Origin of the sequence: Ureibacillus aquaedulcis (assembly GCF_030418165.1) — a bacterium.
GTDB lineage: Bacteria > Bacillota > Bacilli > Bacillales_A > Planococcaceae > Ureibacillus > Ureibacillus aquaedulcis.
The window spans coordinates 1-57671 of sequence record NZ_JAUHTQ010000005.1 but is presented as its reverse complement, the minus strand read 5'-3'; the positions used below and the strand labels follow the sequence as shown (position 1 = coordinate 57671).

General features: G+C 36.1%; 56 protein-coding genes, 2 tRNA genes and 1 pseudogene (1 of these 59 running past the window's edge). 51 read left to right on the top strand and 8 right to left on the bottom strand.

From position 1 onward, the window contains the following. On the bottom strand, positions 1-39 hold the 5' portion of the coding sequence (locus QYB95_RS08685) for a YslB family protein (RefSeq protein ID WP_301137951.1). 378 nt of this gene lie to the left of the window's left edge; only the first 39 of its 417 coding nucleotides appear in the window; it begins with the start codon at positions 37-39; its stop codon lies beyond the left edge, outside the window. 269 nt (positions 40-308) lie between these two features. On the opposite strand from QYB95_RS08685, the gene QYB95_RS08680 reads away from it, so the two are divergent. The 26 genes and pseudogenes from QYB95_RS08680 (at position 309) to QYB95_RS08555 (ending at position 27602) form a co-directional block, all read left to right on the top strand. Then, on the top strand, positions 309-923 hold the full coding sequence (locus QYB95_RS08680) for a succinate dehydrogenase cytochrome b558 subunit (RefSeq protein ID WP_301137950.1): 615 nt from the start codon (positions 309-311) through the stop codon (positions 921-923). Between the two features lie 59 nt (positions 924-982). Next, entirely contained in the window at positions 983-2728 is a 1746-nt protein-coding gene (sdhA, locus tag QYB95_RS08675) for a succinate dehydrogenase flavoprotein subunit (RefSeq protein WP_301137949.1), read from the top strand. A 21-nt stretch (positions 2729-2749) separates the two neighbouring features. After that, on the top strand, positions 2750-3529 hold the full coding sequence (gene sdhB, locus QYB95_RS08670) for a succinate dehydrogenase iron-sulfur subunit (RefSeq protein WP_301137948.1): 780 nt from the start codon (positions 2750-2752) through the stop codon (positions 3527-3529). A 479-nt stretch (positions 3530-4008) separates the two neighbouring features. After that, positions 4009-4452: an acyl-CoA thioesterase gene (locus tag QYB95_RS08665; RefSeq protein ID WP_301137947.1), complete on the top strand. Its 444-nt coding sequence runs from the start codon at positions 4009-4011 to the stop codon at positions 4450-4452. Between the two features lie 72 nt (positions 4453-4524). After that, positions 4525-4746, top strand: coding sequence for a helix-turn-helix domain-containing protein (locus QYB95_RS08660; RefSeq protein WP_301137946.1), 222 nt, complete (start codon positions 4525-4527; stop codon positions 4744-4746). Between the two features lie 142 nt (positions 4747-4888). Further along, positions 4889-5329 carry a MarR family winged helix-turn-helix transcriptional regulator gene (locus QYB95_RS08655; RefSeq protein ID WP_301137945.1) on the top strand — a complete coding sequence of 147 codons (441 nt, stop codon included), beginning with the start codon at positions 4889-4891 and terminating at the stop codon, positions 5327-5329. A 19-nt stretch (positions 5330-5348) separates the two neighbouring features. Then, a complete protein-coding gene (racE, locus tag QYB95_RS08650; protein ID WP_301137944.1) occupies positions 5349-6143 on the top strand; it encodes a glutamate racemase in 795 nt (264 codons plus the stop codon). A gap of 229 nt (positions 6144-6372) precedes the next feature. Then, positions 6373-7131 carry a ribonuclease PH gene (rph, locus tag QYB95_RS08645; RefSeq protein WP_301137943.1) on the top strand — a complete coding sequence of 253 codons (759 nt, stop codon included), beginning with the start codon at positions 6373-6375 and terminating at the stop codon, positions 7129-7131. Continuing rightward, positions 7131-7724 (top strand): XTP/dITP diphosphatase, encoded by a 594-nt coding sequence (locus tag QYB95_RS08640; RefSeq protein ID WP_301137942.1) that lies wholly within the window; start codon positions 7131-7133, stop codon positions 7722-7724. The genes rph and QYB95_RS08640 overlap by 1 nt, the downstream gene beginning before the upstream one ends. A gap of 272 nt (positions 7725-7996) precedes the next feature. Next, entirely contained in the window at positions 7997-8503 is a 507-nt protein-coding gene (locus QYB95_RS08635; protein ID WP_301137941.1) for a metallophosphoesterase, read from the top strand. A 120-nt stretch (positions 8504-8623) separates the two neighbouring features. Next, positions 8624-8697 (top strand) — tRNA-Arg (locus QYB95_RS08630). Between the two features lie 170 nt (positions 8698-8867). After that, positions 8868-9842 (top strand): tyrosine-type recombinase/integrase, encoded by a 975-nt coding sequence (locus QYB95_RS08625; protein ID WP_301137940.1) that lies wholly within the window; start codon positions 8868-8870, stop codon positions 9840-9842. 211 nt (positions 9843-10053) lie between these two features. Next, on the top strand, positions 10054-10647 hold the full coding sequence (locus QYB95_RS08620) for a ribbon-helix-helix domain-containing protein (protein ID WP_301137939.1): 594 nt from the start codon (positions 10054-10056) through the stop codon (positions 10645-10647). Between the two features lie 144 nt (positions 10648-10791). Then, positions 10792-11247 carry an HNH endonuclease gene (locus tag QYB95_RS08615; RefSeq protein WP_301137938.1) on the top strand — a complete coding sequence of 152 codons (456 nt, stop codon included), beginning with the start codon at positions 10792-10794 and terminating at the stop codon, positions 11245-11247. A gap of 203 nt (positions 11248-11450) precedes the next feature. Further along, the gene (locus QYB95_RS08610) at positions 11451-12755 is read left to right on the top strand and encodes a DEAD/DEAH box helicase family protein (RefSeq protein WP_301137937.1); all 1305 of its coding nucleotides are present in this window, start codon (positions 11451-11453) and stop codon (positions 12753-12755) included. 514 nt (positions 12756-13269) lie between these two features. Then, on the top strand, positions 13270-15009 hold the full coding sequence (locus QYB95_RS08605; protein WP_301137936.1) for a hypothetical protein: 1740 nt from the start codon (positions 13270-13272) through the stop codon (positions 15007-15009). Between the two features lie 107 nt (positions 15010-15116). Continuing rightward, positions 15117-15281, top strand: coding sequence for a hypothetical protein (locus QYB95_RS08600; protein ID WP_301137935.1), 165 nt, complete (start codon positions 15117-15119; stop codon positions 15279-15281). A gap of 434 nt (positions 15282-15715) precedes the next feature. Next, positions 15716-16654: an HNH endonuclease gene (locus QYB95_RS08595; RefSeq protein WP_301137934.1), complete on the top strand. Its 939-nt coding sequence runs from the start codon at positions 15716-15718 to the stop codon at positions 16652-16654. 86 nt (positions 16655-16740) lie between these two features. Continuing rightward, positions 16741-17805, top strand: coding sequence for a hypothetical protein (locus tag QYB95_RS08590; protein WP_301137933.1), 1065 nt, complete (start codon positions 16741-16743; stop codon positions 17803-17805). A 521-nt stretch (positions 17806-18326) separates the two neighbouring features. After that, a complete protein-coding gene (locus QYB95_RS08585) occupies positions 18327-18710 on the top strand; it encodes a hypothetical protein (RefSeq protein ID WP_301137932.1) in 384 nt (127 codons plus the stop codon). Positions 18711-18890: 180 nt separating this feature from the next. Then, positions 18891-19442: pseudogene (locus tag QYB95_RS08580) on the top strand (recombinase family protein); the annotation flags it as partial. Positions 19443-19913: 471 nt separating this feature from the next. Beyond that, positions 19914-22517 (top strand): zinc-ribbon domain-containing protein, encoded by a 2604-nt coding sequence (locus tag QYB95_RS08575; protein WP_301137931.1) that lies wholly within the window; start codon positions 19914-19916, stop codon positions 22515-22517. A gap of 535 nt (positions 22518-23052) precedes the next feature. Then, positions 23053-24423, top strand: a complete 1371-nt coding sequence (locus tag QYB95_RS08570; protein WP_301137930.1) for a DUF4062 domain-containing protein — start codon at positions 23053-23055, stop codon at positions 24421-24423. A 463-nt stretch (positions 24424-24886) separates the two neighbouring features. Then, a complete protein-coding gene (locus QYB95_RS08565; RefSeq protein WP_301137929.1) occupies positions 24887-26317 on the top strand; it encodes an RNA-dependent RNA polymerase family protein in 1431 nt (476 codons plus the stop codon). Positions 26318-26473: 156 nt separating this feature from the next. Then, a tRNA-Arg gene (locus tag QYB95_RS08560) sits at positions 26474-26547 on the top strand. Between the two features lie 500 nt (positions 26548-27047). After that, on the top strand, positions 27048-27602 hold the full coding sequence (locus QYB95_RS08555; protein ID WP_301137928.1) for an Ltp family lipoprotein: 555 nt from the start codon (positions 27048-27050) through the stop codon (positions 27600-27602). Between the two features lie 183 nt (positions 27603-27785). Here QYB95_RS08555 and QYB95_RS08550 read toward each other — a convergent pair whose 3' ends face one another. Then, on the bottom strand, positions 27786-28295 hold the full coding sequence (locus QYB95_RS08550) for a DUF2179 domain-containing protein (RefSeq protein ID WP_301137927.1): 510 nt from the start codon (positions 28293-28295) through the stop codon (positions 27786-27788). Positions 28296-28599: 304 nt separating this feature from the next. On the opposite strand from QYB95_RS08550, the gene QYB95_RS08545 reads away from it, so the two are divergent. The 5 genes from QYB95_RS08545 to QYB95_RS08525 all read left to right on the top strand — a co-directional run bounded on the left by QYB95_RS08545 (position 28600) and on the right by QYB95_RS08525 (position 32002). Continuing rightward, entirely contained in the window at positions 28600-29226 is a 627-nt protein-coding gene (locus tag QYB95_RS08545) for a TetR/AcrR family transcriptional regulator (protein ID WP_301137926.1), read from the top strand. A 19-nt stretch (positions 29227-29245) separates the two neighbouring features. Beyond that, on the top strand, positions 29246-30073 hold the full coding sequence (locus QYB95_RS08540; protein WP_301137925.1) for a transporter substrate-binding domain-containing protein: 828 nt from the start codon (positions 29246-29248) through the stop codon (positions 30071-30073). A gap of 17 nt (positions 30074-30090) precedes the next feature. After that, entirely contained in the window at positions 30091-30732 is a 642-nt protein-coding gene (locus QYB95_RS08535) for an amino acid ABC transporter permease (protein WP_301137924.1), read from the top strand. 15 nt (positions 30733-30747) lie between these two features. After that, positions 30748-31494, top strand: a complete 747-nt coding sequence (locus QYB95_RS08530; protein WP_301137923.1) for an amino acid ABC transporter ATP-binding protein — start codon at positions 30748-30750, stop codon at positions 31492-31494. An 85-nt stretch (positions 31495-31579) separates the two neighbouring features. Beyond that, positions 31580-32002, top strand: coding sequence for an OsmC family protein (locus tag QYB95_RS08525; protein WP_301137922.1), 423 nt, complete (start codon positions 31580-31582; stop codon positions 32000-32002). 225 nt (positions 32003-32227) lie between these two features. Here QYB95_RS08525 and QYB95_RS08520 read toward each other — a convergent pair whose 3' ends face one another. Both QYB95_RS08520 and QYB95_RS08515 read right to left on the bottom strand, forming a co-directional pair. Continuing rightward, positions 32228-32548: a nuclear transport factor 2 family protein gene (locus tag QYB95_RS08520; RefSeq protein WP_301137921.1), complete on the bottom strand. Its 321-nt coding sequence runs from the start codon at positions 32546-32548 to the stop codon at positions 32228-32230. A 219-nt stretch (positions 32549-32767) separates the two neighbouring features. Next, on the bottom strand, positions 32768-33313 hold the full coding sequence (locus tag QYB95_RS08515) for a pyridoxamine 5'-phosphate oxidase family protein (protein ID WP_301137920.1): 546 nt from the start codon (positions 33311-33313) through the stop codon (positions 32768-32770). Between the two features lie 53 nt (positions 33314-33366). On the opposite strand from QYB95_RS08515, the gene pdxR reads away from it, so the two are divergent. Next, on the top strand, positions 33367-34815 hold the full coding sequence (pdxR, locus tag QYB95_RS08510) for a MocR-like pyridoxine biosynthesis transcription factor PdxR (RefSeq protein WP_301137919.1): 1449 nt from the start codon (positions 33367-33369) through the stop codon (positions 34813-34815). A gap of 198 nt (positions 34816-35013) precedes the next feature. Here the strand turns inward: pdxR and dhaK are convergent, their stop codons facing one another. After that, positions 35014-36753, bottom strand: a complete 1740-nt coding sequence (gene dhaK / locus QYB95_RS08505) for a dihydroxyacetone kinase subunit DhaK (protein ID WP_301137918.1) — start codon at positions 36751-36753, stop codon at positions 35014-35016. A gap of 368 nt (positions 36754-37121) precedes the next feature. Between dhaK and QYB95_RS08500 the strand changes: the two genes are divergently transcribed. The 17 genes from QYB95_RS08500 to QYB95_RS08420 all read left to right on the top strand — a co-directional run bounded on the left by QYB95_RS08500 (position 37122) and on the right by QYB95_RS08420 (position 50266). Next, complete coding sequence (locus QYB95_RS08500; RefSeq protein ID WP_301137917.1) at positions 37122-37574, top strand: DinB family protein; 453 nt, start codon at positions 37122-37124, stop codon at positions 37572-37574. A 388-nt stretch (positions 37575-37962) separates the two neighbouring features. Then, entirely contained in the window at positions 37963-38565 is a 603-nt protein-coding gene (locus tag QYB95_RS08495) for a methyltransferase domain-containing protein (protein WP_301137916.1), read from the top strand. Positions 38566-38615: 50 nt separating this feature from the next. Next, on the top strand, positions 38616-39251 hold the full coding sequence (locus QYB95_RS08490) for a hypothetical protein (protein WP_301137915.1): 636 nt from the start codon (positions 38616-38618) through the stop codon (positions 39249-39251). Positions 39252-39255: 4 nt separating this feature from the next. Then, a complete protein-coding gene (locus tag QYB95_RS08485; protein WP_301137914.1) occupies positions 39256-40011 on the top strand; it encodes a cytochrome c biogenesis CcdA family protein in 756 nt (251 codons plus the stop codon). A 17-nt stretch (positions 40012-40028) separates the two neighbouring features. Next, complete coding sequence (locus QYB95_RS08480; RefSeq protein ID WP_301137913.1) at positions 40029-40604, top strand: TlpA family protein disulfide reductase; 576 nt, start codon at positions 40029-40031, stop codon at positions 40602-40604. A gap of 212 nt (positions 40605-40816) precedes the next feature. Next, entirely contained in the window at positions 40817-41092 is a 276-nt protein-coding gene (locus QYB95_RS08475; RefSeq protein ID WP_301137912.1) for a hypothetical protein, read from the top strand. A 164-nt stretch (positions 41093-41256) separates the two neighbouring features. Beyond that, positions 41257-41718 carry an NUDIX domain-containing protein gene (locus QYB95_RS08470; protein ID WP_301137911.1) on the top strand — a complete coding sequence of 154 codons (462 nt, stop codon included), beginning with the start codon at positions 41257-41259 and terminating at the stop codon, positions 41716-41718. Positions 41719-41938: 220 nt separating this feature from the next. Next, a complete protein-coding gene (locus QYB95_RS08465; RefSeq protein WP_301137909.1) occupies positions 41939-42907 on the top strand; it encodes a quinone oxidoreductase family protein in 969 nt (322 codons plus the stop codon). A gap of 94 nt (positions 42908-43001) precedes the next feature. Next, complete coding sequence (locus tag QYB95_RS08460; protein WP_425609191.1) at positions 43002-43511, top strand: GNAT family N-acetyltransferase; 510 nt, start codon at positions 43002-43004, stop codon at positions 43509-43511. Positions 43512-43692: 181 nt separating this feature from the next. After that, positions 43693-45096 (top strand): M48 family metallopeptidase, encoded by a 1404-nt coding sequence (locus tag QYB95_RS08455; RefSeq protein ID WP_301137907.1) that lies wholly within the window; start codon positions 43693-43695, stop codon positions 45094-45096. Positions 45097-45263: 167 nt separating this feature from the next. After that, positions 45264-46049 (top strand): class I SAM-dependent methyltransferase, encoded by a 786-nt coding sequence (locus QYB95_RS08450; RefSeq protein ID WP_301137906.1) that lies wholly within the window; start codon positions 45264-45266, stop codon positions 46047-46049. Between the two features lie 231 nt (positions 46050-46280). Then, positions 46281-47315: a serine hydrolase domain-containing protein gene (locus QYB95_RS08445; RefSeq protein WP_301137905.1), complete on the top strand. Its 1035-nt coding sequence runs from the start codon at positions 46281-46283 to the stop codon at positions 47313-47315. A gap of 41 nt (positions 47316-47356) precedes the next feature. Beyond that, complete coding sequence (locus QYB95_RS08440) at positions 47357-47734, top strand: VOC family protein (protein ID WP_301137903.1); 378 nt, start codon at positions 47357-47359, stop codon at positions 47732-47734. Between the two features lie 152 nt (positions 47735-47886). Beyond that, a complete protein-coding gene (locus QYB95_RS08435; protein ID WP_301137902.1) occupies positions 47887-48369 on the top strand; it encodes a DUF2975 domain-containing protein in 483 nt (160 codons plus the stop codon). Positions 48370-48379: 10 nt separating this feature from the next. After that, positions 48380-48601, top strand: a complete 222-nt coding sequence (locus tag QYB95_RS08430; RefSeq protein WP_301137901.1) for a helix-turn-helix domain-containing protein — start codon at positions 48380-48382, stop codon at positions 48599-48601. Then, entirely contained in the window at positions 48579-49238 is a 660-nt protein-coding gene (locus tag QYB95_RS08425; protein ID WP_345783711.1) for a C40 family peptidase, read from the top strand. Before QYB95_RS08430 ends, QYB95_RS08425 begins: the two co-directional genes overlap by 23 nt. Positions 49239-49369: 131 nt before the next feature. Continuing rightward, on the top strand, positions 49370-50266 hold the full coding sequence (locus tag QYB95_RS08420; RefSeq protein WP_301137899.1) for an NAD(P)/FAD-dependent oxidoreductase: 897 nt from the start codon (positions 49370-49372) through the stop codon (positions 50264-50266). A 92-nt stretch (positions 50267-50358) separates the two neighbouring features. On the opposite strand, the gene QYB95_RS08415 is transcribed toward QYB95_RS08420, so the two are convergent. Further along, positions 50359-50697 (bottom strand): hypothetical protein, encoded by a 339-nt coding sequence (locus tag QYB95_RS08415; RefSeq protein ID WP_301137898.1) that lies wholly within the window; start codon positions 50695-50697, stop codon positions 50359-50361. Positions 50698-50876: 179 nt separating this feature from the next. Between QYB95_RS08415 and QYB95_RS08410 the strand changes: the two genes are divergently transcribed. Then, positions 50877-52940 (top strand): metallophosphoesterase family protein, encoded by a 2064-nt coding sequence (locus QYB95_RS08410; protein WP_301137897.1) that lies wholly within the window; start codon positions 50877-50879, stop codon positions 52938-52940. Positions 52941-53538: 598 nt separating this feature from the next. Then, positions 53539-54723: a NupC/NupG family nucleoside CNT transporter gene (locus QYB95_RS08405; protein WP_301137896.1), complete on the top strand. Its 1185-nt coding sequence runs from the start codon at positions 53539-53541 to the stop codon at positions 54721-54723. A gap of 103 nt (positions 54724-54826) precedes the next feature. Here the strand turns inward: QYB95_RS08405 and brnQ are convergent, their stop codons facing one another. After that, positions 54827-56137 carry a branched-chain amino acid transport system II carrier protein gene (gene brnQ / locus QYB95_RS08400; protein ID WP_301137894.1) on the bottom strand — a complete coding sequence of 437 codons (1311 nt, stop codon included), beginning with the start codon at positions 56135-56137 and terminating at the stop codon, positions 54827-54829. A gap of 187 nt (positions 56138-56324) precedes the next feature. Beyond that, on the bottom strand, positions 56325-57440 hold the full coding sequence (locus tag QYB95_RS08395) for a phosphodiester glycosidase family protein (RefSeq protein WP_301137893.1): 1116 nt from the start codon (positions 57438-57440) through the stop codon (positions 56325-56327). Positions 57441-57671 lie beyond the last annotated feature (231 nt).

Sequence of the window (57671 nt, the reverse complement as noted above, 5' to 3'; positions counted from 1 at the left end):
ACCAAATACTGGAATGGTTTTGTTCTCGTTGGATGTCATTTAAAATTACCTCTTTCTTATTTTTCTTGTTTTAGCGTAAAATAACAAAAACGTTCCGATAACTAGAAATTTTCATCTTAAAATAGAATAAATATCCTTTAAAAGGATGTATAAAAAGTAGGAAGTCACCTTGACGCTTGTAAGACATGGGAGTACAATGAACATGTCATAATATTGTACCATTATGAAATACACAGTCAATGATGGATCGTTTACAAAATGGTGACGATATTGTCAGGTATTTAATAGTACTGAGGGGGGTAAAAGTCTTGTCGAAAAATCATGAGTTTTACTGGAGACGCTTACATTCGCTATTAGGTGTAATTCCTGTAGGTCTGTTTTTAGTGTTCCACTTATCACTGAACTTCACTGCTACTGGTGGGGAAGAAGCTTACAACAATTCAACTGGGATGATGGAATTAATTCCTCATTGGTTACTGTTGATTGTTGAATGGGTTGTAATCTACATACCAATTTTATTCCACGGATTATACGGTCTGTATATTGCATTCACAGCTACACCAAATGTCAACCGCTTTGGAACATTCCGTAACTGGATGTTCGTGCTGCAACGTTTTACAGGAGTATTCCTTGTAATCTTCATTGCTTGGCATATTTTCCAGACACGTATTCAAAAAGCGCTTGGTGCGGATGTAGACTTTAATATGATGGAAGAAATCGTTAACAATCCATTTATGTTAGCGTTTTATATTGTAGGTATCCTATCTGCTACATTCCATTTAGCAAACGGTCTTTGGTCATTCCTAGTGAGCTGGGGCATTACACACTCTGCAAGCTCACAAAAAGTTGCAACATACGTAACAATGATCTTCTTCGTTCTATTAAGTATCGTTGGTGTTGCTGCAATTCTAGCATTCGTATAACTACATTAGTAGAACAACAGAACAGGTTCAGAGCAAATTTAGAGGAGTGAAGAGTAATCATGGCGAAAAGCAAAATCATCGTCGTAGGTGGCGGTTTAGCCGGCTTAATGGCTACGATGAGAGCTGCCGAAGAAGGCACTGAAGTTGAATTATTCTCATTAGTTCCCGTAAAACGTTCACACTCCGTATGTGCGCAAGGCGGGATTAATGGTGCTGTAAATACAAAAGGTGAAGGGGATTCTCCTTGGATTCACTTTGATGATACTGTATATGGTGGGGACTTCTTAGCAAACCAACCACCTGTAAAAGCAATGTGTGATGCCGCTCCTGGTATCATTCACTTATTTGACCGTATGGGTGTTATGTTCAACCGTACTCCTGAAGGTCTTATAGACTTCCGTCGTTTCGGTGGTACATTGATGCACCGTACTGCATTCTCTGGTGCAACAACTGGACAGCAATTACTTTATGCGTTGGACGAGCAAGTTCGACGTTATGAAGTAGATGGATTAGTAACAAAATATGAACACTGGGAATTCCTGGGGGCGGTTCTTGATGACGAAGGCCATTGCCGTGGTATCGTTGCACAAGATATGAAAAATGAAGAGATCAGATCGTTCCGCGCAGACGCTGTAATTATGGCGACAGGTGGCCCTGGTATTATCTTTGGTAAATCAACTAACTCAATCATCAACACTGGTTCTGCAGCATCTATTGTTTACCAACAAGGTGCATCTTATGCAAATGGTGAAATGATCCAAATTCACCCTACAGCGATTCCTGGGGACGACAAAAACCGTCTAATGTCAGAATCTGCGCGTGGTGAAGGAGGTCGTATTTGGACTTACAAAGACGGTAAGCCATGGTACTTCCTTGAAGAAAAGTACCCTGCTTATGGTAACTTGGTACCTCGTGATATCGCAACTCGTGAAATCTTTGACGTTTGTGTAAACCAAAAACTAGGCGTGAACGGAGAAAACGTTGTTTACCTAGATCTTTCACACAAAGATCCACATGAGCTTGATGTTAAACTTGGCGGCATCATCGAAATCTATGAAAAATTCGTAGGAGATGACCCTCGTAAATTACCGATGAAGATCTTCCCTGCAGTTCACTATTCTATGGGTGGATTATGGGTAGATTACGATCAAATGACCGAAATTCCTGGTCTATTTGCAGCAGGTGAATGTGATTACTCACAGCACGGTGCAAACCGTCTGGGTGCGAACTCATTACTGTCGGCGATTTATGGTGGTAGCGTAGCCGGACCAAACGCTGTTAAATATGTTAAAGGCTTAAAGAAACGTGCGGAAGATCTTCCACAATCTATCTTTGACGCTCGCGTACAAGAAGAACAAGAAAAATGGGATGCAATCCTTAAGTTGAATGGAACTGAAAACGCATACTTAATTCACAAAGAGCTTGGTGAATTAATGACTGACAATGTAACAGTTGTACGTTACAATGATCGACTTGAAGCAACTTACAATAAACTTACTGAATTACTGCAACGCTGGGAAAACATTAATATCAATGACACACAGAAATGGAGTAACCAAGGGGCTCACTTCACTCGTCAATTGAAAAACATGTTATACCTTGCACGTGTTATTACTAAAGGCGCACTTTTACGTAACGAGTCTCGTGGAGCGCACTACAAACCAGATTTCCCAGAACGTGATGATGAGAACTTCTTAAAAACAACTATGGCGAAGTTCAATCCACAAACGGGTGAACCTGAAATTTCTTATGCAGAAGTAGACGTTTCCCTAATTCCGCCACGTAAACGTGACTATTCTTCATAAACTTAAGGGAGGTCATTAATCATGACAACGCCAGTAGAAACTGGAAGAACTGTTAAAATGGAAATCCTTCGTCAAGATACTGAAGGTGGCGCAACTCGCTGGGAAAAATTCGAAGTGCCTTATCGCCCTGGTATGAACGTAATCTCGGCTTTAATGGCAATTCAACAAAACCCAGTTACTTCAGATGGGCAAAACACAACTCCAGTAACTTGGGATATGAACTGTCTTGAAGAGGTATGTGGGGCATGTTCTATGGTTATTAATGGTCGTCCACGTCAATCGTGTTCTACATTAATTGACCAATTAGAGCAACCGGTACGTCTGGAGCCAATGAAAACCTTCCCTGTAGTACGCGATTTACAAGTAGATCGCAGCCGTATGTTTAACGCACTTAAAAAAGTTAAAGCATGGGTTCCAATCGATGGAAGCTACGATTTAGGTGAAGGTCCACGTATGCCTGAGCGTAAACGTCAATGGGCTTACGAATTATCAAAATGTATGACTTGTGGTGTATGTATGGAAGCATGTCCGAATGTATCCGAAAAAGCTTCGTTTATCGGGCCAGCACCATTATCACAAGTGCGTTTATTCAACACACACCCAACTGGTGCGATGAATAAAGATGAACGTCTTGCGGAAATCATGGGCGATGGCGGCCTTGCAAACTGCGGTAACTCACAAAACTGTGTAGCTGCATGTCCAAAAGGTATTCCATTGACAACGTCAATTGCAGCACTTAACCGTTCAACAACGGTTCAAATGTTCCGTAACTTCTTCGGTTCAGACAACATGGTTGACTAATATATTATTCGCTTAAAAGTAAGAAGTAAGTAATTTCTTCCTATAGAAAAAGGGTATCTAAGTCATTTTTTTGACTTTTAGATACCCTTTTTGCTTGGTGTTGCATAAGATAGTGCGATATAAAATTCTTCATGCTTTTTTAAAACAAAACTTCTTCTAATATAATTTCTATTCTTCACCCACGAAGGGGAAATGGAGATCTTTGGGATGCTAGTTTGGAGGTCCGCACCTGTTCCATTTATGGGGGCTTTTACCCATAATCTACACCACATACTAAAACAATTCCTTTTTCCGCCGCTATCATTTTTGGTATAATTTAATGAACCGGTATTCATTTTAGAGCTAACTTTTTGAAAAAGAACATGAAAAGCGAGCTAGTTCAACTGTAGCAACTACTTTTACAGTGAAATATCCAATATAAAACTACAGAAAACAAGTGATGGCGGGTTAGGGAGAAAATGGGGAAGGGGTTTTTGAGTATGAAGGCAGCTTATATTGAAGATCCAAAAAAATGGGAGGAAGATTTCAAGTTCTTTGTTGAGGTAACCGTACGATTCTCTGAAACGGATATGTATGGCCATTTAAACAATACAGTGCCATTCGCTTATTTTGAGTATGCACGTATTGAATATCTAAAACATCTCAGTTTCATCGACTGGACCTCAGGACAGATGGCGAAAATTCCTGTTGTTGCAGATTTGCAATGTGATTATTTAAAACAAGTTTATTTTGATGAAACTCTCCGAATCTATGTAAAGGCAGCACGAATTGGAAATTCTTCCATTGATATTCATTATTTAGCAAGAAACGAAAAAGATGAACCTGTGTTTATCGGCAGAGGAACGATTGTGCAAATCGATAAATCTACTGGTAAAGCCATTCCTTGGGATGAAAAAGAAAAATTAATATTGCAAGCGAAATAGTGAAAATGCCCTCACAGCCTTTCAACTCTTATCATACTTTACATAGAAGAGGAGATAGGAGGGTGTTGCCTTATGAATAGCCCGCAGCATCGTTCACTTTTGACGAAAAGAGAACGGGAAATTTTCCAGTTACTTATCTTGGATTATACAACTAAGGATATTTCGCAAAAGTTGGGCATAAGCGAGAAAACGGTGCGTAATCATATTTCAAACACGATTCAGAAACTGGGCGTATCCAGTAGATCACAAGCTTTAATTGAATTGCTGAGGCTAGAAGAATTATCATTACACTGATTGGATGCTTGCTATTTCGCCAAAAACACTTCAAAATAGAGTTATATCTTAGTGTCTAGCATATCTATTTTGTTCCGAGTAATATACACGGATTTCAAAGTCGCTATAGACTGAATTGATTCTTGAGGAGTGACTGCACTAAATGAGGAAGGACGAAAAGCACAGCCACGATACAGTAGCATTTTTAGAAAAAGAATTACGTTTTATTTCACATCTAATAAAACAAAAAGGTAGAGAGATATTAAGCAATTATACGATAACACCTCCACAATTTGTAGCGCTTCAGTGGCTGCATGAATCGGGCGATATGACAATTGGTGAATTATCGAATAAAATGTATTTAGCTTTTAGTACGACAACGGACTTAGTTGACCGTATGGAAAAAAATGAATTAGTAGTGCGGATTCGTGATGAGCAAGACCGCCGAGTTGTACACATTCATTTACTTCAAGAAGGCGAAAGAATTATCGAGGAAGTAATCGAAAAAAGACAAAATTACTTGCAAGATGTGTTGGTAGATTTTGATGAAGCTGAAGTTGAAAGCTTATCAAAGCTGCTGAATAAACTCCATCAACAAATGTAATAGGATTGAGGCGGTTTTTGTGAATGCCCCGATAGGCGTTATTGATTCAGGTGTTGGCGGCTTAACGGTTGCAAAACAAATAATGAAGTTATTACCCAATGAAACGATATATTATATTGGTGATACAGCAAGATGTCCATATGGACCGCGCAACAGACGCGAAGTTTTACACTTTACATGGCAAATGGCTAAAGCATTGGAAAAAATGAATATTAAAATGCTCGTCGTCGCATGTAATACAGCAACTGCGGTAGCGTTGGAAAGTCTGCAGAAGCATCTGTCGATTCCGGTCGTCGGTGTGATAAATGCAGGAGCACGTGCTGCAGAGAAAAAAACAAAAAGAAATGAAATTGTCGTACTTGCAACAGAAGGTACAATAAAAAGTGGAGCATATGAAAATGCTCTACTTTCTTTAAGTACGAAGGCGAAAATAATTCCTCTTGCCTGTCCAACTTTTGTTCCGCTTGTGGAAAGCGGGGAATATGAAGGACAGTTTGCATTCGACTTAGTAGCAAAAGGGTTAAAGCCGCTCGCCGACAAAAAGTTTGATACAGTTATTTTAGGATGTACTCATTATCCAATTATCCAGCATCATATCGAAAAGGTTGTAGGGCCGCATGTAGCAGTACTTTCCTCAGCTGAGGAAACTGCCAAAGAGGTGAAAGATATCCTTGAATATAATCAAGAGCTTTCAACTTCTAAAGGCAACCCGCACCATGTATTCTTTACAACAGGTTCAGTACCGATTTTTCGAATGATTGCAAACAATTGGCTGGAATCGAAAGAGTTAGATATACGACGTATAAATTTATAAACTTATCCATCGATAATATCTCTATCGAAAAATTCTGTTTCCATGCAAACTTATCAAAAAGCCCAAAAGTAGGCACTTCCTGCTTTTGGGCTTTTTTGGGGGGATTTTTTATAAATTGTTTGGGAATTGTGCAAGGGCACGCACACAAACAGTTCTCCGCGCTACAGCACTCGAAAAGAGTCATAAATTATGGTAAGATGGGTAGCGCGAAACAACGAGGAGGATATTTATGACAAGACATGATGGACGAGCTGTAGAACAATTAAGACCTGTTTCAATTGAACCAAACTATTTAATGCATCCAGAAGGCTCTGTATTAATTCAAGTGGGCAATACGAAGGTTATTTGTACAGCAACAGTAGATGACCGAGTACCCGGCTTCCTGCGCGGCCAAGGAAAAGGATGGATTACTGCTGAATATTCAATGCTTCCAAGAGCAACAGCAGACCGAACACAACGTGATTCTTCTCGCGGAAAATTAAATGGACGTACGATGGAAATTCAGCGTTTAATCGGACGAGCATTACGTGCTATCGTCGATTTAGAGGCACTTGGGGAAAAAACAATCTGGATTGACTGTGATGTGATTCAAGCGGATGGCGGAACTCGCACTGCTTCAATTACAGGAGCTTTTGTCGCATTAACCCAGGCACTAGCCAAAATTCATGAAGCTAAACCATTTGCGAAGTTCCCGATTGTCGACTATTTGGCTGCAACAAGTGTAGGCTTTGTGGATGAAATTGGTGCAGTATTGGACCTGGATTATGTCGAAGATTCTTCTGCAGCGGTGGACATGAATCTCGTAATGACAGGCAGCGGCCGTTTTGTTGAAATCCAGGGAACAGGCGAAGAAGCAACATTTTCCCGAAGTGAACTAAATGAATTATTGGATTTAGGCGAAAAGGGGATCCATGAATTAATTGCCATTCAAACATCCGTGCTGGGTGAAGCAGCAGCACTAGTGCGGACTGTAAAGGAGGAAGCGTAATGAAACAAGTCGTGATTGCAACAAAAAATAAAGGTAAAGCGAAAGATTTCGAAGCACTGTTTTCTCCATTAGGCTATGAAGTCGTAACAATGTTTGAAGTAGCCCCTGATATGGAAATAGAAGAGACAGGGAAGACCTTTGAGGAAAATGCAATCCTAAAGGCAGAAACCCTCTCTCGTCAGCTTGGAAAGGTAGTCATTGCAGATGATAGCGGATTAGCGGTAGATGCCCTTAACGGCGAACCTGGCGTGTATTCAGCGCGTTATGCAGGCGACCACGACGATGAAGCCAATATTGTAAAAGTACTCGAGAAATTAGAGGGTGTTCCTGAATCGGAGCGTACGGCACGTTTTTGCTGTGCATTAGCCATTGCGGGCCCAGGAATGGAGACTTATACGGTATTTGGTACGTGTGAAGGAGTAATTTTGCATGAGAAACGCGGAGTAAACGGATTCGGATACGACCCAATCTTCTTCGTACCACAATTAGATCGTGCAATGGCGGAATTAACGCCTGATGAAAAAGGAGCCATTTCCCACCGAGGCAATGCAATTCGTAAATTGGCGGAAGAACTGCCGAATTTGATGAAATAGGGTTTTTTGAATGTGGACCAAGTAATTATGGAACTAGAATTTATGGGTTTTGTTGAAATGTCCGGTAAATTTAGGAAAGTGTCCGGTAAAATGTAATTTCTGTCCTGTAAAATCGAAAAAGTGTCCGATAAATATCAAGTTTTGTCTGATATAATTAAATTGCCCATAACATTTCAATCTGGTCCAGTATTTTTGAAGAACGTTGGTAACTTATATGAGTAATCAATTTCCTAAAAATACTGGACATCTTTTATTAAGTGGAGGTGTATGTCGTGAAATTATTAGTAATGAGTGATACCCACGGGGATGCAGAGGTTATTAAACGAGTTCGTGAAGCAAATAAAAATGTAGAAGCCATCATCCATTGTGGAGACAGTGAGCTAGCATTTGATCATCCCTATTTAGAAGGGGTTAGAAAAGTGCGGGGCAATTGCGATGAAGATGATCGATTCCCGAATGAGGATTTATTCGAAGTTGAAGGGCTGAAAGTATTTGTTGCCCACGGACATCTATTGAATGTAAAAACGACAATCATGAATCTACTTTACCGTGCAAAAGAAGTGGAGGCAAAAGCAGCCTTCTTTGGCCATTCCCATGTGTTAGGAGCAGAACTGGTGGACAACATGTTATTCGTGAATCCAGGGAGTTTGCTGAAACCGCGCGGCATTGCTGAAAAAAGTTATGCAGTTGTGGAATTTACGAATCATAAGTGGAAGGTCACAGCATATACTGATAAAGGTGTAGAAATCTTTACAAATACTTATGAATTAACCGAGTAATACTAGATACGGAAAAATTTATAAACAAATAAAAAATTATTTTATAAATACCGTTGACTTTTCTTATTATTAAGCCTATAATAATAATTGTCTTTCAGGTAATTAACTTGATTGCGAAATGTCTCAGTAGCTCAGCCGGATAGAGCATACGCCTTCTAAGCGTACGGTCGGGGGTTCGAATCCCTCCTGGGACGTCATAAAAACGTACACGAACCATTGATACATAAGGGTTTGTGAGAAATTAGGGATTCGGTCGGGGCTTCGGTCATCGATGCAGAATCCCTTTTTTATTACCCTCAAAAAATTACGATAAAATAGACACGAAATTATCTTCCAATTCAAATGAATGGAGGATTTTTTTATTATGACAAAAAAATCGGGTCTCTTTAATATTGATTTTGACCTAGAAGGAATTGAAATCATCCCACAGAAATCAAATGCAAAAGTAAATCATTCAAAAAAAGTTGAAGATGCCTTATGTATCATTCTTCAACAGATGCAAACGAGCGGGTACAGAACACGTACAATGAAGGATTATGAAACCATTGTCCTAAATTTCCAAAAAGTAACGAATATAGAGTATGTAGACGAAGTGAAGACAGAGACAATCTATGAATGGCTAGAATCCATGCAAGTGACCAACCAAACGAAACTTACACGTTTAAAGGCACTCAAATCATTTTTAAGTAAATGCTATAACAATGGGTGGTACAACAGTAAGTTTTGGCAAACTATTAATGTAAAAGTCGATAAGAAGGTTAAGAAGGGTGCGAAACCAAATGATATACAAGTTTTGCTGTCTTTAATCGATAGTAGTACATTTATAGGGCTAAGAGATGCCACTGCAATTCTTACTATGTACAAGACTGGAATTCGAATCAATACATTGGGGTTATTAGAGGAACACCATGTTGATTTTGAAAACAAACAACTCGTTTTAGATGGCTCAATTTTAAAGAATCATCAATTATTAAAATTGCCTATTGACGAGCAGCTTATAGGTTTATACAAAATATTGATTAAACAGAATCGTAAAATTAGAGCATATTACAAAGAGTCGAACACAAGTGTTTTTATATCCAATGTGGGAACTACATTAAATACTAAATCAACGAATAATGCAATTTCGAAGCAACTAACCAAGTACAGTAAAAAGTTCGGCTTAGAGAATATGAATCCTCATGCTATTAGAAGGGCGTATGCGAAGAACTTACTTAATAAGGGTGCTAGCATTGCTCTTATCAGTAAAGCTTTGGGACACCAATCCCTTGATACGACTACACTATACTTGGATTTAGATGTAGAAGAAGTGGCGAAGGATTTGAGAGAATACTTGTAAATAGTAAAGATTTCATAAGGTTGTCTAAGTTTTAAATTCTATTATCTTAATTTTTAAAGCATAGGCAGTCTTTTGTTCCAGTAGTATCTTCAACTCGGGCTTCATGTTAGGGAAAACAACAATTTTTGTCAACGATAATTGACAAGTAGTATGGAAATGTATTATTGTATTACTAATGTAAACATAATGTAATACAAAGGAGGCTTACTCGATGGAGAAAGTAAATAAAACAGTTAGTTTTAGATTAGATGAAGAAACAGCTAATAAGATGAGCTTCATTAAAGAAAATATCTTAAAAAACGATGATGCGAGTCATTCTGAATTATTGAGAAGTGCCATTAACTTTATGTACGAGAATAAAGAACAAGCATTACTTGAAAAAGGGGATGTAATTGATTTTGTAAAATATTATATCAAGGTTGCGGTACTTCAATCTGAGACTCTTGCACAGTATAGTACCCCTCGTGGTAGACTAGAACAACTTAATGAGCATAGAGTAGGTAATAAATATGACTTGTTAGACGAATTACTCTATGAGATAGATAAAGCCTACGAAGAATATTATTTAGAGGAAATAGTGGAGTTAGGAAAACTTTATGATGAAGAAAATCCTATAAGTTTTGCTAAGTTACTAAGATTTAAACATCGGGCTCTTCCAGAATTATTTTTTGAATTAATGGGAGTAGAAAGAAATGAATATAAAGATTTGGATGAAGATGAATTAGCAGATTTAATTGTTGAAAAATTTAATGATGAAGAATTTAAGTTAAGAGCTAAAGAGCAATTTTTTATGGAAATAACATGATTTGTGGGAGGAAATTAATTTTTGTTAGACACTAATAATACAGCCTATATTTAACAGGGGAAGTGTGTTTTCTATTGGTAGCTGATTACATTTAGTTCGCTCTTTTTTACGTTCTTTTAAAAAACAAGAAAAAGGAGATTTTTTATGGAGATTATGACATCCTATCAATTGGCTAAGATTAGGAAACATCTGCTTGAAACAGAAGGATATTACTGCAAAGCTTGTGGATGCGAAGTGCTAGATAATTATGGAGTCGGTCGTTATTTGCCGAACAAAGCACATGCAGACCATATTATTGCACTAGCAGATGGTGGTAGTCATGATATATCTAATATTCAGATACTATGTAGAGAATGTAATCTACGCAAAGGAAAGATGCCAGATGAAAAATTCAAAGCATTAATCAAGGCTGAGCAGGAATATGTAAAACAATATCAACACGAAATAGAAAAAAGGCGTCAACAATATAAGGAGAAATGTAGTTGTTGCAACGAAGCAGTACCACGAGTGTTTACTAATAACTTATGTAGAATATGTTATCAGAGAGAGTGTCAACGCAGAAGTTATCACAAGCAAAAAAAGAAAAGATTATCACAATAAGACAGTAATCATTTGAAAATAATGAAATTGGAAGTACCTAGTTTTATCAATATATACCTATTAAAATAGGGATGAAAAACTGTACCGAACAGTTATTGATATTTTGAGCATCATATCATTCAATTACTAACCACAACATGAAGGGAGTGAAATAAATGGTTGCTAATAATAGCGAAACATAACCATTAGAAAAGGGAGTTAACTTGGAAAAAGAATTAAAAAGAGAAGCAATTCGAATAATAGATGCTACTTGTGGAAAAGGAAAAACCTCTTGGGCAATTCAACTTATGAATGAAGCTGATGAATCAAAGAAGTTTATGTTTATCACTCCATTTTTATCTGAAGTCAAAAGGGTAAAAAACACTGTTACAAATAGGAAATTTTCAGAGCCTGAGGTGGATAAAAACAATGTAACAAAACTAGACAGTTTAAAGCGATTAGTAAGGCTTGGAAAGGATATTGCTAGTACGCATGAGTTATTTTCAAACATCGATGAAGCGACATTAACTTTTATCAAATCTCATAACTATACGCTTATTCTTGATGAGGTAGCAAACGTTATTGAACAAGCACAAATATCGAAAGATGATATTAAATTATTGCTTGGTCATGATGGGAATGAACCATATGTAACTGTTGATGAAAATGGGTTTGTTACTTGGAAAAAAGAAAAATATGATGGAACGTTTAAACGAATTGAGAGACTAGCTAAGACAAATAATCTGATGATATTTAATGACACAGCTATGTTTTGGACATTTCCTGTATCAGTGTTCAAAGCGTTCAAGGATGTTATCATTCTAACATATATGTTCTGGGGGCAATCGCAACGGTATTATTTCAAAATGTTTGAAGTGCCAATGTATTTCAATTCTGTAGAATTAAACAGAGATACTGGTCGTTTTGAATTAACTCAATATGTTAAACCTACGCAAGAGAACGTTGCATTTCTGAAACAGAACATAAACATCTATTATCCTTCTAAGTACAATGAAAAAGATATGAACGCTGTTGGAGAGAAAAAAGGTGCTTTTAGTAGAAGTTGGTTAACAGAGAGTGCTAAAGATAAAGAGATGGTTAAATTGATTCGGAGTCACGCTTATAATTTCTACGGGAATAAATGCAAGGTAAAGTCAGATAAAGTTATGTGGACATGCTTGAAAGATTTTGAAAAGAAACTTACGCCTAAATCAGCTAAGAAACAATTCGTTTCCCTTACTGCTAGAGCAACAAATGATTATATCGATAAAGAAGTATGTATCTATCTTGCAAATAGGTTTATGAATCCAGTTGAAAAGAAGTTTTTTCAATTTCACAATGTAAAAGTTGATGAAGATTTTTGGGCATTATCTGAATTGATTCAATGGTTATTCAGAAGCAGAATTAGAAGAGGAGAAGTTATTAATTTGTATATCCCCTCAAGTAGAATGAGGAACTTGTTAGAAAAGTATCTAAATGGAGAAGCGGTAGCTTGGTTCGAAAAAGACGATACCTTTATTGTAAAGTGAATTGGAAAAGATTTATCGAATTTTTGCATAAGTGATTCTAAAACCACTTATCGTTACTGGTCTTTTTTCTGATTTCCTTATAGAAGAATATATATAAATCGCATAAGTGATTTTTTGATGAGATATATACATGTGTCTAATCGTAGCAAAGCGAAGATTAGTACATGGTCGGGGAGGAGTGAGTGAGGAACGAACGAGTGACGGGCTGACAAGCCAAAGAAAGGCACCCTGCCCGTCACTACGCTGTCGCTTCGTGCCTCCTCGGCAGTTGCACGTTCTTCACTACGTTCAGAACGGCAACTTTTCTAAATCACTCTAGATGATAGTAAATACAGTATATGGCAACGGTAGTACATTGGAAAGGATTAAGAACTAAAACAAGTTAATATGATTTGTGAAATAGATTACTTTTGTATCGTTGGTAAAATGGAATTATCTTACTTTAGATATCTATTTTATATCCAATAATAATAAGGTTTAAGTTGTTACAATTGTGGGTGAGGAGAAGCTGTCAATGGCAAACAAATATCTTGAAAGAATTAATAGATTATATAAGGAAATTATTGTTCCTAATAGAGTGAAATTAGAAGGGGATAGATGGTTTAAGAGGGATAACCGAACTAATAATTGGGTTGAACTAAGAATATATGAACATGGACAAGTAAGCCTATCTCATTCAAAGGGAACAGCAACCTATATATCTCATTTAGGTTTTTTGCTTAATAATCCTGGCCCATATACTCTGGAACAATTGGTAGATTATATGTATAAGGGTGAATTTCATAAATACTATGGATGGGTAGAAGGCTTTTGGGATAAAGAGAGTTTACTGATGTATTTTCAAAAGATAAAGTGTAATGATGAACCATTATATGAAGTTTACATTAGAGATAATCATTCTGCCTTTTACAAAGCAACAAGAAGAATTTATAAATGCGAGAAGTCTTATCGTTCATTTCTTGAGAGTGTAGGAGAAAATCCAGATGAGATAAGTGGAGATTTACTTATTGATAAGTTTCTTCAGCAAGGAAAATCCATAGAATTTAATATTATAAATATCTTAAAAAAGGTAAAAGCACCATACGAATACTTTGTGCCATTTCCTTCTGGTTCAACTCCCGACATATATATTAGAGAATTTCATACTGCGATTGACATTAAGCGGAGTATCAAAACTAAAATAAACAAGGAGACAAAAAAATATAGTCAAGAATTTAATGAGGTGACTGTAATTTATTTATTGGGTAGTCGAGAAATGGTGAGCTATCAAAATGGTGTGAAAAAAATGAGTATTTATAAGTGGATTTGTTCTCAATCCTTTTTTATGAGCTTATCTGAAAAAAAACAGGAAGAAATTTTACGTGACCTAGATAGGATTGTTAAAAGTATCGATGAAGGACAATATAATTCAGATATATATGAGTATCACAGAATGTTAGTTCAGCAAATTATACAATATGATAAGGAGGGTCTTAATAATCCGCAAATCGCAGAAAAAGTGAATGTTTCTTATAAATATGTTAATAGAATTTTACGTGGAGAAGCTTTACAGGAATATAGTGGGGATTATCCCGCTATATACAAGGAAAAACAGAGAAAAATAAAAAAGGAGCAAGAGACAAAAAAGGCTGAAACAATTGTGCTTTTCCAAAAAGGTCTTTCTAATGAAGAGATTGCTCAGCAGCTAGATACCTCTATTGATATGGTTAAGTATCATCTAAGAAATGCAAAGTTGAACGAGGCGGTACTCAGAAATATAAGGAATGCAGAAATACATAAACTGTTAGGAACTTCTACGAACCATGAAACGCTGATTGAAAAGTTTCAATGGATTGTAAGTATCTTAGAAAAAGATTATTCTACAATAAACGTAGGTGCTATAAAGACTTATTATCACTCACATTTTGTACCTAAAGAAGGTGAAAAATCGATAATAAAAAGTAAAGAAAATATACAATCAAAGGTAATTGAATTGTTTCGCTCAGGAAAAAATACACAAGAAATTGCACAAACTCTTAAAATTCCCGTTACTAGTGTTAGAGAATACCTGAGAAAAGGAAAATTAGGAAGAAAAGATATTCTTTCTATTCGAAATCAAAAATTAGAAATGTTATTAAAGCAAGAGGTAGAGCACCCAACATTAAATTTAAAATTTGAAAGTGTTGCTAATAAACTTAAAGATGAGTATCCTAACCTTACTGCAAAACATGTACGTACATACTATTATGCTCATTTCTTAAAAGAATTAGGATGAAAGAGATAAATGTGAGGAGAAATGGTCTCATATTACAATTGCTGATAATGATTAAAGATAGTCAAGCTGATTATGTAGATTTATAATAGTGACTAAGAGGTGATTAAATGGATGAACAAATTCTTGAATTGTTACAAAAAATGAATACAAGACTTGATAGAATGGAAGAACGTTTTGATAAGCTAGAAGTGTTAATGTCTAGAAACCCAAATTTACTTGATGAGACAACCGAAGCTAGAGATAAAGAAATTGAAGAATTAAAAAAAGGTTAGTGACAGTCGAAAGTTACTTATATAGATTGGATAAGCAACTAATTAAATAACTTTTTTTCCACTAACCTTAACTGGTTGGTGGTCTTTTTTATCCGTCCCCCCTTTTTAATCTTCACTCAGACGAAGTGAGTTGTAGGTATTGGAGTAGCAGAAGAATGAGGAGAGTCTCTAAATTGAGGCTTTTTTTGTTTTTGAGGAGCAAATGAATGTATCTTTGGTCCGAAATGGAGAAATAGTTTAATAACTAATAAAACTGTGATTTTATTGTTTGTAACAGATGGTTTGGATATAGAACAAAGCTTAGAAGTACAAATTTAAACTCCCATATTCTTTTACATAATTTTTATGTGAGCAAATATGGTATAATATTCCTCAATTACTAAAAATATATACTATTTGTGAAATAAAATGTAAATTGTATGGAGGAGAGTCTATTGGCAAGTTATATAATCCCATATTTAGACCCGAAGAAGAATAATATGGAGGAAGACCCTTTATTCTCGGAGTACACTTATGGAGATAATGGGGAAAGAGGTTTAACTTTAAAAACAAAAGTTTCAAAGGGAGATATTCTTTTTTTTTCTAAAACTATAGACACTAATCCATGTATTACTGCATTTTACGAAGTAGAAAAGATTTTGGATATTAAAAATGCAAAAATGGATAATAAAATCATGATGAAATACCATAATCCACACTTATATAGAGATAAAATTCAAGAAAATGAAGTAATTGTTTTTGGGAATCCAGAAAAATCAATGATATTAGACCCCCCTTTATTAGTTAACAAAGCATTACTAGACGAATTATCGATTGAGTATAACGATTCTCCGAATCATTCAGAACTGCAAACTCTTACATTAAAGTTAAGGTGGAAGCGATTAAGTAACTCGCAAGTAAAATTATTACTTTCAAAAGTAAACCCACTGTACAATGAAAGTTTTCTAAAACTACAAAAAAGTTTAGAGTTCCAGATTGTTTTGGATAAAACAGAAAGAGAAACGATTGTTAAGGCACGTATAGGACAGTCAATATTTAAAGATGCTCTTTTAACTGTTGAAAAGAAATGTAGACTATGTGGGGTCTCAGATGAACACTTCTTAGTTGCAAGCCATATTAAGCCCTGGAGTAAATCTAATCATAAAGAGAGATTAGATGTTAATAATGGGTTTCTACTATGCCCAAACCATGATGCTTTATTTGATAAAGGATTTATAAGTTTTGGTGAAAATGGTGTGATTCTGATTTCAGATAGTATTGATAAGTATACTAAGGTTTTTCTTAACATTAATGAAAATATGAAGATTAGTATGAATGAGAGCCAGCAGCAGTATATGAAGTGGCATCGAGAGAACCTTTTTATTCCGATGTAAATTTGACGTAAGCAAAAAGGAAGAAATTATATAGATAGGAATTAAGGATAACGGAAAAATACCATAGATTAAAAGGAGAAAATGCAGTGAATAAAATACTATACTTTCCTTCAATTACTATCCCCAAAAGTCAATGGCTAATGGAGTCATTGTTTTACTGGGACAAAGTGGGGTCTATCGTACCACTTGATTTTTTAGATGAGCCACAACTGCTAGGCGAACATATGAGAAAATTAGTAGAGGCTGGATTGATTGAGCAGGTTGTACCAGAAAATCATTTGTGGAATATTACTAACTTTGAAGAAGAATTTTTAAAATTTATCGATACAAATCCTGTATTTGAACCTATTTCTAAATTGGGGAAGTTAGGATTAATAGGTAAGAATGGAGTAATAAAAACAACAACAGAGATACATATGGGGAAGCTTAGAGGTCTAGGGAAAAAGCTTGAACAGAGAGGGTTGGCAACAAAAGGGCGAGAATCATGGTACGCTGTGGAGGAATATACAGCATCTAATTTTATGACATACCTAGCAACAGTACTAGGAGCAATTACAGAATATAGACCTGTAACTGATAGCTATAATGAATTATCCTACTTCCTTCCTAATGTTCAGCAAGAGAACAGTCAGAACAATCGTGAGTTACTAAAAGAGCAATTACGAGCAAAAATAATTGATAAAGTATTACCTGTTCCTTCTTTTATTGAAGACCCGTATGATATTTATCGGTTTAAGGAGAAGCATTATGATAAGCTAAAAAGATTTCGTATACACATAGAAGAGTTTATTTTAAATCTTGAACTCCTTCCAGAATATCAAGTTGAAGAAAGAATAAAGTTGTTTGCTGAAAGTTCAGAAGATGAAATCAGAGATATTTCAGATAAAATGAAATCTTTTAAATGGAGAATGATAAGTTTTGCTACATTGTGTTCAATTGCCCCACCAGTATTGGATTTAGTTAATGGGATTTCTGAAGATAGTAAACTAGATACTGCAAGTGCAACCGTCAGTTTATTCGGTGCGGTTAATTCGGCACTTAGTAGGACGGAAATAAAAGAAATTGAACGTCGCCCATTGGCATATGCTGCCATAGTTGAGAGGCAATTTAATAAGCAACCGTCTAACATTCACACTACAACAAGCTACTAATACTATAAAGTTGAAGAGAATAGAGCTTTAATATTTTAGCGAGAATCCAATTATGTAGTGTTTATAATTCAAGCCTTATATGGAGTGTAGCTAATCTAAGTAGCTACACTCCATATTTGTAAGGATACAAATTACATGTGGTTTTTAATTGGGTTGAGTGACCACACACATTTACAAACTAGCATTTGGTAAATTTCCGACACGACACAAGTATTTATACTGTTTTAGTCCAGTAAAATCGTAAATCACATTGGAATACATTGATGCAGCTCGATGTGATGTCCGATAAAGATTGAAGTGTCATAACTTATTATGTTATGACTGAATTATAGTGAATATATTAACGCTACTTTTTGTTAAAATAATTGAATTAACGGTGCAATATAGTGGAAGATAGTGAAGGGCATAAAAAGGTTGTTATAGGGGGGTTCAGTCGTAGATTGGTATATAAATCATATGGATATTTCACTATCGTATAACTTGATAGCATTTGAGATAATAGAGAGGAGAATGACTCAAAAGTGGAAGAACTAGTAACCTCATTAGAAGAAGTAGTGAAAAATGTTATACAGTTTAATGAAGATTTGGAAAATCACACTGATATTGTGACTCAACTTTCTATGTTTATACATTGGTATTACATTCCTACAATTAATGCATTTGGTCCAAGTAAGTATATTGGATATAAAAATATGAATACTGAGAAATACGATAGAGGCAAAAGAAAAACAGGTGTTGATACTGAAAAAGAATTAAAAGAATGGTTTGTTAAGTTGTCAGTGGAATCAGAGAAAGCTCAAGAGTTAATGGAAGAACTGTATAAACTATTGGAAAAACACGACAAAAAGGTAAGAAGCAATGCTAACATTCATATTTTAAAAAAAGGAATTAAGCATTCATTTTGATAAGAGAATTTGGTAATAACAATTAAGAGGACAGCCATCTCATATGAGGTGGTATTTTTTAATTCAACTGGTGTCACAACTTAAAAGTTTGACACCGATAACTATGAGGTGATAATATCAGTATATTGAACGGTGTCACAATTAAGTGTCGCAAATAAAGGGTGGAAAGGGGATACTTAGGTGACGATTTATGGATATGCGAGGGTGTCAACAGCAGGGCAGGATTTAGAAGCACAAATTCAATCACTTGAAAAGAATGGTGCGACAATTATCTATCAAGAGAAGTATACGGGAATAAAGACAGACCGACCAAAATTGAATGAGCTATTAAGTGTGTTAGAAGAAGGGGATACATTAATGGTGACGAAACTAGACCGTATTGCTCGTTCATCTGTACAGGGCAGCGAGCTAGTTAAAGAACTGATTTCTAAAGGAATCAAGGTACATATCTTAAATATGGGATTAATGGATAATACCTCAGCTTCTAAATTAATTCGTAATATCTTCTTTGCATTTGCAGAGTTTGAGAGAGATATGATTGTTGAGCGAACACAGGAAGGTAAAGCCATTGCAAGACAAAATCCTAACTATCGTGAAGGACGTAAACCAACATATACAAAGAAACAATTAGACCACGCCTTAGGATTGTTAATGAATCATTCGTATAATCAAGTCGTAGATTTAACAGGGATTAGCAAATCCACACTAATAAGAGAAGTAAAAAAACGTAAAGAACGTAATGAAATTAAATCCGTAAATAATACAGATAAAAAATTAAAAGAACAATCGCTATATGAGGAAACCACTGATACCGGAAAGTCATCAGATACTAATATAATCGAAAAAACTAGCAACAAAAAAAATGATGCTAATGAAAACAACCCTAAATCTCAAGTAACAAAAAATTATGAATTACAAGAACATCATTATGATAGATTCTGTAATGAATGTGGTGAGAGTGTTGCTGAAGATGCTGAAGAATGTGGTTACTGTGGCAGTTCTAGTTTTGATGTTATGGATTTAAATAATTTATAAGGTCAGTAATACCCAAGTTTTTCCACACTTGTCTCCTCGTTATTTTTGTAATAGAGGTTTAGGGATTCAGTTACACAAGGTATTATTAGTCTCCATTCGATTTAAGAAATATCAAGTTAGTTTAATTGTTTTCATTTAATAAAAAATAAAATGAGGTATGTTTAACCTATGACTACTATAAAAGAGATTCAAGCCATTGCAATTGAACGAGGTGGTAAATGTTTATCTGAATCATTTGATGGTTGGAAATATAAACTTAATTGGGAATGTGAACTAGGACATACTTGGGAAGCAACTTTAAGCAATGTTAAGTATGGCAAATGGTGTCCGACATGTGGAAAAAAAAATAGAGGATTGAAAAGTAGAGATACACTTGAAAATATGCAATCTTTAGCATTGGCAAACGGTGGTGAATGTATATCTAAGAGTTATCAGGGCAATAACAAATATTTAAATTGGAAATGTCAAGAGAATCATATCTGGCAGGCTACTCCTAGTACTATAAAAGCGGGTAAGTGGTGTCCTATCTGTGGTAGAGAAAAAGCAGCAAATAAAAGAAGAAAAACAATTGAGGATATGCAAAAATTAGCTGAATTAAAAGGTGGAAATTGTCTTTCCAAGATTTACTCTACTATGAATATTCACTTAGAATGGGAATGCCAAGAAGGCCATAGATGGTCTGCTCTACCAAGTAATATTAAAAGTGGTAAATGGTGTCCCTATTGTAAAGGAAAGTATAGAACGGTAGAAGATATGCAAAAATTAGCTAAATCAAAAGGTGGGAAATGTCTTTCGTCAGAATTTAAATCTATGATGGAAAAGCTGGTTTGGGAGTGTAGTGAAGGTCATAGATGGGAGAGTACACCTAACTCATTATTTAATAGCAACACATGGTGTCCAATTTGTGTAGGGAATGCTAAAAAGGATTTAGTTTATTGTCAAAGTCTAGCTCGTGAAAAAGGTGGAAAATGTCTAAGCAAAATTTATAAAAGTGTAGATGAAAAAATGTTATGGGAATGTTCGAACGGTCATAAATTTAAATTAACTCCTTACTATGTTAGTAAAGGAACTTGGTGTTCAATATGTAGTAAAAACATAAATAATTTACATGAAGAGAAATGTAGATTTATATTTGAATCTTTATTAATGAAGCCTTTTTACAAAGAAAGAAAAGTTTTAAAAGAAAATTTAGAGTTAGATGGATATAATTCCGAATTAAAATTAGCTTTTGAATATAATGGTATACAACATTATGAATTTAATGATTATTTTCATGAAAATTATATAGATTTTGAATTTCAACTTGAAAGAGATATGAAAAAGAAAATACTTTGTGAAGAAGAAGATATAACTTTAATTACAATTCCTTACAAAATTGAAACAGATATGGATAAAGTACGATTTATTAAAGAAGAATTGTTAAGTAAAGGGATAGTAATAAGCAAAGCTGAAATAGATTGGACACTTTTCTATAGAGGCTATGAGCCTTTAAAAGAATTAATTGAAATCGCAAAGAGTAAAAATGGAGAATGTTTGTCACTTGCTTACAATGGTGTAGATAGTAAACTTGTTTGGCGATGTGAGCAGGGGCATCAATGGGAAAGTTCACCTTATCAAATTAAGCATGGTTCGTGGTGTCCTAGATGTAATGGACGACAAAAAACGATTGAAGACATGCAAAAACTAGCTGAATTAAAAGGTGGTATATGTTTATCTTCAGAATACGTTAATAACTCAACAAAGCTACAGTGGCAATGTAGTATGGGACATAATTGGGAAGCAATACCTGCTTCTGTTCAAAAAGGAACTTGGTGTCCAAGCTGTAACGGAAATAAACAATACAGTATAGAAGATATGATAAATATAGCTGGGGAGAGAAACGGAGAATGTATCTCTTTGACATATAAAAATTTTGCTAGTAAGTTGAAATGGCGATGTAACCGAGGGCATGTATGGGAAGCAACACCATCAAGTATTATATCTGGTTCTTGGTGCAAGGAATGTTTAAAACCATCCATTCAAGATGCAATGAAAATTGCTAGAGAGTATGGTGGAGAATGCTTATCAAACAGTTATATTGATTCAACATCGAAATTGAAATGGCGATGTAAATCTGGACATGTCTGGGAGTCTATTCTTGGAAATATTAAAAGAGGCAGATGGTGTCCAGCATGTAATAGTTTGAAGAAAAAACAGAAAAAAATAAAGAAATTAGTCGAACTACAACAAGTAGCTGAGGATAGAAATGGCAAGTGTTTAAGTGAGTCTTATGAAAACGTTGATGCAAAGATGCTTTGGGAATGTAGCAAAGGGCACAGATGGGAAAGCTCTGCTTATAGTATTAAAAACGGAGCATGGTGTAGTAAATGTGCTGCTAAAAGAAATGCCGATAAACGAAGGGGAACTATCGAAGAAATGCGGCAAGTTGCAAAGGTACGAAATGGTAGATGCCTGAGTAATGTATACACTGACAATCATACACTATTGGAATGGGAATGCTCAAATGGTCACCGTTGGATGAGTACAGCTAATACAATTAAGAGTGGTTCGTGGTGTAGACAATGTAGTGTAAAGAAAAATGCTGATAAACAGAGAAAAAGTATTGATGATATGAGAGTGCTTGCTGCACAAAGAGACGGTTTATGTTTATCAGAGGAATATGTGAATGCCCATATAAAATTAATATGGAAATGCTCGAAGGGGCATATATGGGAAGCAAAACCTAATAATATTCAGCAAGGGAAATGGTGTCCAAAGTGTAAAGGTAGGTAAAATAAAATACTAATGCTAGTATGTTTTTCATATTGAGGATATGGGGGTATATTTTCACAATTATAAAAGGGTAATGTACGGAGAACACCTTAGTTGGTTCATCTACACGTCACAACTTTTTATATTGGAATCTTTTTAAATAATTTTTCTCAATCATGCGAAATACCCCCATTTTTTATCCCGCTCTTAAAAATAACTCATATATCTGGAAGCTATACGAATACTGACTTACACTTTAATAGTGTTAGGAGAGAAAATATGTTTCAAACACTTAAAGCGCTTAATCTTTCTAACTTTCTTCAATATTCCTAATAACATTATACCTTATAAAAAACTCCCTCCTAAAAGATTACAAATGACTATACAGTGATGCTATTACATATTCTGCGCAGTTTTTTTAAAAATTCGTTTATTCTATAAAAGCAATATCAGCGTGTCTGCATTATGCCGCATGAATAGTTAATACCTATTATTACCTTTTAATCCGTTCGGTGGTAATATAGGTATTATCAAATGAGTATGGGAGTGTAATCAGATGGGGGATAAAAAGTATCAAGTTTTTATTAGCTCTACATATACGGACTTATTAAAAGCTAGAGAAAAAATCAGTAAGCAAATCCTTACCTTGTATCATTTTCCAGTTGGAATGGAGATGTTCAGTGCTGGGGACGATGACCAATGGACAGTAATAACTAACACAATTGATAAAAGTGATTACTATGTTATTATACTTGGACATAGATATGGTTCATTAGCTGATGACGGATTATCCTATACTGAGAAAGAATACGATTATGCAAAGTCTAAAGGTATACCAATTATGGCATTTGTTAAAAATCGTGATGTGCCAACATTACCGTCTGAACGAGAAAGTAATCCAGAAAATATTGAAAAGCTAGAAAGGTTTATTGAGAAAGTAACACAAAATAAAATGTGTGATTTTTGGATTAATGAGGATGAACTTACTGCCAAAGTTACAGCATCCTTATTTAAGGCGTTTACATTGACTCCTCAAATTGGGTGGATAAGAGCAAATACTATTGATACTGCTAAAACATTAGAAGAACTTACTAAGTTAAGTGCTGAGAATAGAGAACTAAAAGAGGAGCTAGAATCACTCAAGAAAAAGTTAAAGCCTAATAATCCCCAAATATTAGTTGAGATTAATAGTGATGAGAAGGTAAATATACCCTTTTATTCTAAAATGGAAATTAATAAGTTAAGTTTATACTCAGTAATAGAAGAAAAGGATATACCCGAGCATTTACAACCATATATAACAAAAGAAAGTATTGAGAAACATAATTCATTAGTAGAGGAAACTAATTTAAAAATTAAGGATTACAATAGAGAATTAGAAAATTATAAAAGGGCAATAGATACGGGAATAGAGTATGAGATTACTCTTTGTAATGATGGTAATGCAAAAGCTACGAATATTTTTGTTGATATGAATTTTCCAGAAGAAGTTGAAGTGATTGAGGGAGGAATTAATAGCCTTACAGAACCTGAAGTTCCTAAGTTGCCCATAGAACCAATACAAGCTGCAGAGGCAGAGTATTATAAGGAGCTTTTCAAATCCCCGTTAGCTGATTTATCACATTTTTACGCAGATAGAGCATTATATGGAGGAATAGAACTAAATAGTGGAATTATTAATAGAATTTCTTCGAATCATTTAAGCTTTGATAAAGATTATCATATTTCATTTTCTAATAATGACTTAACAGTTAAGTGTTCAAGTTTAATGCATACTAGGGAAATAACCTTTACTGAGAAGTTTTTAATTGTACCCAAAAGTGTTGGTGATTTTAAAATATATGTGAATGTGATATGCGAGGAGTATTCGGAGGCTATTAATAAAGAAATAGTGTTAAGCGTATATGAAGAAGCTATTAAGGTTTAAGGAATTGGAAAAATAAATTATTAATATAAAATGATTTTCCTAAGTAGGCAAACTACATTCGTAGAAGCAAAATTATTTGAGTTTATATATATAAGTTTCAAGATAAACTGGGCTAAATATCAAAATTTTACGATTTAAAATTTTAGCACAATCATATAAAATGTAATTATCGTATTTAATTGGGAATGCGAGTGCAAGGTTTGATTCTGTCAATCAGATAGTCACATAATTCACCGATAACTATACTAAATAGTAAGGCTGCAATTCGTGTAATAATTTCGTTTGACATTCCGTAATCAACTCCTATGCTAATCATTATAATATGATTATATAATAATTGTTTATTAATGGGTCCTTCTGTAATTTATTTATACAAGTCACAGATGATTATTTGTCATGCTAGGGAGGTCACAGTTAATAGACCCAGGTTACCGCCTCCCCAGCTCTGCAAAGGGGAAAATAAATGAAGGATATTAGCTATTTTGAAAATTATAAATCCAAAAGTTATTTACATTTAGATAAAAAAACTTCAATTAAGCATGTTTACAAACTTATCCAAGACAGAAAATGGGTTAGTAAACATGCTTTTTTACCTTTCATTCACTATAGTATTAATTTGGAAAAGTATACCTATAAAGATGGACACAGTAATAAAACTTATAAAAACTTAAAAATGAAAAAAGGTTTTAATCAGGGACAAATAAAATATAAAAAACCTAAGACAAGAGAAATAAACTATGCTTCCCATATTGATAGCTATATATATAAATATTATGGTGATGAACTTAATGAAAAGTATAATGAATACGCATTAAAAAATGGTTTTGATGAAAATTCATTAGCATACAGAAATAATAAGAAAGGGAAAAATAACATCCATTTTGCAAGAGATGTTTTCGAGAATGTTATCAAGACAGAAAATGCATTAATTGTAGCGTTAGATTTTTCTTCTTTTTTTGATAAAATATCACACAAATATTTAAAAGATTCAATAAAGGAACTCTTACAGGTAGAGGAGTTATCAGCTGATTTATATAATGTTTTTAAATCTATCACTAAATTTCATTACATAGAAAAAACAGACTTAGATAATTACTTGCAAGAAGTCTACGGTGAAGAAGAGTTAAAAGACCTACTAAAAGATAGAAAAATAAAAAATTATATGGATTTAAAAATATTTAGACAACTTATAAAGAAGAAAAAAATAATTGTAAAACCGAATGTAAATTCATACGGAATACCCCAAGGTTCAGGTATGAGTGCGGTTTGTTCTAACATTCGATTAATAAATTTTGATAAAGAGATGAATGAATGGTCCAAAGAAAACAATGGATTGTACAGAAGATACTGTGATGACTTGATATGGGTGATTCCAAATGTAAATGAAGCAGATATGCAATCGGTAGTTGAACAAATTTATTCGATAATACAAAAATATGATGATTTACATTTACAAAAAGAGAAGACTATTATTTTAAAATACAGCAACCGAAAAATGCTAAAATTAAACGGTGAAAGTTCTAAACTTGATTATCTTGGATTTGTTTTTGATGGAAAAGTAATAAGAATTCGAGAAAAAAGCTTATTTAAATACTATAATCGTGCCTATAGTAAAACTAAAGTTTTGGCAAGATATAGATTAGTTTATGGAAGAAAAGCTTATATGAAAAATCTTTATGGATTGTATTCACATTTAGGTAGAAAATATAAAGGAAAGGGCAATTTCATTAGTTATGCATATAAAGCCCAAAAGTTAATGGAAGAGTTACCTGTAGAGGTTCAGATTCGCAAACAGGTAAAAAGACACTGGAATAAAATTCATAAAAGATTAGAAGTGAACAAAAAAGAATATATAAATAAGGTTTTAAAACGTCAATCTATATTTACGGTGTAACTAAAATAAATTTTAGGTCTGACAAAAGTTAAGGATGTTAAGACTTAGAAATAAAGTCCTTTTTAAATTTTCTAAAAGATGATATTCTATTTATAAAGATACTTTCGGTCTAAGAACGTAATTTGACCGAATCCCTGAAATCGAAGAAACGTTGATGTCTCAGTAGCTCAGCCGGATAGAGCATACGCCTTCTAAGCGTACGGTCGGGGGTTCGAATCCCTCCTGGGACGTACAGTTTTATAACGTTATATTTAGAGAAATAAGCACTTTCGCTTATGATTCAATTTGACAGTACTCGATCAGTTGAGTTTCTGTACTAATGGGTTATAAGTGAAGGTGCTTTTTTCGTTTGGTTAAAAAGGGGGGAATTTCCATTTCCTTTCAGACGACGTGAGAAATATTTTTTGTGGGTAGTCAGTCGTCCATTTAAAATCATTCTAGGTATTCTATTAAGCTTCGTCCAAACGTTTTAGTCAGTTTGAAATAGTGAAAACGTGTAAAATTTTTTCGTGGGTTATTCAAAACCTTTTTAGACATAAAAAAGAAAGGTTTATAACTATTTAACATTACTTTATAGTTTTACTAACCTAGTAGTGAAGTAAAACATTAAATAGATTACAAGTACGGAACTATTTTCCTATAAGAAAATAAATTTCCATTACAAAAATATCACAAATATGCTAGTATTGATTACAATGTTAAAAAAATAATATTTTTGGAGGACTTACATATGTCAAACGAGTTAAAACCTGCAAAGGTAAAAAAACCATTCTATAAGAAATGGTGGGTGTGGGTACTCGCTGTTATTATCATTGGAAGTATCGCAACTGGTGGTGGCGAGGAAGAAGTAACAGTACCTGAAAGTTCAGCTGAACCTGTTGAAACAGAAACTGTTGCAGAACCTGTTGAAGCAGAAACTGTTGAGGCAGAACCGGCTAAAGAAGAACCTGTTGTTGAACCTGAACCTGTTAAAGAAGAACCAAAAGAAACTGAACTATCTCTTTCTCAACAAAATGCAATTCGTCAAGCTGAGTCGTATCTTGATTACACAGCTTTTTCTAAAAGTGGTCTGATCGAACAATTAGAGTACGAGGGTTACCCTACTGACGAGGCAACATACGCTGTAAATAACATTACAGTAGATTGGAAAGAACAAGCTGCAAAACAAGCACAATCATACCTTGACTATTCATCATTTTCAAGAACTGGTCTGATCGAACAATTAGAGTATGAAGGGTTTTCCACTGAGGAAGCTACATATGGCGTTGATCAAGTAGGTCTTTAAGCTAAAGAAAATTAGGGATTCGATCGGGACTTCGGTCACCGATGCAGAATCCCTTTTTTGTTGTACTCAATATGCAGCAAATGTCTGTCTTGTTGGAAGAGAAGCTATTAATGCATAAACATGCAAAAAGAGACGCTATCTCAAGCATCTCTTTCAGCAAATCAAAAATTCAAACAAAATCTATTACTTTCTAAACAACCCATATCCACCATGAATGACTTTTACATCTGATGCTGTAATAAGTGCCTTTTCAACCTTTTGCTCAATGTCGGCAATCACTTTATCTTTGATTTTACGTTTTAAGTGTAGAATCAGTACGCTTCTGTTCGTGTCCCTACCTTCACCATGCATAACCGTTACAGCGACGTTCTGGCTTCGCAAGTAGTCTGCCAATTCTTGTCCCACACTTTCATCCACAATGACTTGAATGGTGATAAGCCCTATGGCCAATTTGCCTTCAAGCCATATTCCAATATAGTTCCCGACCGCAAAACCGATAGCATAAGCGACCATATTTGCAGGATTTTCGCTAATGTCGATTAATACAACACTGACTACCTTTAACCAGATCAGAACTTCAATAAATGCAATTAAGGAAGAATATCCTTTCATTCCTTTTGAAATGAAAACTGTCCGAACCGTACTCAAAGAAACCTCAATTACTTTCGCAAGTAAGATGATGATAAATTCCATATGTTTTCCTCCGAATTTTTGAAAATTATGACCTCCGAAAAGGTATAGCTAACGACTATTGCAGTAATAGTTGCCCGGTTCTATACTGTCTAATTATCCTTAATAACCCTGTGTAAAACGTGTTACCAACAATCTTATATTTACTGTAAAGTTTCATTTTTCATAAAAGGGCCTCTACATATTACGGAGGCGTGTACTACGAGAAGAAAGGACAGTTATTTTGAAAGAATATAAATAAAATATTTGACTAATCTAAAGTTAATTAGTAGGATTTAATTGACTGACAAGTCAGTTAGGGGTGTAGATGGTGCAAGATCAAGTGCGGAAACATGATAGAAAGCAACAATTATTACAAATTGCCTTAGAATTATTTGCAACGAAGGGCTATGAGAATACAAAGATATCAGATATTGTATCAAAAGCTGAAGTATCACAGGGAACATTTTATTGGCATTTTGAAAGTAAAGAAGCAATATGTTTAGAGATGCTTGAAAGCGGACGCCTCCAAATATTAGAGGCAATACGAATAGGCTATCGTACAACGAGAGTTGATGTACAAGACTCTGTTGTTTCGTCTATGAATATTTTTGAACATATATTTAAATTTGCTGAAGAAAATCCATTTTTAATGCAACTTATTTTAAAGGGGATTCATTCGCAAGCTACATTACAGTCTAAGGTTGATAAGATTAAAACGGATATGGAAGCAGCTTTTGCAAATAATATAAGACAAGCGAAAGAGTTGCATATGACAAATGACCATATCAATCCAGAAATGCTGGCCGTTTTTGTAATGAGTCTTCTAGAAGGCGTTTTATCTCGTTGGTTATTTAAATCAGCTTCATCAAGTCGGGTACTGCAACATCATTCACTACAAGAAATTATCGAAGAAACTGTTAAATTTGAATTTTTCGGGATCTTCGGTATGTAAAAACAGGAGGAAAACAATAATGAAAAAAGCAAATTGGTTATTATCACTAGTAGCTGTATCTTCACTAGCATTAGCGGCTTGCGGATCGGATACTACAAAAGAAACGGAAACACAAAAAGAAGAATTAAACGCCTTAGAGCAAATTCAACAAGATGGAGAAATTACAGTAGGAATTATGGGCACATATGCACCTTATAATTTCTTAAACGATAATAAAGAATACGATGGTTTCGACGTAGATATCGCTAAAGAATTAGCAGAACGTATTGGTGTAGATGCAGAGTTTGTAGCACAAGATTTCTCTGGGCTTATTCCAGGCTTGCAAAAAGATAAATTTGATATTTTAGTTAGTCAAGTAACAATTACTGAAGAACGTCAACAACAGATTGATTTTACAGAACCATATATTACAAACCAAGTAAAAGTAATTGTTAAAGATGAGAATACTGATATTCAATCAGTAGATGATTTTAAAGGTAGAACAATTGGGGTAGGACTTGGTACAAACGACGAAACCTATTTACGTACACAATTAATGCCTGAAGTTGGTGACTTTAAAATTAATACGTACGATGATGTGATTACGACATTAAAAGACTTAGATGCCGGTCGAATTGATGCAACAATCAACAATGTATATGCTTTAAAACCTGTTATTGAGCAAAATGGCTATGCAATTAAAGCGGTTGGTGAACCAATTAAATCAGACCAAGCTGCCGTTGCGGTGAAAAAAGGCAATACTGAGCTTGTTGAGGCTTTAAATACAGCACTTGAGGAAATGAAAGAAGATGGGACTTATGAAGAAATCTTCATGAAATGGTTTGAAGAAGCACCACCAGCTGAGTAAGAAAGTAGGAAGCTATAATGGATTTAGTTATTGAAAATCTCTCTTTCTTATTGAAAGGAGCATACTATACATTACTAATTACAGTGGTGTCAATGTTCTTCGGACTAATCATTGGCTTATTTACTGCGATTGCCCGAATAAAGGGCAATCGCGTCCTGCGTATGATTGCAAAAGCATATGTATCGATTATTCGAGGAACACCACCACTTGTACAAATTGTCATCGTTTACTACGGCTTAGTTGATTATGGAATTGAATTCGGACCATTAACCGCTGCATATATTGCACTTAGTATTAATATTGGTGCTTATGTTTCAGAGGCTTTCCGTGGTGCCATACAATCAGTGCCTAGAGGACAAACGGAAGCGGCCTTGGCAACTGGCATGACAGAAAGGCAAGCCATGAGTCGAATTATTATTCCACAGGCGATTCGATATGCTATACCACCCCTTGGAAATACATTTGTAGGTATGTTAAAAGAAACATCGCTTGTATCCGTTATTGCAGTGACAGAATTAATGCGTTCTGCCCAACTACTAGTATCTCAATATTATGTATATATGCCATTTTATTTAGCGATTGCCGTAATGTACTGGCTAATGAGTACGTTCTTCACATTTATTTTGCATAAAATTGAGAAACGCTTATCCGTATACTAAAGGGGGCAGAATAGTATGATTGACATTAATCAATTACAAAAAAACTTCGGAGCCAACGAAGTTCTCAAGAATATATCGATATCGATTCCAGCACATCAGGTCGTTGCTGTTGTTGGACCGAGTGGATCAGGAAAAAGTACATTTCTACGTTGTATTAATGGTTTGGAAACCATTACGGGCGGCACTATTACCGTTAATAGTCATGTTATTAATGCTCAGTCACCGAGAAAAGTACAACTAAAAGAAATTCACTCCATAAGACAAGAAACAGGTATGGTATTCCAACAGTTTAATTTGTATCCACATAAAACTGTTGTAGAAAATGTGATGGAAGCTTTACTTGTTGTGAAAAAAATGAATAAAGAAGACGCATATAAAATTTCTTCGGATTTGCTAGCTAAAGTTGGACTTGCTGAGAAAGAAAAGTCATTCCCTTCACAACTTTCCGGTGGTCAACAACAACGTGTTGCAATAGCAAGGGCTCTTGCAATGGAACCTAAATTGATGTTATTCGATGAACCTACATCAGCCCTAGATCCAGAGCTTGTAGGAGAAGTTTTGAAAGTAATGAAGGACTTAGCTGAAGATGGTATGACAATGGTGATTGTGACACATGAAATGAAGTTCGCAAAAGAAGTTGCAGATCGCATACTATTTATGGCAGATGGTGTAATTGTTGAAGATGCAAAACCAACTGCATTTTTTGAAAATCCGCAAACAGAAAGAGCACGGAAATTTTTACGACAGGTTTCAGAATTTTAAATTTAAATTTTAAGACTATGCTTAGAAAATACTAGATATTCTATAAGCGGTTAATAGATTAAAACCAAGGAAGGAATTGAGCAACATGCAAATTAAAGCAAAATGGCAGGGTGGTCGCGCTTTTGAAGCAGTGGGACCAACTGGATATTCAATGTCAATGGATGCAACGGCGAACTATGGTGGAGAAGGCAAGGCTGCAACACCAACGGAAATGTTGCTTGCATCATTAGCTGGCTGTATCGGAATAGATGTCACAATGATTTTAAAACCCCATTTGGATGACATCAAAAACATTGAAATAACAGTAGATGGGGAACGTCGTGAAGAAATGCCAACAGCCTTCACCTCTGCCGCAATTACCTTTGTAGTAGATGGCGATGTCACACCGAAAAAAGTGTGGCGAGCTATTCATTTAGGCGAGGAAAAATATTGTGCAGTGTCGGCATCACTCAAGGCAGAAATTACTTACAATCTAATACTTAATGGCGAAAAGATACCTGCTGAATAAAGTAATTAACGTTTTTAATCCAATTCGATCTGGTTCTATATTCGAGGATTGTGTCCAACAGTTCCTTTCTTTAATTCACCATCAGATATTGTTAAATCGTTACTGGATTTCAGCATATTGAAAGCAATAAAAAATTCTACAAGCTATCATTAAAAGTGTATTTGAGTATATAAAAACCGCCTTCCAATTACGGAAGGCGGTCATTTTCTATTTTCTAATTAAAAATTATCTTTGACGTACAATGTACTCGTCGATTAGTCCATCTTTAAAAGTGGCACAGCCAATACATTCAAGTTTAATATCTCCCACATAACAATCATATTCCATCGAATTTGGGTTCAATTTTACAACCTCTGCACGCAATTGACTATTCTCTAAAGCTAGTTTAAAAGCTTCTTTTAGGTTCTCTCTTCCACTCGCAACCAGATCTGGTGCATTTAGTGTTCTTGCAGCACCATCATCTATTCGACAGTCTACAGTAAATAAGTTTGAAATTCCTTCAAAATCACTTTTGTTTAATAGAGCAACATATTGTTCTAATATCATATATTTTCCTCCATTTATAATATTCCAGCATTACATACATGTGGTAGTAGATTCTATGAATTTAAACAATGATTTATCACAATTTCTTTCTTCTAAATTCACACACTTAATTGTATATAATCTATAATTTAGTATTGGTTCCTTATTAAACTTATTATATAAGAATCATGCTGCTAGCAGAACTAAATGGTTGGCAATGCTATCTGGATTACAAAAATCCTAGATATCCATCTCAAACTTCCTGCCTGGGTAGAAAGACATTTCCGGCTTTAATTGATTTTCTTTAGCTGTTCGGACGCTGGGAGTAAGTTTAAAAATAACTGTATGACTACCCAGAGATGAGCGGTATTTCTCAATATGGGTTTGGGAAAGGCTTTTATCGTAGTAGCCAGGTACATACTTATCCAACATGCCTTGCATTGCTGAGGTAGCTTCGTTTATATCACTGACTGTTTCTAGTACTCCGAACAACATTACACTCATATAAGCTGTATCTGTTTTGGCAGGTATAGGACTTACCATAGTACCGTAATCTTCAGAGACCGTGAAACAACAATTTGGATTTGCTTGAATTAAATTTATTTTTCTCCCATGCGCAGCTCCATGAAAATACAAAGCTTCATTCATCCAGATAAAATTCAAAGGTACCACATAAGGAAGCTCTCCATCTGTTAGTCCAAGATAACCTGTCCGTGCATCGACTAAAAACTCATCTATACGCTTAGCATCAGTACAATTTAATTTTTCTTGACGGATTGTATGCATTATTTATCCCATCCTTTGTTATATGATAAAATCATTTTAGGAAAATTTTGTACATGAAAAAAGTGACAGAATTTAAAAGTTTAATAGGGACAGATGGAGGGTTATCAGTGGAACTTACCCCATTTTTACAAAAGGAGCTTCAGGAGCCGTTATACAGTCAATTGTATCACTGGATCAAGAAGGAAATTGAAGAAGGAAGGCTATTGCCGGGAATGAAGATGCCCTCTATTCGCCAGCTAAAGACTCATTTGAAAGTCAGTCGGAACACGATTGAGGCAGCGTATCAGCAGCTGCAATCAGAGGGCTATCTTGAGAGTGTCCCTAAAAGTGGAATATGGGTAGCCGAGATTGAAAAACCTTTACTACATACCAAAGAGGTGGAATATCTGAATCTGCCGGAATGTAAGAGTTCAAGCAATGTGGTTGTAGATTTTGAATATGGAAATGTCGATCTTCACAAATTCCCTTTGAAACAGTGGAAGAAATGTCTGTCGGACGCTATGGATTGGGAGAACAATTGGTTATATGAGTACAGTGAAAAACAAGGTGAGTTTAAATTAAGACGTGAAATTTCAAACCATTTACTGGAATCCAGAGGGGTGCGCTGTTCTCCAGATCAGATACTCATAACGTCTGGAACACAAACTTCCGTGTCTTTGATTTGCCGTCTATTGGAACTACAAGAAAAAATCGTTGCTATGGAAGAGCCGGGATATAGTGGGGTACGTTCTGTCTTTATAGACCAGGGATGTTATATAGAGCCTGTGCCTCTTGAAAAGGACGGAGTGTCGATAGTACACATTCAATCGAGTGCGGCAAAAGCCGTATATGTAACACCTTCTCACCAATTTCCATTTGGTATGGTTTTGCCCATTTCAAAAAGGTTGCGATTGCTAAAATGGGCTTATGAAACAGGGGGATATATTATTGAGGATGATTATGACGGCGAATTTCGTTACCGGGGACAGCCGATTCCTTCACTGAAATCCTTGGATGAAGAGGAAAAGGTAATTTACTTGGGTACATTTTCCAAATCATTTCTTCCTTCAGTCCGATTAAGTTATATAGTGCTTCCACCTTCACTAATCCCTCATTACTCACGTAAATTTGCAGATTATAACCAATCCGTCTCCCCGATTATTCAGAGGGCTATCGCCTTGTTCATGCAATCGGGGGAATTCGAAAGGCATATTCGAAGAATGCGCAAGCTTTATCAAAGAAAGCATCAGGCTTTGCTGAAGAGTATCGAACAAAACATGGGCACCAAGGTGAAGATAATTGGAGAAAAGTCTGGTTTGCATATCTTATTGAAACTGAAGGATGGTTCGAATATCGAGCTAATTGAAAAGGGGTTGCAGAACGGAGTCAAGGTTTATTCTCCGCTAAAATTCTGGCTTAACCCAAACTCTGAAGGGTACTCCTATATCATGTTGGGATTTGGAGGATTATCGATTGAGGAGATTGAGAGGGGAATACAACTGCTTGCTGACTGCCTCCCATGAAGAATAAAGAACTTGATATAATCGTCTATCCAAATAAGTTGATAGCAGAATAACCAAGTTAATAATCATGATGAAACCTATCAAATTTTACATAAAACTAAGCCTGCTCAGCATAACAGTTGAGCAGGCTTTAGTTTTAGATTCTCTATATAAATTCGGTAACAGTTAGTTCGATATAAGAATCAGTGTTTTATCGAATTACTTAGCATCTTCCGCCAAGGCAGTGAATATAACACCCAGTCCGTACGCACCTGCGTCAGGGTAACCTAGGCTTCGCTCGCCGACAGTGCCCGCGCGTCCCATTCGGGCAACAATCTCTTTTGTAGCCTCGGCGCCTTTAACAGCTGCTTCTGCACCACGAGTGAAGCTATCGGCAAATGTAGCACCTTCGTTTGCAGCATCATGCCAAGCATCCGTACATGGTACGAGCGCATCAATTAATGTTTTATCACCGACAACCGCACCTCGGCCGAATGAACGTTCACCAATTGTTTGAATTCCTTCCACAGCGGCTTGCAGCATTGCTGCAAAATCTGCAACCGTTAAATAGTCTTTTCCTTCAACCGACTTTCCTGCAGCCCGGAAAGCAGAGCCCCATATTGGCCCGGATGCTCCCCCGCAATGCTCCATGATGATCATCGAACAATTTGATAAGAACTCACTCATCGAAGTTGTTTGGGTAAGCTCGGACCATTCGCGTTTAAGTTGTTTAAAGCCTTTTGCGATACTCATTCCGAAATCGCCATCGCCTGCATGGGCATCAAGCTCACAGAAAGGCACTTCGTTTTCAATAATTACCTCGCTCATTTTATCGATGTAATAGTGCAAGTTCTCTAGAGTAAATTGTTCGTTCTTGATTTTGGCAAACTCTTTCTTCGTTTCAACTTTAAATGAAGGGGCGGCTTCTTCGGTTGTTTCATTCGAATTTACCATTTGAATCGGTACTGCTTCACCTTCTACTTTTAATGCGGGTGTAGAAGCAGGGGCATCTAGATATTGTTTAAGCTCATCATCTAATTTTAAAATCGATAAGGAAGCACCAGCCATATCGATACTTGTCATATAGTTGCCGACAAATGTACGGTGAACGTGGATGCCTCTTTCAAAAAGAACGCGAATGACACTATTGTTAAATACATAAAGCTCCTGAAGTGGGGTTGAACCAAAGCCATTGACTAATAGAGCTACTTCATTTACTTCGCCTAAATCCTTTAATAAGTCGTTTACCATTCGATCAGCCAACGCATCGGCACTTATCATTTTTTCACGGCGAATACCAGGCTCACCATGAATACCAACACCGTATTCCATTTCGTCTTCCTCTAATGCGAATGTGGGTGTTCCTTTTGCTGGAACGGTACAAGACGTAAGCGCAAAACCGATGCTTCGAACTTGCGCGACCGCTTTTTCCGCAATTTTCTTGACCGTGGCAAGATCAAATCCAAGCTCGGCAGCGGCCCCGGCAATTTTATGAATAAACACAGTACCCGCAACGCCACGTCGTCCAACCGTATATAAACTATCTTCAACGGCAATGTCGTCGTCGACTTTTACGTAATCTACTAAAATGCCGTCTTCAGCAGCAAGCGCTGCACCGTTTTTAAAATTCATCATGTCGCCTGAGTAGTTTTTAATAATCATTAAAACTCCCTGCTCAGTCGCTACTTGTTTAATCGCTTGATAGACCTGAATTTGGGAAGGGGATGCAAAGATATCCCCGCAAACAGCGCCATCCAGCATACCTGAGCCTACAAAGCCTGCATGCGCCGGTTCGTGACCACTTCCACCTCCGCTAATTAAACTCACTTTATTATTTTTAGCATGGCGTCTTGAAATTACTTTATATTTTTCGTTTAATTGAAGTTCCGGATGTGCAAGCACAAGACCGTGGCACATTTCCATTACTAAATTTTCTGCTTGATTCATAAGTTTTTTCATCAATGAAACCTCCAAATTATAAAATCTTAACTGGGACAAATTTTATCCTTCTAATAAATAATACCTGAAAAATGGGGAGCAGTGTAAACGCTTCATCTGCCAGAGAGATGAGAGTATGGATACGAGCTCCATTAAAGTAAAATTTGTTCTCAAGTCTACTAAGCTGGCATAAGGTAATATTCCCTTGAAGCAATCAAAGCAAAACAGCTGCTATTTTACTTTATGAGAAGCTTGGCTACAAAATGAAGAATTAAACTCAATAATTGTATGGGTCAACATACCAAAAGCATAATGTTAGGTAACGATATGGCAATAGCTTATAATTTTAGTAGATTGAGGAAAGGGTTGATGGATGGGTGAAGGAAGAAATGATTTTTCAGCAAATTAATTTAGTGAGGCAAAACACGTTGAATGAAATGACAAATCTAACAGAAGAACAGGCTGATTTAGTGCCAGCCGGGTTCAGCAATTCAATCCGTTGGAATTTAGGCCATATCTATACAGTGCAAAATGGGTTGATTTCGCAATTCGGAGGCAAAGTCATTGAAACACCAGCTCATTATTTTAAACTATTTGCTCCGGGAACAAAACCTGCTGATTGGCCAGCCGAGGTACCTACACTTCATGAGCTGAAACAACTTCTTGAAGAGCAGCCTGCAAGATTGCAGAAAGCTTTAGCAGGACAGCTGGAGGAACAGGCGGAAAAAGCTTTTAAAACACTATCAACTGTCGGGGAAATCCTAAATTTCACTACCTATCATGAAGGAATGCATTTAGGAGCGATTAAAGGACTAAAAAAAGCAAATCGTGTAGCTGAATAAAAAATAATACGAGGATCTAGTATTTAACCTTAAAAGCAAACAAGTTCCTATTTGTGTAGATAATATTAAAGTTCAATTTCTTGAAACTCGTTTTAGGAAATTGAACTTTATTGTAAAGTGTTTGCAGCATTGCCACCGCATGACATCATTATGGGGATTGCAGGAAAAGATATAGCATAAAGAGTTGACAAGGCTGTCTTCATCCTTTAAGATACCCACATAGGTATGTTTTGGGAATTACATCCATAGATTATTTTTTTGTATTTTTATATACCTATATGGGTATATTGCTAATGTTTGATATTATAAATTTAACTATAGAATTGATTGTTATCTTCAATAATAGTTTTTCGGTAAAACAGTTAAAAATTAGAAAGGATGTTTGATAATGAATTTTTGGCATTCCCGTTTTCAGGGTGAGGACTATGTGTATGGAAAAAAACCGAATCTTTTTCTGGAAGAGGCCCAACTAAAACTGCAATTAACTGGTAAAGCTCTGGCCATTGCAGAAGGAGAAGGACGTAATGCTGTTTTCTTGGCGCAACAAGGAATGGATGTGACGGCATGGGACTATGCAGAATCAGGATTGGAAAAAGCGAAAAAGCTCGCAGAAGAACGCAATGTACATGTTAACACGGTTCTTGTGGACTTGAATGAAGCTAACTGGGAAAAAGACAACTGGGATGAAATTGTTTGTATTTTTGGGCATTTTCCAGAGGAATTACGCTCCAAAACACTTTTGGGAGTAAAGGCAGCCGTAAAACCAGGTGGTTATTATATAAGTGAAGTTTACTCGACGAAACAAATTCCATACAAAAGTGGAGGACCAAGAGAATTAGAGTTTTTATACAGACCTGAAGAAATTCTGGAGACCTTTAGTGATTGGCATATTAAACATTTTTTTATGGGCGAAGTCGAACGTAATGAGGGAGATCTGCATAATGGCCTATCCCATGTCATTCAATTCATCGGACAAAAACCAATGGAATAGATGAGGGCGTGTTCTCTACTTAAGTCTATTTTGTGTATGGGGGGTGACAAATGGCTACGGTTGCAAAATTCATATCACTAGCTGCGTTATTGTTCAGTATTGTCGCAGGATTATTGCTTTATTATTGGATGATGCCGGCAAGTAAAGAAGAAAAGAAAAAGCAAATGGAAGAAGTCTTTAATTTTTTTATAAATTTTGTGATGTTTATGTGGGTAGGGAAAGTAATCTTGAATTTCTCGGTCTTTATAAAAGATCCGCTTGCTGTTTTAGCCTATCCAGCTAACTCTGCTTCCTTTTATCTTGCCATTATCGGAAGTATTTTGCTGTTGATTTTGAAGCGGAAAAAGGTGAAGCTCTCCGCATTTATTAGTATCCTGTTGCCTGTTGTTTTAATGGCTTCCGTTATATTTGAATTCATTCAATTTTTGCAAGATCGAAACTTCTACACTTTAATGAATCTAATTTTTTATATGATTCTTGTGGCCATTTTTTATTATTTCAATGAACATGTTTCTGAGCTAAGTTTATTTTTTGCTCTTTTACTTAGTTGGTTAATTGGAACACTGTTAATGTATTATTCGCAACCATACGTATCGTTCTTCGGGTATTTATTGTCTTTACCGTTTATTTTACTATTCTTTTTATTCAATGCTGGTGTCTTAATCTATATGAAATTTAAGAGGTGATCAAATGATAATAGAGACAGATACAGCACTTTTAGTTGGTGTTTTTTTAGCGTTCGGAGCAGGGGCCATTTCCTTTTTGTCACCATGTGTCTTGCCGTTGTTTCCAGCCTACCTTTCTTACATAACAGGTATAAGTGTAATGGAAATCCAAGCAGAACAGACGCCCTCGATTCGGAAAAAAATACTAAGTCATTCTATTGTCTTTTTAATTGGAATCGCTATTGTTTTTATCAGTCTGGGTGCTAGTGCTTCTTATCTGGGGCAGTGGCTGCAGCAGCTATTTATAGGGAATACCGCATTACTGATACAGAGGCTGGCAGGAATATTCATTATCTTTATGGGACTAGTAATTGCTGGATGGTTAACAATACCCGTAATGATGAAGGAAAGACGTTTTCAATACACGAAACGGTCATCGAGCTATTTGGGTACATTTTTTGTTGGACTGGGTTTTGCAGCCGGGTGGACTCCCTGTATAGGTCCTATTTTTGCCTCGATTTTGGTATTGGCTGCTACTAATCCAAGGGAAGGTCTTTTGTATACGTTTATGTATGTAATTGGGTTTGCAGTTCCGTTTATCATTTTAACGTTCTTCTTGGGATCCTCTAAATGGATTGTAAGAAGGTCCGGAATCATTATGAAGGTCGGCGGAATCATGATGATCATCATGGGATTACTTCTATTTTTTGAACAAATGCCTCGCTTAAGTGCGTATTTACTAAGGCTGATTGATGGAACATGGCTTTCCAATTTAGGATAGAAGGAGATTTGTGACCAGTGAAAAAAGTTATACTTGCTCTTCTTTTCGTAGCAATGATTGGTTATGCGTTATTTGAATATTTTTCAAGCCCAACCGAAAAAGTGGTGACTGATACGGAAAATCCTGTAGTTGCTTCTAAAAATGACAGTGAAAGTGCAGAAACAAATATAGTGGGCAATAAACGTGGAAACAGTGCACCTGATTTCTCCTTGGAAACATTGGAAGGCGATGTTTTATCACTTTCACAATTTAAGGGGAAAAAAATATTCCTTAATTTTTGGGCTACCTGGTGTCCGCCATGCCGAGCCGAGATGCCGGATATCCAAAAATTTTCGGAGGATGAAGATGTTGTAGTTTTGGCTATTAACCTTAGAAACACAGAAGATTCTTTGATGACTGTCGAGAACTATATCCAGGATGGAGCATATAGATTTCCCGTTCTAATTGATGAAAAAGGCGAGGTTGCGGAACTGTTTAATGTTCGTGCCTATCCAACATCCTATATGATTGACTCGGAAGGGATAATTCAGTTTGTTGCACTAGGTGCGATGAATCATGATTTAATGGTTAGAGAGTTTCAAAAATTGGAGTAATGAAATTGCAAAAAGGAAATTTGAAGTGGCTGGATTAATAGGGAAATCGGCTGAATTTCGACATTAAGTGCGGGATTATTGAAAAAAAGTGGCTGAAATCCTGCTCAAACGGCAAGAAAATCTGGAGTACAAGACATGTCGCTCCAGTTCCATGAATAGAATAGATAAATTGCATGCATGTTGCTTCGGAGCTTTTTCGTGGAGAATGATAAATGATGCGGAGGAGTGTAAATTTGACGATTTTAAATCCCCAATATGCATTTCTGGAGGCCGATTATAATAACGCTAGCTTGAATCAAATTAAATTAGATAAAGATGGCACTGTTTCGCCAAACTTAGAACCTAGCATAGAAATGAGCAAAGGTCTAAAAAACACATTGATTGGACTATTAATAAAAGTGAACCCAGTGACGCCCATTCTGGTTTGGGTACCAGCGGACATTTATTGTGTTGTTTTTTTGATGACAGGGGAGATGTTAACTTTCTGAATGTTTTCTTTACTCATATCAAGTATGCAGTTTCAAACTTTTCGTCGAGAATATATCTCGGCGTTTTTTTATATAGAAACTATATCCTTCTACTGTGTAGGTAAAAAAGGACTTTTATTATTTTAGGAGAATTGTTTATATTAGTACTTTTTGGAGGTGATCAAATGACCATACTTAAGAATAATGGTTGGAAGTATGTTGAATTCATCACTTTAAAAGAAGAAGAGATTTTTCAATATCAACCTGTTGCCGGTTCATTTGCAGTAATCAAATGTGATGGGAAGTTTCTAGTGTGCTATAACATTTGGCGTAAACAGTGGGAATTGCCGGCGGGAAGCAGGGAAGGAAAAGAAACACCAAAAGATTGTGCATTAAGAGAGTTATATGAAGAAACTGGACAAATGGTATCGGATATGGAATTTAAAGGGTTATTGAAATCCAAAAACACAGGAAGCGGCGAGTTCAAACTAAATCCAGTATACTTTACAACCATCGAAAAACTTCAGCCATTTAAAGAAAATGAGGAAATCTCAGCAATCAAGCTATGGGATTTAAAAGAAAAAATTGGATCAATTGATTCGGTGGATATTAAGATACTAGAGCTGCTTTCAGATAACAAAACGTAAATTTGGTTATTGATATAATCTTCCTCTGGTTAAAAATTTAACTAATGATCGAGGTATGAAAAGTATATAACTCCATCCTTTAACTTTCTTCAAAGAAGCAAAAGTATCCTCTGCATAAAGAGTACATTAAAATTTCTTATCGAATTCCATAGAATAAATAAAATTTCCTATTAAATCATTTGATGGTAAAATTTTGATTATCGGTTAGGAGGGGATTAATTTGAAGGCAATCGTTCAGAACGAATATGGGGATGCAAGTGTACTTTTATACACTGATGTTGAAATACCTAGATTAGATGACCATGAATGTTTGATTAAAGTAGCATTTACAAGTGTGAATTATGCAGACATAAAGTCCCGTAATGGAAATAAAAATAAAGCCACTTTTCCTTTAACATTAGGTTTGGATGCGGCAGGAACAGTAGAAATAGCTGGTGCAGATTCCCCTTTCTCTAAAGGGGATCGAGTGATTGCTTTTCCTAAGGCGGGTTCATATGCAGAGTATGTAGTGGCAAACGAGAAACTGGTATATAAAATTCCCGACAGCCTTTCATTTGAACAGGCTGCGGCAATGCCAGTCGTTTCAATTTTATCTTTTATGCTTCTACATGAACTTGGCCAAGTACAAAAAACGGACACCATTGTCATACATAGTGCAGCGGGTGGAGTTGGATCAATGCTTGTACAATTAGCCAAATTATATGGCGTTCATAAAATAATCGCCACTGTAGGCAGTCCGGAAAAAGTAAATTATGTGAAGAGCTTAGGCGCTGATTTTGTATGGTCTTATGAGACATTTGCACAGGAAGTTTTAAGAGAAACAGATAATCGGGGAGCAAATTTAATTTTTGATTCAGTTGCTGGGGATGTTACAAGAAGAAGTTTAGATTGCTTAGCTTTATATGGAACACTTTTGCAATTTGGTAATAGTAGCGGTCAAGCCGGGACGTTCACAACGAATGATGTTCATAGCAGCTGCAGAAATGTGAAAGGATTCAGTTTAGGGACAACAAGAAAACATGATCCTGCTCGATTAGCACCTATTGCGAAAAAAGTGATAGAGCTTTTTGCTTCGGGAAAAATTAGCTTACCAATTGCACAAGTATTTAATTTAAGGAATGCAGCGGAGGCGCATAGGTTAATTGAAAGCCGTGAGTATGAAGGGAAAGTTCTGCTGCAAGTGCAATAGAAAGGCAGGTATCTGGATTCTTGGGATCCTTGGTGGGACTAGCTCTCTATTTAATTTAGATAGGATAAATCTATTTATTGAGGTGATTTTAGTGTTGAATCCTGTGAAAATTGAACAATTACTATCAGTTGAAGGGCATATTGAGGAGCTTTCGGAGCTTTTGGTCGGGGTAGTGGAAGATGGGGCATCGATTGGATTTTTACCGCCATTACTGATTTCAGAGGCTAAAGCATATTGGGAAAATGCAGTAAATCCGGATGTGATTTTATTTGCTGCGAAAATAGATAATCGAATAGTTGGAAGTATCCAATTGCATCTAAGCTCAAAGCAAAACGGTACACACCGAGCGGAAATCGCGAAATTAATGACAAATACAAATTATCGCCGTATGGGTATTGGACGTCAACTCATGAAGGAAGCTGAAGAACGAGCTAAGCAGGAGGGACGGACATTAATAGTCCTCGATACAAGGGAAGGAGATCCTTCAAATTTACTGTATTCCTCGCTGGGATATAGAGAGGCTGGAAAAATCCCGTATTATGCAAAATCAGCGAACGACGAATTGCATGCTACTGTTTTTTATTATAAAGTTCTAATAGATTGAATCATTTGGTGGGGCTTCGCCTATATACTCTCAACTTTAAAAGCTAATCTGATAAACTATCGGATTAGCTAATTTTTATGAAAGAATATATGATATAAAAGCCATGGAAATAATTACGCCTATCTAAGAGAAAGCAGTCAAAGTTATAATATGAGCAAATATAGTTTAAGGAGAGCAATAAATGAAAGAACACTCAGTTTTACCGAATGAGTTAATACATAGAAATGAAAATAAGTTTTTTTGGCTTGTACTTATAATTAGTATCATCACTTATGTTGTATTGGCCTTGTCAATTGTCGGGATAGCCGTTTTGGTGATATTGATGCTATTGTCGTTTTTCTTTAGCGCGCTAATGATTGGAAATATCCGTTCAAATGCAGTGAAAATCAGTGCGGAACAGTTCCCTGAAGTTTTTGGCAGAGCGGAAGAACTGTGCAGGAAAATGGAAATCAATAAAGTTCCAGACATTTATGTGATGCAGTCTGGCGGAATTCTGAATGCTTTTGCTACTCGTTTCTTTGGTAGGAATATGGTAGTTATTTATGCGGAAATTTTTGAACTAATAAATATGAATGGGGAAGATGAACTGAACTTTGTTCTTGCGCATGAACTTGCCCATATTAAGCGAAATCATCTATCAAAACAAATGCTTATTTTGCCGGCCATGTGGATACCTGGTATCGCGGAGCTCTATTTGCGGGCTTGCGAATATACTTGCGATTGCTATGCGGCATATTACACAGAAAATAGTGCTGCTGCCCAAAATAGTTTAACAATGCTTGCTATCGGGAAGCAACTTTATCAACACGTAAATAAAGAACAGTATATGAAACAATTAAACGAAGAAAAAGGGTTCTTTGTTTGGCTAAGCCAAGCCCTATCTACCCATCCACCTCTACCAAAACGCATTGATGAAATAGTTTTATTCTTTGGAGAGAGGCAAGAACGAATCATCGAGCCAATCAGAATTAAAGCGCTTTGGATAATTATCAGCGGTTCATTAGCCGGATTAATCTTACTCGTTTTTATGGGGATATCATATGTTCTGGATACATTCCTTCTATCTGAACCTATGGACTATTATGAGGATGAGGAATACACAGAAGAAGATGCGGAAATTTCACCATTTATACTGGCTGTTGCGAATGGAGAAATTGATCAGGTATCAAAGATGATCAAAAATGGGGAAGATGTCTATCAAGAAGACTATTACGGAAGTACAGCCTTGGATTGGGCAGTCAAAAGCGGCAACCCGGAAATGGTAGAATTATTGCTTGCGTCCGGAGCAGATGCAAATTATGAAAGCAGCTATGGGATGACGGCGTTAATGACGGCAGCTGAAATAGCAGATCCAGAAATGGTTAAGCTGATGGTTGAATCCGGAGGTGATCCAAATTATCAAGATTACAGTGGATATACGGCACTGACTTATGCAGTTCAGAGTTCTGATCTAGAGACGGTTCAAGCATTGCTCGATCTGGGAGCAGATCCGAATTTAACTGATTCAGAAAATATGAATGCTTATATGGTAGCAATTCAGTCGGGTGAAAGAGAAATCGGCGAACTTTTGAAAAAATATAAATAATATGTGTTCAAATGCAAAAAGTATCATCCATCCTTGGGTGATGCTTTTTTATATCCAAGAAATTCTAAAAGGGGAAACTGCAGTTCAACAAGAAATAATAATAAAGTGCCAGCCACATTGAATGATTAAAAGCGCTGGGCAAATTCAAAATTTAATGGAGGTTTAATATGGCATTAATGAACCCCACAAAGCTGGATGACTGGTTATCGCCGCACTCTAAAGAGTGGTACAAGCAACTAGGGGCCCTTGAAGGAAAGTACCTATATTCTTGGAACTCTTCACACTCAGAACCTAACGCCGAAACAATTTTTGATGAGGAAGTAGCTCGAATGATAGAAAACCAGAAAGTATTGGATATAGGATGCGGACATGGAGACTTCACAATTAAATGCAGTGAAATAGCAAAAAAAATAGTCGGTTTTGATATAACCGATGGATTCGTTCAAGTGGGTCTAGGCTTGGCAAATAAAAAACCTAATGTATCTTTTATTGTGGGAAATACGAAAGATGGATTACCTTTCAAGACCGACGAATTTGATTGTGCATACATAAGAAAGGGTCCAACCTCTGCCTATCCATATCTCAAAGGAATCGTGAAAGAAGGCGGCTGTGTAATTGGAATGCATCCTGGTGATGATTCGGGTAAGGAGCTAGCAGACCTATTTCCTAAATTGTTTGAACCTGTATATGGCACACCAATTTTAGAAACGATTAAAGAAAGATTGGCAAATAGCAATTTTTCTATCACAAGTTTGGAAGTCTTGAATAGTGTCGAATATATAGAATCCCCAATAGACGTATTAAAACTTCGCTGCTTTGGCCAAAAACCATCTATTTATAAGTTACTCTATGAAAAAAATCTATCGGAAGTAACGAATATCTTTGAACAGAATGCTACCAATGAGGGCTTGCCAATTACATTTTCGCGGTATTTGATCCGTGTAATTGTCTAATAGACTTGGATTTACTTTAAGAAATCTTCAGCTTAGGGACCAATACAAAAGGATTGGTTGTTCTCCGAAAACGACTTGATTTGCTGAATATCTAGCTCCTTTTTCATGAGTTCATAAAAAGACATAAGCGTATTATCCTCTAATCCACTTTTTTCTTTCATTTATCAATGAAAAAAGGGAACATACATTCGTTTGATGTGGTATGATATTGTAAAATGTGGGAGGGATAATATGGGGCAGCTTAATCTCAACATCAAGGAACGTATGGAGCATTATCAAGTAACTGGTTTAAGTGTATCTTTGATTCATAATGGTGAAATTAGTATGGTTGAAAATTATGGGTTGCAAGCAGCTGATACTTTGAAAAAAGTGGACAACGAATCGATTTTTGCTGCTTGTTCAATCAGTAAATTTGCAACAGCCATGCTGGTGATGAAGCTAGTGGAACAAGGAATTCTCGAATTAGATGAAGATGTCAATAAAAAACTCATATCATGGAAGGTCCCCAGCAATAACTTTACTGAGAAAAAATGTGTGACACTGCGAAATTTACTAAGTCATCAATCAGGCATCATTGATCCGGAAGAGAGTTTTATGGAACTAGATATAAATGATCGTGTTCCCACAATGGTTGAATTATTGGCAGGAAAGACCCGCTATTGTAAACATCCAATTGAAGTAGAGTATGAGCCAGAAAGCGATTTTCAATATTCGGATGCTGGTTTTTGTATTGTCCAGCTTTTAATAGAAGACGTGACAGGCAAGAGATTTGAAGAAGTAATGGAAGCATTGATCTTACAGCCATTACAAATGACAAATAGCACATTTGCATTAAGAAACCAAGATACGTTAGGTGAAGATGTCTCTTATGGCCATAACTATAATGAAAATTTACTGGAAAGCAGCTATCCTATTTATCCCTACCCCGCAGCTTCTGGATTGTGGACAACTTCAAAGGATCTATCCCAAATCGTTCTTGAGTTGATAAATGCTTTGAAAAATAAAAGTAAGCTCGGGATTTCTGTGGGGAAGGCAAATGAATTGATTCGCTCACAAGGTTGCAAGGAATGGACTGGGCTTGGCGTATTTCTGGATGGCTCTGATAAGGAATTAGAAATTTCATCACTAGGTTGGGGTGCAGGCTTTCAATCTATGTTGGTAGCCTTTCCATGGAAAGGAACAGGAATCGTCATCATGACAAACACTGATTTAGGCGTTCATCAAATGAAAGGCATTATTGGTGAACTCTATCACTCTTTCAACTAAACGTTAGAAAATAAAGAAACCCTTGGAAGGAGTTGACCAAGATGACAAAACCGCTTTTAAAGGGGATGGAAGGTGTTTTTATTCCAGTAAAAGACCCGAAGATTTCTGCCGAATGGTACGAAGAAATACTTGGCTTTCAACTGATTTATCTAGAAGAGGATGCTTGCGTTATGAGGATTCATGAACTATCCCAGACAGTCGTATGTCTTGTTCGTACAGAAAATCACCAACCATTGCAATTTCCAAAAAATGATTTTGGTGTTGGGAAATATTATAATTTCATCCCGGAGGATATCGATGAAACATACAAATCCCTGATTAACAAGAAGGTTCAAGTGAACAAAATCGATGGAGAAGGAACAAGTAGATTTTTTACCTTTTATGATCCCGATGGTAATCCCTTGGGTGTATGTCAATAAAAGCTTCCGTTATGAAAGCATTTCTTTTAGATAAGGGATGCTTTTTTATTTTTATAACAATAAAAAGTAAATAAAAATAAATAAAAATTTATTGCAAAACGATAAATTACATGTTAAATTCAACTAGACAATAATTCAGTGAGGTGTTTTTTATGGAACGAGGGTCAACACTCTTTTTAAAGATAGCTGTTATTCTTATGGGGCTGCCTGTTCTTGCCGTTTGCATTTTTTTGGTTCCGAATATAGCAAATTTCGCAGCAGAATTATATCCAGATTTTGCTTTTATAAAATATCTAGTTTTAATTGATATGTATGCGGCTGCAATACCGTTTTATTTTGCACTGTATCAGGCTTTTAAGCTTTTAAGTTATATTGATAAGAATAAGGCTTTCTCGCAAATCTCGGTTCAGGCATTAAAGAATATAAAATTCAGTGCCATTCTGATCAGTATCTTATATGTGGTAGGGATGCCGCTCTTTTATTTAATTGCAGAAAGAGATGACGCGCCAGGCATCATATTAATTGCAATGGTGTTTGTATTTGCTCCACTTGTAATCGCTGTGTTTGCTGCTGTTCTCCAAAGACTGCTGCAGGAAGCTATTAATATAAAATCAGAAAATGATTTAACGGTCTGAGGTGAAAACGATGGCAATTATAATCAATATTGACGTCATGTTGGCAAAAAGGAAAATGAGTGTAACCGAATTATCGGAAAGGGTAGGAATTACGATGGCCAACCTTTCCATCCTGAAAAATGGCAAGGCGAAAGCGATTCGTTTAACTACGCTTGAGGCGATTTGTAAGGCATTGGAATGCCAACCCGGAGATATTTTGGAATACAAAAATGAAGAAGCCAGTCAAGGGTAATCATGTGATGACGCAAACAAGTAAAACGGTTTATATATTATTGACCGATACGGGTACAGTTCTCACCAAGATCATCAAATGGTATACCAATGCACCCTATAACCACGTTTCAATTTGTTTTGACGATAAACTCGATGAAATATATAGCTTTGGACGGAAAAGACCACTCAATCCGCTCATAGCCGGTTTTGTAAGGGAAGATATATACCTTGGCACTTACCGGTATTTTGATAATACGAGATGCCTTTTACTAAAAATTGAGGTTTCATTAAGTGAATATCGTCGTATTCGAAAAGTGATTCAAGGCTTTAATCATAATAAAGACTTGTATTCATACAATTTACTGGGACTCTTTGGTGTGGCTATGCAATACCCAATCAGCCAAAAAAATAAATATTTCTGCTCCCAATTTGTTGCCGAGGTCTTTGAAAAGAGTGGCTTACATTTCTGGGATCTTCCATCTGCTCTAATTTCACCGAATCACTTTTTGATGCATCCGCGATTCGAATTAGTCTATGAAGGAAGTTTGTATGAGTATCCACTATTGGATCGCGGCTTGCTTTCAACCCCAGTCGTTAGTTCTGTTTATGCATATAAGCAACCCCTTGAACTTCTTAAAAAGAAACTAACTCTATAATTAAAACCTAAGCTGATCTCTCATTTCGGGATCAGCTTTTTGAATTTTTACAATAGATCCTGTCAAACATTAAGGAAGAAGTACATATAAGTGTAGAACATTACATTTTCACGCAGAGGGGAATTTATTGGATGTTAGATAGCGTCATTATTGGTGGAGGTCCATCAGGGTTAAATGCTTCACTTATTCTAGCGAGAGCAAAGAAAAACATCATCTTGTTTGATGAGGATAAACCTAGAAATGCGGTCACTCATGAATCGCATGGATTCATCACAAGGGATGGAATTACTCCATCCGAATTCAAAAAAATTGCGAAACAAGATTTAATGAAGTATCCAAATTTCAGACTTTACAATGAAAGAGCTATGGATATAAAAAAAGAGGCTGGATTTTTTTCCATCTATACAGAAAGCGGTAATGTTTATATTTCACGTAAGGTGATTTTATCTACAGGTTTAGTGGATGTGCTTCCGTCTATAGAAGGAATTCATGATTTTTATGGTACAAGTTTGTTCACCTGCCCGTTTTGCGATGGCTGGGAGCTAAAGGATCTGCCACTCGTCCTTATCACGGAAAATCCAAATGCATTCCATAAAATTAAATTGATCTATAATTGGAGCAGGGACCTGATTGTTTGTACGAATGGGAAGAACGCCCTTTCTAGGGAGCAGCGGGAATTATTATTATCGAAAAAAATCAAGGTAATAGAGGATCAGATAGCCACTTTACACGGTAGCGGGGGCAAATTAAAATCAATTCGCTTTAAAAACGGGAACGAAATTGAAAGGAAAGGAGGCTTCGTTGCTGCCGGTTTGAAACAAGCATCAACATTAGCCAAATCCCTAGGTTGTAAGCAGCTCCCAAATGGAGGAATTGAAATAGATCATTTCGGACGAACGAATATTGCAGGGGTCTATGCGAGCGGAGACATTTCACTATCCACCCCGTCTCAAGTCATAAATGCAGCTAGTGAGGGAAGTATTGCCGCAATGGGGGTCATTCATGATTTAGTAAATGAAGATTTTTAAAGGGTAGCCTAAAAATGGAAAAGCAGTAGATCTCAAAACTGAAGTCTACTGCTTTCCATATGGCTAAGTTTCCATATCTATGAGTAAAACGCTTAAGGCGTAGCAGACGGAATAATACCTTGAATAAGCAGGATAAAAAATACGAGTCCTATGACTAATAAGAGTAAGGAAGCTGCGAAAACTGGCCCTTTTTTGAAAATGAAAGGTTCCCTTTTTTGCATGATTCCTGTCCTTGCAGTCACTTCGGAAGAGGCCATATTGGAGATGATCCCACCGCCGCTAGTAAAGAATAAAATGATGACTGTAAAGGCTAACCCTGTGAAGAACATGACTTCAATCATCCTCACAGCAAAGATTGAAGCAACTAGAAATGCAACGAACAGCTCTATAATAAAGGCAACCGTCATGATTACTAGAAAATTTTTCCTCACAAATATCCCCCCTAAAAACAAAAACTACTATTTATAAATTTTACGTAACAGGACTGGTAAAAGTTTCATATTTCCAATGTATTATAGAATTCATAATTAATCAGAAAGTTGAATACCCTTCACACTGATTGGGCTTGTTGCATATTGTAATAACAGTCTAAAATGAGGGGAAGAAAAGCATGAGTACTGATATATTTCCTGCTCTATTGGCTGGTCCAATGATACGGCGTGTGGAACCTTCAAAAGCAATTATCTGGGTGGCGACGAGCAGGGAATTTGAGATAGCTGCAGATGTGTATGAAATTATTCAAAAAGGTGAAATTGATTGTTATTCAAAAAAATGCTCTATAACCGAAACAGAAACCATTCAATTTGGAATCAACCTCTATATTCACCTCATCAAAATTACCCCCACTTCAAACTCTTTTCCTACGAACCAATTAATTGGCTATAATTTATATTTCCAAAATCAGCAAGAAAGTTTTGATCTGGAAGATCTCGGCCTTCTTGCTCACTCGAACCCAAGTAAGATCGTCTATGATACTTTAAAGCTTCCAACCTTCTTTATTCCAGATGAAGCTTCGGAGTTTACAGCTAACTTCTTATTCGGCTCCTGTAGAAAGCAGCATGGTGAAGGGAAAGATATGTTAGCCCTCGGTGATCGTGTTATAGAAGAATATAATCGGGATCTGAATAATCGGCCAGGAGCACTCTTTTTAATGGGCGATCAAATTTATGCGGATAATGTAGCTGACCCGCTTTTTCGCCCTATTAACAAGCTGGGAAGAAGGTTGATGGGTGTGCAAGAGAGTTTGCCATCCATCGATAAACGTCTAGCAAACAACCCATTTAGCACGTCTTTGAATCGCATTAACGGAAGAAAAGAGATCATGAAGGACTTTGCAAAATTTTCATCACGAAATGCCTCGAATCATCTCATCGAGTTTGGTGAATTTACTGCAATGTATCTATTTTCCTGGAGTCCAGTTTTGTGGGAGGTATCTCAGGAGGAAAATCTTTTTGAATCGTTTGAAGAAGCATACAAAAGAGAGCGTTTTTATTTGAAGTTATCCCGGGGGACGGATAAGTTAAAACAACTAGAAAAAGCACAATTGCAAATGAGGTATATCGAACAGGAAAAGCTAATTGCTGATTGCCACTCTGCAACTTACAAGATTAGAAGATTGTTCGCCAATACCCCGACTTACATGATTTTTGACGATCATGACATGACAGATGATTGGAATATCAATGCGTACTGGAAAACGAAGGTTCAAGAATCTCCCTTGGGAAAACATATTATAGCAAATGGTTTGTCAGCCTATTTTGCATTTCAAGGGTGGGGAAATGAGCCAGAGAACTTCAGCAGCGAATTCACTTGCAAAATAACAAAGTATTTCCGAGGTTTACACAGTGGTCAGATGATGGCTAATTACGAGGAATGGATTAATTTACTATGGAACCATCAGCCATGGCATTTTGTAACGCCGACAATCCCGAAAGCTGTATTTCTTGATACCAGAACATTAAGAGCGTATGAGGATCAGCCAAAAATAACTTCTTTTGAGCAACCATTCGAAGATAGTTCACCCCCTCCTCAGTTAATAAATGAACAAGAATATAAGGAATTGACGAAACAACTAAAGGAAAGTGGCTGGAAAAGAGGAGATTTTCTTATTATCGTGTCACCAACACCAGTAATAGGATTTGATTTGATTGAAAAGTGGATCGTACAATTTCTTCCCATACTCGAAAAACTGGGAGCACATGTCCAGACAATTTTTGATGTAGAGGCATGGAGATACAATGGGAAAGGTCTTACGAATTTTTTGAAGCAATTAACAGAGTGGTGTCCCAAAAATCCAGTCATTCTTTCGGGGGATGTCCATTACAGTTTTTCGGTCAGCTCTCGATTTACTTTTACAGATAGGAATGAGATGGATATAAAGCAAATTACGTCAAGTCCCATAAAAAATATGAGCTTCAAAAATCTCGGAATGCTCATGAAGGTAACAGCAGCACTCAGTCAGGCATTGCAGCAAACTGGAACCATTTATCGCTATTGTGATAGCTCTTACCTGATTCATGATGCAGATAAAGATTCCTTCTCCGAGAAGGATTTCATATGGGAAGAGCAACTATTATATGAACAAATAGCGGGCACTTCTATTATAGAAACGGATAATACATTAGGCTACCTTTCCTATTCAACTAATCGTGTTGAAAATAAGTTTTTGAAGTAAGGATAGGCAATCGAGTAGTCAAGTTTGTCTACAATCCTTTAAATACTTTAAAGATGGATGGTTCCACCTGTTCAGTTGTCCATTCCTAAATCAGATGAATTTTGTTAAATAAGAAAAGTGAAGTGATAGTTCTTAAAAATTATTCGGATGTTACACTCTAATCCTCAAACGGGGAGAAAGGCTAAACAATAACCTATCTGTTCTGGAAAAGTCAGTTTCAAGGACTTCTTTAGGGCAGTTTTTTAAAATCAGCAAAATAGAAATTTCGGTTTATCAAATAATTATTAATGATGTTTATTTTTGACCGTACATTTTCAAAATGCATTATTATAAATTCCTTAGAAAACTAATAATTTACATAACACAAAACTTTGTTTATTTTTAGAATATTAGTACTTTAGACTGTGATATAATAACTATTTGACTATGGGGCACTGGTGGTTTAAAATTTTTCGATATACATTATTTAATTTCATAGTAATAGAAGAAATTTATAAAATCTTTTAGTGGCGAGAATTTGAAATTAAAGAATGCATTAGGAGACATACTACATGGTGTATGAATGCACTGAATCTATAGCAATTGAGGTAAAGGAATAATGTCAATTTTAATCGGAATTTTAGGGTTAGCGGCTGTTTTTGGCCTGGCGTATTTACTGAGTAACGACAAGAAGGCAATCGACTACAAAGCAGTTGGAATTATGTTGGTTATGCAAGTCGTACTAACAATCATCATGTTCAAAACAACTATCGGTTTAACAGTGATCGAGGCAATAGGAAATGGTTTTTCCAAGGTCATTGAAATTGGCCGTGAAGGTGTTTTCTTTGTAGTAGGGGGCTGGGTGCCTGATGGTAATTCGGTATTCTTTATAAATGTTCTACTTATTATTATCTTCACTTCGATGCTGCTTTCTGTTTTAACTTACTTACGAATTTTGCCTATTATTATTAAATATTTAGGTGGTTTCCTTTCCAAGATAACAGGCTTATCAAGTGTAACAACCTTCCATGCAATCAATAATATTTTCTTTGGTCAATCAGAAGGACTTTTGGCCATCAAATCCCATATTCATAAGATGACTAATAATAATCTATTTGTTATTTCTGTTTCTTCAATGGCATCAGTATCTGCTTCAATTATGGCTTCTTACATAACAATGCTACCTGCAAAATACGTCTTGGGGGCAATGACATTAAATGCCTTATCCGCATTGATAATTGGAATTATTATTGCACCTGAGCGAAATACTGCCAAAAATGAAGTGATCGATACTAAGGACGCTTCATCTGCAAAATCTATATTTGAATCTATTTCAATTGGTGCTTTGGATGGTGGGAAAGTCGCGTTGATAGTTGCAGCGATGTTAATTGCATATGTTGGTTTAATGGCTGTAATTGATGCAGGTTTCAATGCAGTACTGGGGTTAACCTTTACTGAAATTTTAGGGTATGTATTCTCTCCAGTCGCATGGCTGATGGGCGTACCATCAAGCGAAATTTTAGTAGCTGGCCAAGCAATGGGGACGAAACTGGCAACGAATGAATTTGTTGCGATGCTCCAATTCGTTGAACACATTCCATCCCTTTCTGATAAAACAGTGGGTGTTGTATCTGTATTTTTAATTAGCTTTGCTAACTTTAGCTCGATCGGAATCATTAGTGGTTCAATGCAGGCGATTAATGGCGAAAAAGCCTCAGCTGTTTCGAAGTTTGGTCTTAAAATGCTATTAGCCGCTACAATGGTGTCGATGTTAACAGCTACATTAGTAGGTTTGTTCATTTAAAATTAACTACATGCTCTTTCTTGAGAAGTAGAGCAAATTTGAGAAGAAAAAGTACCTTATTTGAAATCCGTAATGGACTTCGAGTAAGGTACTTTTATTTAAATTATTTTTCAACAACAGGTGACTTGAATTTACCGACGATGGCACCAATCATGATGCCGACAATTGCCGGAAGAACCCAGCCCACTCCCTGTTCATATAAAGGAATGAAGCTCAATGTGCTTGACCATGTATTGTTTAATAGTGCGGTATTGATTGTATCGATAATGCTGAAGATGGCCGTAAAAACAATGCCATAAAGGTAAATTAAATGATTTGCGAAGCGGTTCAGCAACCCTAGCAGGATTAGCACAATAGCCAATGGATAGATGGCACCTAAAATAGGCACGGAAATCGCCAATATTTGATTCAATCCCAAGTTCGCAATAATAAAGCTGATAACTGCAACGACTGTTGCCCATGGCTTATAAGATAAAAACGGCATTAAACGCGAGAAATATTCTCCACATGAAATGACCAGGCTAATCGATACACATAAACAAGCTACTGTAAACAAGGCACCTAAAAGAATAATGCCCGCCTGTCCAAACAATTCGTTCATCACTAATGTTAAAACATTGGCACCGTTATCCAATTGTTCCAATGCGGAAACAGAAGCGCCAAGATACGTCAGGATGCTGTAAATGATTGCTAATAAAATCCCCGCACCCAATCCTGCAAATAGCATATATTTTGAAAGAATCGAATTATCCTTAACGCCTTTCAAGCGAATCGTATTCACCACAACAATTCCATAAACAAGTGCTGCTAATGCATCCATCGTTAAATAGCCGTCCAGGAAACCTTGGAAGAATGAATTGTTTGCATAAATTTCGATTGGTGTTGCAAATGACTCAACGGGCGTGAAAATTGCTTTCACAAAGATGATGGCAATCAATATTAATAAAATCGGTGTTAATAGTTTACCGAATCGATCCACAAGCTTTGAGGGTGAAAGACTTAAATACAAGACTAACGCAAAAAAGACCAGTGTATAGATGAACAACATGAACGGGCTGCTTGATAACGTATCCGGCAAGATTGGTTTGATGCTCATTTCAAAGGCAACTGTACCTGCACGGGGAATGGCTAATCCCGGTCCGATTGATAAATAAATTAAAAATGGAAATACCAGTGCAAACCATGGATGCACCCGTGTTGATAAGGTATTTAAACTTCCTGCTTTCCCTACAGCAATTACCCCCAGGATCGGCAGGCCTACCGCTGTAATAATAAATCCAGCGAGCGAAATCCACATTTCAGAACCCGCGGCATTCCCTAAAAAGGCAGGAAAGATCAGGTTTCCTGCTCCAAAGAACATGGAAAATAACATAAAAACAATAAATAATAATTCTTTCGATGATAGTGTATTCATAGCTGACTCCTTTTTGTATACAATTCAATGATTATAACAACATTAAAAAGTTAAATCCATAACAATTGAAATAGTGGGAATGTTAAATGTATTAGGAATTTTAGGATTTAACCATGAAACTTCTACCTATTTTCACAACAAATAAAGGAGCCCAAAATATAGAATTTGAGCTCCTTGATCTATTAAGCTATTTGACTAATAGTGCGACTGCAATATTTCGTCCGGGTGTTGATAAATATTTTCCGTTTGCATAAAGACCGCTTGATGCACCGCCATCTAGATTCATGGCATCAGTAGCACCAAGTTGTTTCATGATGGAAGCTAGTTGTTCGACAGTTGCTCCAGAGGTTGCAACAAAAATTAATTGGCGATTTTTAAGTATGCCAACTGCACTTCTTGCACCTGGGGAGCTTAATATTTTGTGGCTTGTAAATCCTTCGGAAATCGGATTCACTGTTATGGAACCATTGGTCACTAGGCGCGGGCCTACCTGGATTGCTTCTTCAACATGCCCTTGATTGTATAGCTCTTTAACCTTCGCTCCCGGCAATATTCCAATATCACCGTCTTTTGTATAATAGAACGTTGAAAACTTGGGATCGAATTCTTGAATTTTCTTTCCATTCATAACAAGGGCATTATAAACTGTACGAACAGAATTATTTGTATAAGCATCAAAATAGTTTGCGTTAATGGCTACTTTTGCATTATGGTTTTTTGCAATGGATGCCAAGGTACCGACAGATCCCATTTTATTATTAGCAACCTCGACGTGAAGAGTAGTATTCGGTGCCAATAAATTTACGGAAACAGTATTTACAGAGAAGTTTTTACCACCAACTGCTACTGATTTTTTTGCGACTTGAACTTTTGGCTTTTTCACAATTGCTTCACGGAAAACAGGGATTGTGTATAAGGAACTATTAACCGTGAATTCAACTTGTTGTTTCTCATTATTCCATTTTATGGGTGTATTGAATAAAAATCCGATTTCTCTTACCGGAACATAGACAGTGCTGTTAATGATTTTTGGCTGTGAATCCATTTGTCTAACAACTTGCCCATTTTCTTGTATTAACTTGCTTCCGACAGTTAATGTATACTGATGGTTAACCATCACCACTTTCTTTTTATTATTCCATTCAACAGGAACCTTAAAAGTGTCCGAAACTGTCCGAAGGGGAATTAAAGTTCGATTTGTACCACCCTCAATGACGCCAAATGAGCTGGCATTTGCTTGGGAATTAACGAAAATTCCAAACAGAAAAAAGAATAATAGACTTATTAGTGCTTTTTTGGGCATATGCATTTTCTCCTATGAATTAATGACTACTATTTACAATTATACTAGTTTGAGCCAAAATGTTAAGAGTTAATCAACGCTTTATGGGGTATATTCTCTTTCATTATAGAATCTCGACAGAGTATAATAGATATGAGTAATATAGATTGTTTTCATGAAGTCATTTAGCAGGAGAACATAAGATGCAAACTCTTAAAGAGAAAATTAAATTAAAACACCTAATGATCGGGT

Coding starts and splice junctions, on each gene's coding strand:
- QYB95_RS08485 (WP_301137914.1), top strand. CDS start 39,256: ATGATAATAGAGACAGATACAGCACTTTTAGTTGGTGTTTTTTTAGCG.
- QYB95_RS08575 (WP_301137931.1), top strand. CDS start 19,914: ATGACTACTATAAAAGAGATTCAAGCCATTGCAATTGAACGAGGTGGT.
- QYB95_RS08445 (WP_301137905.1), top strand. CDS start 46,281: ATGGGGCAGCTTAATCTCAACATCAAGGAACGTATGGAGCATTATCAA.
- QYB95_RS08430 (WP_301137901.1), top strand. CDS start 48,380: ATGGCAATTATAATCAATATTGACGTCATGTTGGCAAAAAGGAAAATG.
- sdhA (WP_301137949.1), top strand. CDS start 983: ATGGCGAAAAGCAAAATCATCGTCGTAGGTGGCGGTTTAGCCGGCTTA.
- QYB95_RS08600 (WP_301137935.1), top strand. CDS start 15,117: ATGGATGAACAAATTCTTGAATTGTTACAAAAAATGAATACAAGACTT.
- QYB95_RS08520 (WP_301137921.1), bottom strand. CDS start 32,548: ATGATATTAGAACAATATGTTGCTCTATTAAACAAAAGTGATTTTGAA.
- QYB95_RS08450 (WP_301137906.1), top strand. CDS start 45,264: ATGGCATTAATGAACCCCACAAAGCTGGATGACTGGTTATCGCCGCAC.
- QYB95_RS08475 (WP_301137912.1), top strand. CDS start 40,817: ATGATGCGGAGGAGTGTAAATTTGACGATTTTAAATCCCCAATATGCA.
- QYB95_RS08605 (WP_301137936.1), top strand. CDS start 13,270: ATGGCAAACAAATATCTTGAAAGAATTAATAGATTATATAAGGAAATT.
- QYB95_RS08490 (WP_301137915.1), top strand. CDS start 38,616: ATGGCTACGGTTGCAAAATTCATATCACTAGCTGCGTTATTGTTCAGT.
- QYB95_RS08660 (WP_301137946.1), top strand. CDS start 4,525: ATGAATAGCCCGCAGCATCGTTCACTTTTGACGAAAAGAGAACGGGAA.
- QYB95_RS08425 (WP_345783711.1), top strand. CDS start 48,579: ATGAAGAAGCCAGTCAAGGGTAATCATGTGATGACGCAAACAAGTAAA.
- QYB95_RS08625 (WP_301137940.1), top strand. CDS start 8,868: ATGACAAAAAAATCGGGTCTCTTTAATATTGATTTTGACCTAGAAGGA.
- QYB95_RS08535 (WP_301137924.1), top strand. CDS start 30,091: ATGGATTTAGTTATTGAAAATCTCTCTTTCTTATTGAAAGGAGCATAC.
- QYB95_RS08555 (WP_301137928.1), top strand. CDS start 27,048: ATGTCAAACGAGTTAAAACCTGCAAAGGTAAAAAAACCATTCTATAAG.
- QYB95_RS08500 (WP_301137917.1), top strand. CDS start 37,122: ATGATTTTTCAGCAAATTAATTTAGTGAGGCAAAACACGTTGAATGAA.
- QYB95_RS08640 (WP_301137942.1), top strand. CDS start 7,131: ATGAAACAAGTCGTGATTGCAACAAAAAATAAAGGTAAAGCGAAAGAT.
- QYB95_RS08395 (WP_301137893.1), bottom strand. CDS start 57,440: ATGCCCAAAAAAGCACTAATAAGTCTATTATTCTTTTTTCTGTTTGGA.
- QYB95_RS08620 (WP_301137939.1), top strand. CDS start 10,054: ATGGAGAAAGTAAATAAAACAGTTAGTTTTAGATTAGATGAAGAAACA.
- QYB95_RS08615 (WP_301137938.1), top strand. CDS start 10,792: ATGGAGATTATGACATCCTATCAATTGGCTAAGATTAGGAAACATCTG.
- QYB95_RS08455 (WP_301137907.1), top strand. CDS start 43,693: ATGAAAGAACACTCAGTTTTACCGAATGAGTTAATACATAGAAATGAA.
- QYB95_RS08530 (WP_301137923.1), top strand. CDS start 30,748: ATGATTGACATTAATCAATTACAAAAAAACTTCGGAGCCAACGAAGTT.
- QYB95_RS08550 (WP_301137927.1), bottom strand. CDS start 28,295: ATGGAATTTATCATCATCTTACTTGCGAAAGTAATTGAGGTTTCTTTG.
- QYB95_RS08655 (WP_301137945.1), top strand. CDS start 4,889: ATGAGGAAGGACGAAAAGCACAGCCACGATACAGTAGCATTTTTAGAA.
- QYB95_RS08545 (WP_301137926.1), top strand. CDS start 28,600: ATGGTGCAAGATCAAGTGCGGAAACATGATAGAAAGCAACAATTATTA.
- QYB95_RS08540 (WP_301137925.1), top strand. CDS start 29,246: ATGAAAAAAGCAAATTGGTTATTATCACTAGTAGCTGTATCTTCACTA.
- QYB95_RS08440 (WP_301137903.1), top strand. CDS start 47,357: ATGACAAAACCGCTTTTAAAGGGGATGGAAGGTGTTTTTATTCCAGTA.
- dhaK (WP_301137918.1), bottom strand. CDS start 36,753: ATGAAAAAACTTATGAATCAAGCAGAAAATTTAGTAATGGAAATGTGC.
- QYB95_RS08420 (WP_301137899.1), top strand. CDS start 49,370: ATGTTAGATAGCGTCATTATTGGTGGAGGTCCATCAGGGTTAAATGCT.
- QYB95_RS08410 (WP_301137897.1), top strand. CDS start 50,877: ATGAGTACTGATATATTTCCTGCTCTATTGGCTGGTCCAATGATACGG.
- rph (WP_301137943.1), top strand. CDS start 6,373: ATGACAAGACATGATGGACGAGCTGTAGAACAATTAAGACCTGTTTCA.
- QYB95_RS08515 (WP_301137920.1), bottom strand. CDS start 33,313: ATGCATACAATCCGTCAAGAAAAATTAAATTGTACTGATGCTAAGCGT.
- QYB95_RS08435 (WP_301137902.1), top strand. CDS start 47,887: ATGGAACGAGGGTCAACACTCTTTTTAAAGATAGCTGTTATTCTTATG.
- QYB95_RS08570 (WP_301137930.1), top strand. CDS start 23,053: ATGGGGGATAAAAAGTATCAAGTTTTTATTAGCTCTACATATACGGAC.
- brnQ (WP_301137894.1), bottom strand. CDS start 56,137: ATGAATACACTATCATCGAAAGAATTATTATTTATTGTTTTTATGTTA.
- QYB95_RS08470 (WP_301137911.1), top strand. CDS start 41,257: ATGACCATACTTAAGAATAATGGTTGGAAGTATGTTGAATTCATCACT.
- pdxR (WP_301137919.1), top strand. CDS start 33,367: ATGAAAAAAGTGACAGAATTTAAAAGTTTAATAGGGACAGATGGAGGG.
- sdhB (WP_301137948.1), top strand. CDS start 2,750: ATGACAACGCCAGTAGAAACTGGAAGAACTGTTAAAATGGAAATCCTT.
- QYB95_RS08665 (WP_301137947.1), top strand. CDS start 4,009: ATGAAGGCAGCTTATATTGAAGATCCAAAAAAATGGGAGGAAGATTTC.
- QYB95_RS08495 (WP_301137916.1), top strand. CDS start 37,963: ATGAATTTTTGGCATTCCCGTTTTCAGGGTGAGGACTATGTGTATGGA.
- QYB95_RS08525 (WP_301137922.1), top strand. CDS start 31,580: ATGCAAATTAAAGCAAAATGGCAGGGTGGTCGCGCTTTTGAAGCAGTG.
- QYB95_RS08565 (WP_301137929.1), top strand. CDS start 24,887: ATGAAGGATATTAGCTATTTTGAAAATTATAAATCCAAAAGTTATTTA.
- QYB95_RS08405 (WP_301137896.1), top strand. CDS start 53,539: ATGTCAATTTTAATCGGAATTTTAGGGTTAGCGGCTGTTTTTGGCCTG.